Below are 49169 nucleotides of genomic sequence, written 5' to 3' on the forward strand. Positions count from 1 at the left end.
AGTCGTCGATCTTCACGTACAGTGCGGTGAGAAGGGTGTTGATGTCTGTCGTCACAAACGGATCATCAACACCCTTCGCTGCATCCGCAGCCCCGCCCTGAGTTAGGACTTACTCGTCTAGGGGTACGAACCATACCCATTCAGCTCTGCAACCGACCGTAGCTTCTTGCTCACGGGATGCGGCGGGCGGTGCGGGTGTTGCCTGGTCGTCGCGTCCCTCTCAGCTTCGAGGGCAACGGGCAGCCCTCGTGATCGACGAGGGAGGGTACGTGCGGCGCGTCTCGTATGACGAATACCTCTCGGCCGTCGCGCTGACTCTCGCCCGCAGGCATCGGCCGGTGTGGTCGTGGCGGCTCTGGCGGCGCATCTGCCGCTGTGGAGCAGACCTGCCATGCCGTGCCCGGCACCGGATTCCGATCAATCGTGGCCACTGGCCGCAGGAGGGTGAGCAGTGAGTAGCGGGCAGGAGCAGGCGATCCTCGCGGTGCACGTCCGAGGGATCGACGGCATGTGCGTCGGCTGCCGGGTGTGGTGGTCGCGGCTGGCGCCGTATCCGTGCTGGCAGGTGGATTGGGCGACCAGCCGGCAGGCTCGGACGATCACTACGCGGTTCCTGGAGGGTGTGCGGTGACCACCCATGGCCCGGTCATGCCGATCTGGAGCTGCGGAGGCTGCGACCTGCCCTGGCCCTGCCCGACGCGGAAGCGGGAGCTGCGGGCCGAGTACGCCGACGCCCCGGTGTCGCTGGCCCTCTACCTCGGTTCCTACCTCGTCCAAGCCACCGAGGACATGCCCTGGACACCGGCCGGCGTGCTGCATCGCCGCTTCCTCGGCTGGACCAGGGCGGCCGACCAGCCCATGCCAGCAGTGTGAGGTCGACCGTCGTGGCCCCGCCGGACGTGGACCGCGTCACGGTCGCGGTCAGCGGCGCCCCCCATCGCGGTCACCCTTGATGAGTCGAACGCCGGCACCGCTTCGGTACCGCATAACCAGCCGGCCACCCTCACCGCTTACTCCAAGAACGGCAACATTCTGGGAAGCACTCCGGTGCCCCCGGTCGAGGCCGACATGTCAGGCTTGCCAGGGGACAGCCCGGCCACCCGGGTGCACCCTTGACCGGCCGACAGCGTGGCCGAGCCGTCTTGACGGTTCGGCCACGCCGCCTGCCCGTCGGCAATCTCGCCGGGTTCGGAGCCGAGACCGGAGAGCAGGTTAGGGACAACCGCTGCGCTCAACCGCGTCAAACAACACCGGTCCCCGACAGGGCTGTGTTCATCGGTTACCGCCCTGCGATCTAAGGCACTCGCCAAGCTGCTGGTCTTACCGGAAGTCCTCGCCCAGGCTGACCTCCAGCGATGACCAGCCCGCGTACCGGCACTGATGTGTCAGCCTTGTGCGGCGGCGATGCCGTGCGGGGCGATGAACACCTTGTCGGCAGTACCGGTCCGTTGCGATTCAAGGGCCTCGGGCAGTTGGTCCAGGCGGTAGAAGGCCGGGCGCAGCCGGTCCAGGCCGAGGGTCGGCAGCATCTGCACGGCCCGGTGGTGGGTGTACGGGTTGATCACCGCACCGACCAGGGTCAGCTCTCGCGCGAAGATCTCGTTGGGGCGTACCCGGGCCTCGTCGTCGGGTCGGGCGACCCCGAAGACGAGGATGCGACCGCCGCGTGACGAGACGGTGATCGCGGTTTCCAGGATCCGGCCGGAGCCGACCGCGTCGATCACGTGTGGGAAGCCGAGTCCGCCGGTCAGCGAGGTGGCTTCGTCCAGCGACGCCGGGTCGAGGGCGGCGTCCGCGCCCATCCGCAGGGCGGCGTCGCGGCGGTCGGCGCGCGGGTCGAGTACCACGATGGGCGCGAGCCCGCGGGCCTTGGCGAGGGCGACCATGATCGCTCCGGCGGGTCCGGCGCCGAAGATGAGGATGGGCAGCCCGGAGCGCGGGTTCAGTTGGTCCATGCCGTGCAGGCAGCAGGCGAGCGGCTCGGTGAGCGCGCCGATCCACGGCGGCGTCGCCTGGGGGAGCCGGTACGCGATCCGCGCCGGCGCCACCATTCGCTCGGTCATGCCTCCGTCGAGTTTGACGCCGTATCCGCGCTTGCTGTCGCAGAGGTGTTCCTGCCCGAGCCGGCAGTACGTGCACCGGGTGCAGTAGTCGTGCGGTTCGACGGTGACCAGGTCGCCGACGGAGAGCTCGTCGACGGCCGTACCGACTTCGGTGATCCGCCCGCACACCTCGTGGCCGAGCACGACCTGCGGGGCGGCGGCGAAGCTGCCGGCGACGATGTGGCTGTCGGTGCCGCAGACGCCCACCGCGAGGGGCGCGATCGCCACCTCCGCCGGGCCGAGCGGTGCGGGCGCGGACTTGAGCAGCCGTACGTCGCCGGTGCCGAAGAAGCGGGCCTCAGTCAGCAGCACGGAGTAACTCCCTGAGTCGGCGGATGTGCGCGCGGGCGGCTTCCTCGGCGGCTTCTGCGTCGCCGGAGCCGATGGCCTCGAAGATGGCCTGGTGGTCGTGAACGGCCTGGACCATGCCACCGGTCAGGCTGGTCGAGCGCATCGCCACCAGGACCCGGCTCTGGACGCCGTCGAGCATCCGGGCCAGCACGGGGCTCTGTGCCGCTTGCCTGATCTCGCGGTGGAACGCCGCGTCCAGTTCGATGTGGCGGGCGAAGTCACCCTCTTCGGCGACCACGCGGTGTTCGGTGAGCAGCGCGAGCAGGCTTCGCCGTAGCGCGCCGTCGTACTTCTCCGTGGCCAGCCGCGCCACGGCTCCTTCCAGGACCTCGCGCGCCTCGTAGAGGCTGACGAGTTCGGCGCGGGAGATGCGTGCGACCTCCGCGCCGCGGTTCATCGTCTCGGCGGCTAGGTTTTCCTGGACGAGGCGGATGACCGCGTCTCGGACGGGGCTGCGGCTGACGCGGAACTCCTCGGCGAGGGCCGGGACGCTCAGCCGCGTGCCGGGCCGTAGCTCACCGGAGATGATCCGGTCGCGCAGGGTCTTGTAGAGCACTTCACCGACGCGCTGCGGGTCGGTCTGGAGAGAGCTGGTCACTGGAGGAACGTCCCTGCGAAGTGGCGGTAGTTGGCAGCGACCGCCGCGGTCGCCTCGGGCCGTGTCAGTTCGCCGGCCAGGAGTCCGCGCAGCGAGTCCCACCAGATGCTACGGCCGATGGCGAAGCCGGTGAACCCGTTGGCGGCGGCGTCGGTCAGCCATCCGTCGAGTGTGGCGGTCGGTGCGTTCGCGCCCAGCAGGATGCATTCGCCGCTGGCCTGGGCGGCGAGGTCGGCGGCGGTTCGGTAGTGCTCCGGGGCGCCGAGGTGTTCCAGCTTCCAGACGTCGACGGGCACCTCTTCGAGGATTTCGGTCATCGCCCGGTGGATGAGTGCGGGCCGTACCTCGGTGTCGAACACCTCGCTGGGGATGTCCCGCTGCTGCGGTGTGGGAGGCACGAGCAGTTCGAAGAGGAACCGGCCGCCGGAGTCCCGGACGGCCTGGGAGACCTTGGCCAGCCGGGACCGCTGCTCGCGGTTGTCCGTCGCCGACCCTTCGACGTTGTAGCGGACCAGCACCTTGGGCAGTTCGGGGCGGAAGTGGGCGAGGAAGCCCGGCAGGTCGGCGGGTTCGGTCTCGTACACGTCGCAGCCGCCGCGTTCGACCGGCATGCTCAGCGTGACGTGCTGGGCTCGGCCCCGCTCGGGAACGCCCGCCCCGAGCTGCTCGTCGACGAGGATGCCGGCGTGCGCGGCCAGGCGCGGCTCGGCGTCGAGGGCGGCGAGCAGTCCTTCCAGGACCATGTGCTTGCCGTCGGTGATCGCGGCGCGTTCGGCGGGCAGGGCGGTGGCGGTGTGGCCGTAGAGGGCCTGGGTGAGCCAGGGTCGCTGGTCGACGGCGAGGATCAACAGGCTCATCGGGGTGCCTCCGACACGAGGTGGGCGTCCGCGGACACGATGCACGGCTTGACGTAGTCGCCGGCTACGAAGCGGGCGAACGCCTCGGGCAGCTCCGGCAGGGTGAGGGGTTTGACGATGAGGTCGCGCAGCGAGGCGCCCATGACCCGCAGCAGGTCCCAGTTCGCCTCGACCTCGTTGACGGGGAAGTAGAAGGACCGGACGGTGTAGCAGTCGGTCCGCCGCCAGCGCGGCGTCGCGGGCATCGTGTACGGCTCGTTCGACTCGCCGAGCGCGACGATCGTGCCGCCGGGCCGGACCACCCGCTGTGCTGTCTCCCGGGCCGCGTTCGCGCCGCTGACCTCGACGACCATGTCGTACTGGTTCTCGGCGGACAGGTCGCCGGCGGGCGTGGCGCCCAGTGCCGCCGCGGCCGCGAGGCGGGTGGGGTTGGGGTCGTAGGCGTCCACGGCGATTCCCATGGCCTGGGCGACGGCGACGACACCGAGGCCGAGCGGCCCGGCGCCGACGACCAGCGCCCGGTCCACCGAGTCCTGCGTTCGCTGCGCCAGCCGCAGGGCGTGGGCGGCGGTGCCGACCGTGTCGAGTCCGAGGACCGCCACCGACAGCGGGATGTCGTCCGGCACGGGCAGGACGCACCGGGCGGGGACGTCCACGTGCTCGGCGAAGCCGCCGTCGCGCTGCCAGCCGATCAGCTGCGACAGGTTCAGGCACTGGTTGGTGCGCCCGGCGGCGCAGCGTAGGCAGGTGCCGCAGAAGACGGGGATGTAGACGATGCCGCGGGTGCCTTCGGGCAGCGCCCCGCCGACGACCGTGCCGCCGATCTCGTGGCCCGGGACGACGGGCGCGCCGCTGTGCAGCAGCCGCTTGTCCGATCCGCAGAGCGCGCAGACGTCGACCCGCAGCCGCACGTCGCCCTCGGCGATGTCGCCGAGGGCGACCTTGTCGAATGTGATTTCGCCGTTGCCCTGGAAGCGGGCCCGCATGGATGTCACTTGACGGCTCCTCCGGTGATGCCGCGGACCAGCCAGCGCTGCGCGAAGACCGTCAGCAGCAGGGCGGGTGCGGAGATTAGGGTGCTCGCGGCCATCAGGCCGCCGAAGTCGTTGGATCCCTGGCCGATGAAGTTGAACGCGATGACGGTCAGCGGCAGGGTCCGCTCGTTGGCCAGGGCGAGTGCGAACAGGAAGTAGTTCCAGCTGAAGATGAAGCTGAGTGTCAGCGCGACGGACAGCCCGGGCAGGGCCAGCGGCAGCGCGATCTGGCGGAACCGCTGCCAGGCGTTCGCGCCGTCGATCAGCGTGGACTCCTCGATGCTGATCGGGATCTCCTCGAAGAACGGCACCAGCAGCCAGATGCACAGCGGCAGCGTGATGATCAGGTGCGCGGCGATCAGCAGCGCGTAGTTGAGCGCGAGGCTGTCCGGGCCGCCGATGCGGGTGGACAGCACGAACAGCGGCAGCACGAACAGCACGCCGGGGGCCATGCGGGCCAGCAGCGTGACGAAGCCCAGCGCGGCGATCTTGCGGCGCACGATCACGTACGCGGCCGGCGCGCCGAGGACGAGCCCGAGGATGGTGGACCCGCCGGCCACGATGAAGCTGTTGGCGATGTAGCGGCCGAACTCGAAGCGCTCGAACAGGTTGGTGAAGTTCTCCAGCGTCAGCGGCGACCCGACGTTGAACAGCGAGCCGGTGATGTCGACGTTGTTGCGCAGCGACGACCAGAGCATGAACAGCACCGGGCCGAAGAAGATGACGGCGAAGACGAGGTATGCGGCGTACACGCCGCCGACGCGCTTGTTCATCGCGCGGCCCGCTGCCGGAACCAGGTGAACCCGCCCGCGATCACGATCACCAGGACGAGCAGGGCGATCTGTAGGGCGGCGGCGTAGCTCGGCTCGTGGTCGACGAAGCCGGCGTTGTAGCCGTACACGTTGAGGGTGTTCGTGGAGTTCACCGGACCCCCCTGGGTCATGATGTAGATCGTGTCGAAGAAGCGCACCAGGTCGACGGTGCGCAGCAGCATCGCCACGGTGAGCACGGGGCGCAGGAGCGGCAGGCCGATGTTCCAGGCCGTGCGCCAGCCGCTCGCGCCGTCGATCGCGGCGGCTTCGAACGGCTCCTCGGGCAGCGCCCGGATCCCGGCGGAGATGATCAGCGCCATGAACGGCGTCCACTGCCAGATGTCGACCAGGGCGATGGACCAGGGGGCGATGTCCGGGTCGCCGAGCCACACCACCGGGTCGATGCCCACCTTGGCGAGGATCTGGTTGGCCGCGCCGAGCGACGGGTCCATGATCAGCAGCCAGACCAGGCCGACCGCGACGGACGCGGTGATCGCCGGGACCAGCATCATGCCCTGGAAGATCCGCCGGCCCGGCACGTCGAGGCTCATCACGTAGCCCAGGGCCAGCCCGAGGACGGTCTCCACCAGCAGGCAGACCACGAAGAGGAACAGCGTGATCTTCAGCGAGTTCCAGAACTGCGGGTTGCCGAACATCTCGGCGTAGTTGGCGAACCCGAGGAAGCCGGAGTTCGTCCCGTCGGCGTGCCGGTCGCTGACGGACAGCCAGACCGTGTACGCGATCGGCACCAGCACGAGCACGGCCGTGACCAGCACGGCCGGCAGCGCGAACGGCAGCACGCCCCGGGCGGTCGGGTCGACCCGGCGGCGGCGCGGGGGCGGCGCCCCCGCCCCCGGCCCCGCACTGGCGGAGCCGGAGGCGGCGGGCGACTTCGTGATCAGGGCGCTCATGGCAGTTAGCTCGCGTTCTTCGCCAGCAGCGGGGTCAGGCCGTCCTGGATCTGCTTGGCCGCGGCGTTGGCGTCGGCCTGGCCGAGGATCACCTTGCCGACCGCGTCGCCGACGACCTTGCGCATCTCAGGGGCGGCGACACCGACCGGGCCGACCTCGGTGGAGCCGTTCTCCTGCACGTTGGCCAGCGCCTTGCTCCACTGCTTCAGCGTGTCGGTGTTCAGCGTGTCGGTGTACGCCTTGTCCTGGGCGACGGAGGTCCGCGGCGGCGCGATGCCACCCTCGGTCAGCTTGAGCTGGGTCGCCTTGCCGGTCGCCCACTCGATGAACTTCCAGGCCGCGTCCTTGTGCTTGGAGTACGAGGACATCGCGATGCCCCAGTTCAGGACGGTCGACTTCGAGCCCGCCGAGCCGGCCGGGAAGTCCAGCACCCCGATCTTGCCGACCACCTTGGAGGTCTTCGGGTCGTTGATGCTGCTGACCTCGTTGCTGGACTCCAGCTCCATCGCCGCGTTGCCGGCCGCGAACAGCGCCGAGGACTGGGTGTAGGTGTTGTTGACCACGCCGGGCGGGCCGTACTCCTTGGCGAGGGTCGCGTACCGGTTGATCGCGTCAGCGGCGCCCGGGCTGTCGAAGTTGGGGGTGCCGTCGGGCTTGGTCCACTCCACGCCCTGCGAGTGCAGGAACGGGCCGAAGGTGAACGGCAGCGCGGCGGACTGGCCGCGCAGCGCGATCGGGGTGACCTTGCCAGCGGACTTCTGCTTGATCGCCGCTGCGACCGTGGGCAGCTCGTCGAGGGTCTTCGGCGGCGTGATGCCGTACTGCTTGAACAGGTCCGTGCGGTAGTAGAGGACGACACCCTCGACGTTCACCGGCGCGGCGATCATCTTGTCCTGGATCGTCATGCCGGTCTTGACCGCGGCCGGGAAATCGGCGGCGTCGTAGCTGGCGGACTTGCTCATGTAGTCGTCGAGCGGAGCGTAGTAGCCGGCCTTGGCGAACTGCAGGCCCTCCCGCGACGGCAGCGTCATGAACACATCCATGGAGGAGCTGTGTGACTGCAGGTTCAGCGAGATCTTGTCGCGCGCCTGCTGCTCGGCGAAGGTCTGCACCTTCACCTTCACACCGGAGGTCTTCTCGAACTCCGGGATCAGCGGCTCGATGGCCTTCTGCCATGGGTGGTTGGACATGACGATCGAGATCTCGTTGGCGCTGCCGCCGGAGTCGCCGCCGCCGCAGCCGGCGGCCAGCCCGCCGACGAGGGCCAGGGCGAACCCGGCGCTCAAGAACTTGTTCCGCATCTCGTTATGCCTTTCAGTTCTGACCGAGGAGTGGGGTAAGCCAGTCGTAGAAGTCGCCGAGGTCGGCGGGGTTGGTACTGCGCCACCGCGGCGGCACGGGCCGGGTCCGGCCGGCCACCTCCGCGAGCGGCACCGGGTCGTACACGGTCTCGCCGGCGCTGCGCTGCAGGCCGACCATCAGTCCGGTGGCGCGGTCGGCCAGCAGCTTCGCCGCCTGCCGCCCGGCCTCTGCCGCCTCCGCCCGGTCGACGTCGCTGGCGAGCGCGCCGCTGCTGCGCTGCACCATGCCGAGGACCTCACCGCGGGCGGCGACGCCCAGTTCGGTGCTCACCAGCCCCGCGAGGGTCCGGGAGACGCCGCCGAGGATGATCCGGGTGTGGTTGACCGCCTCGAACGGGTCGTCGGTCAGCTCACTGGCGGCGCCTTCGCTGACGACCACGAACGCCCGACCGTGGGTGCGCAGGGCGTCCTGCACGGCGGTGAGGAACGCCGCCCGGTCGAAGGTGAGCTCCGGGATCAGGACCAGGTGCGGCGCGTACGCCGGATCGTCGCGGTGCCAGGTCGCGGCGAGGGCCAGCCAGCCCACCGAGCGGCCGAGGGTTTCCACGATGCGGACCGGTTCGATGCCGCGCATCGCCTCGTGGTCGCGGGCCAGGTCCGGCACGACCGTGGTCAGGTAGCGGGCGGCGGACCCGTAGCCGGGGCAGTGGTCGATGCCGACCAGGTCGTTGTCCACGGTCTTCGGGATGCCGACGACGTTCAGTTCGCGTCCGGTCGCGGCGGCCCGCCCGGCGAGGGCGTGCAGCAGTGCCATCGTCCCGTTGCCGCCGATCAGCGCCACGCCGTCGACGTCGTTGGCGGCCAGCGCGTCCAGCGCGGTGTCCAGGTCCGCTTCGGTGACCGCCCGCCGCCCGGCGCCGAGCCAGGATCCGCCGTGGCGGGTGGCGGCGGCCGGCACGTCCGCGGCGGTGACCGGGGTGAGCCGGCCCTCGACGAGGCCGTCCGGGCCGCCCCGCAGCGCGAGCACGTCGTGGTCCGCCGCCGCCTCAAGGAAGCCGTGGAGGCTGGCGTTGACGACGCTGGTGGGCGCGCCGGTCTGTCCGATGACCAGTCGCATGGTCACACCTGCGCCTTGGAGGCGACGGACAGGAAGGTCTGGAAGGCTTCCAGGCCGGGCCGGCCGCCCTCGTACCCCAGGCCCGAGTCCTGCACGCCGCCGAACGGGATCCACGGCGTGTTCGGGGTGCCGGTGTTGATGCCGACGATCCCGGCGCAGAGCCGGTCGGCGACGGCGTGGGCGCGGTCGAGGTCCGCGCTGCAGACGTAGCCGGCCAGGCCGTACCCGGTGGCGTGGTGCAGGGCCAGCGCGTCGTCGAGGTCGTCGTAGACGTGGATCGGCGCGATGGGGCCGAAGATCTCGTCGGTCATCACCCGGCTGTCGACGGGCGCGTCCAGCAGCACGGTCGCCGGCGCGAAGTGGCCGCTGTCGGGGACGGCGCCGCTGGTGATCTTCTTCGCGCCCTTGCTCACCGCCTCCTCGACGAGTGCGGCCATCCGGGCCGGGTCGGCGGCCGGGGCCAGGGGGCCGAGGTCGGTGGCTGGATCGGTGGGCGGGCCGACGACCATCTTCTCGGTCGCCGCGATGAACGCCTCGGTGAATTCGGCGGCGACCTCGCGGGCCACGAGGATCTGGTTCGCCGCGATGCAGGACTGGCCGTTGTTGCGGTACTTGGCCACCAGCAGCGTCTGCGCAGCCGCCTGCGGATCGGCATCGGGCAGCACGATAAACGGTGCGCAGCCGCCGAGTTCCATCACCGTGCGCACGAAGCGTGGCGCTGTGGCCGCGGCGACCAGCCGCCCGACCCGGGTCGACCCGGTGAAGGACACGACGCCGACGCTGCGGTCAGCAAGCCACGGGTCGACGACGTCGGCGGGGGTGCCGAGCACCGTCGACAGGACCCCTTCGGGGACGTGCCGTTCGACGACCGCGGCGAGCACCATCGATGACAGCGGCGTCAGTTCGGAGGGCTTGAACAGCACCGGGCAGCCGGCTGCCAGCGCCGGCGCGATCTTGCGAGCCGGGATGGAGACCGGGAAGTTCCAGGGGGTCAGGACCGCGGCGACACCGGCGGGCCGGGTGGTCACCCGGTGGCTGATGCCGGGTACGACGGACAGCCGCTCGGCCTCCTGCCGGTCCAGCAGGTCCGCGATGATGCGGAAGTAGGCGACGGTCAGCCCCAGTTCGGCCACCGATTCGGCGAGCCGCTTGCCGCTCTCCCTGGTGATCAGGGCGGGCCACTCGGGCTGCGCGGCGAGCGCCTCGACGTCTGCGGCGATGGCCCGCAGGGCCGCCGACCGCGCGGCGGGCGACGTGCCGGCCCAGACGGGCAGGGCCTGCCGGGCGAGACCGAGCGCCGCCGCCGCGTCCGCGCCGTTGCCCGTGCTGACCTCGGTGAACGGCGTGCCGGTGGCCGGGTCGAGCACCGCGAGCCGCGGTCCGCCCGCCACCCGGCCGTGCACGCGTACGGCGGTGGCGGCCGAGCGGATGTCGTTGACGATGGGGTCGGTCACGGTAGCTGCTCCTCGTACGCGTCGAGCTGGTGCTGGTCGAGTTCGATGCCGAATCCGGGCCCGTCCGGCACGCGGACCGTGCCGTGGGCGGTGAGCAGGCCGTCGGCGGCCTGCCGCAGCGGGTTGGAGCGGATGTCCCACTCGATGAGCCGGGTCGCTGGTGAGATGGCGCCGGCCTGGACGGTGGCGGCGGTGGCGACGGCACCGTTGTAGAGGTGCGGGTTGACGGTGCGTCCGGCTGCCGTCGCGGCCGCCAGCACCTGCAGGTATTCGGTGACGCCGCCGACCTTGCTGAGGTCCGGTTGCAGGATCTCCACCGCGTCCAGGTACGGCGTGAACGCCGCGGCGCCGTAGAGGTTCTCCCCGGTCGCCAGCGGCATCCGGGTGCGCCGGCTCAGCTCGGCCAGTTCGGCGGGGCGGTCGCCGGCGAGTGGCTCCTCAACCCACGCGACGCCGAGGTCGGCCAGCGCCGGGATCATCTCCAGCGCATCGGCCAGCCGCCACGCCTGGTTGGCGTCGGCGAAGATCTGCACCTGGTCGCCGAGGATCCGCCGGGCGGTCCCGACGTTGCTCAGGTCGGTGTCCGCGCCGAACCCGACCTTGACCTTGACGGCGGTGAGCCCGAGCGCGGCGCAGCGGTGGGCGACCTCGGCGACGCCGGTGGGTCCGAGGCTGGAGCCGTAGACCGGCAGTTCCGTGCGGGGGTTCGCGCTGAGCAGTCGCGCCAGGCTGGTGCCGGCGTGGCGGGCGGCGAGGTCCCACAGCGCCATGTCGACGCCGCTGATCGCCTGGTGAACCGGGCCGGGGGCGCCCCACTGGCGGCCCAGCGGCGACAGCTGTGCGACCAGCGCACGCTGGGCCGTGGCCGGGTCCGGAAAGCGGCGACCCTTGATGAGCGGCGCGACGCCGTCGTGGATGGTGGCGACCCGCTCGCGCCACGCCCAGGCCGGGTAGTTCGCCCAGCTCTCGCCGACGCCGACCGAACCGTCGGCCAGTTCGACCTCGATCAGGACCATCACGCGGTGGGTCAGCGGCGCGAAGGACATGGCGATCGCCTCGGTGGGGCGCGCCCGGAAGATCCGGCACCGCACGTCCACCACGTCGGCGTCCGGCAGCACGGCCACGCCGGTCTCCGTGGCTGAGGGGGCGGCCTTGAGGTCCATGTGCCTTCTCTCACGTCGACGAGATCTGCATGCAGTGTTGAACGCATGTCACCGAGACGTCAAGAGCACGAAACAAAGAAAAGGCAGCGAGTTTGCAGCCGGCAAAACGCACTTATGCCCCAGCGGGGGCGCGACGGCGCAGACCTATGCCGCGTCCGGGGGCCGCACCGGGAGAATTCGCCACGACTGGGGACGGTCTACACCGGCTCCGGCGCTTCGGACGGCTAGGTGGTCAGGACGCGGGTGCCCGTGCGGCGCGCGGCCGCGGCCACGGCGGCGGGCAGCGGACCGTCCACGAGCAGGGTGTCGATGCGGTCGAACCCGCACACCTGAACGGGCGCCGTGGCCGTCAGCTTGCTCGCATCGGCGAGCAGCACAACCTCGTCGGCGATGTCCATGAGGGCGTGCTTGGCGCTCAGCTCGACCTCCGAGCGCACGTACGCACCCCGCTCATCGACGGCGCTGGCACCGAGGAACAGCAGGCGCACCCGCATGCGCCGGACGAGATCCAGCGCGGCGAAGCCCACCATCGCCTGGTTGTCGTGCAGCAGCTCGCCGCCGATCCCGATGACCCTTGACCTGGGCCGGGACAGCATGTGGGCCAGCACGGGAACCGAGTGGGTGATCACGCAGCCGTCGAAGTCCTCAGGCAGCGCGTGGGCCACCTCGGCGGCGGTCGTGCCGCTGTCGATGCCGATCGTGTCCCCGCCCTGGACCAGGCGGACCGCCGCGGCGCCGATCGCCCGCTTGGCGCCGGCGTGGCTCAGGGCGCGGGAGGCGTACCCGGGGGCCGCGACGCCGCCCGGCGGGAGGCTGACGCCGCCGTGGACCAGCTGGACCTCACCGTTGTCGGCCAGTCGCCGCAGGTCGCGGCGGACCGTCATCTGCGAGACGCCGAGTTGGGCGCTGATGTCGGCGACGGAGAGGAAGCCGGCCCGGCGCAGCGCGGCCATGATGTGCGTGCGCCGCTGCGGGGCGCCGTCGTAGCGCATGGCTTCCACTGACACGTCCGTAGTCTAGCCTCTGTTCTTTCCCCACCATCGGATGTTAGTTTTCGAACATCCTTTGATTCTTGGCGCCTCGGCGTCGCCCACCTCGGCGGCGGACCGGACGCTCCCGCGCTGGAGGAAACAGTGACCGTCAACCCCTCGATCCTCGCCCGCCCCTCAGGCGGCTACGCCATGCTCGCCGTCGACCAGCGCGAGGCCCTGCGCGCCATGTTCGCCGCACGCCAGCCCCAGCCGGTGACCGACGCGCAGCTGACCGCCTTCAAGGTCGACGCCGCACGGGCGCTCAGCCCGTACGCCTCGGCGATCCTCATCGACAAGCAGTTCGGCTGGGACGCCGTCATCGCCGACAACGCCGTCGACCCCTCCTGCGCGCTGATCGCAGCGGCCGACGCGTTCACCCCCAGCGCCACCGAGTTCGTCGCAGACGTGACCATCGACCCCGAGGTCGACCCCGAGACCGTGAAGAAGGAAGGCGCGAAGGCCCTCAAGCTGCTCGTGCTCTACCGGCCCGACGAGGCGCCCGACCCGCGAATCGCCATGGTCACCGACTTCGTCACCCGCTGCCGCGACGCCGGCCTCGTCAGCATCATCGAACCGGTCTCCCGCGGCCCCCGCGACGGCAGCGCCTACGACCACGAAGCGGGCATCCACGCCGCCGCCCGCGAACTCGGCGACCTCGGCGCCGACCTCTACAAGTCCGAGGTACCGACCCACGGCAAGGGCACCCCCGACGAGATCACCGCAGGATGCGAGGCGCTGACCTCAGCCATCAACAGCCCGTGGGTCGTACTGTCCTCCGGCGTACCGGCAGAACTGTTCCCCGACGCCGTGCGACTCGCCTGCCGGGCCGGAGCCTCCGGCTTCCTCGCCGGCCGCGCCGTCTGGGCGTCGGTCGTCGGCAGCCCCACCATGGCCGACGACCTGCGCAACATCTCGGTCGACCGGCTGCGACGCCTCGCCGACGTGGTCGACGACGCCGTGTCCGACTGACATGGTGCCCATCGGCGACGTGCTCGCCGTCGGCGCGGTCGCCCTCGGCGCCACCATGCAGAGAGCAACCGGCCTGGGCTTCGCCCTCGTGGCCGCCCCGTTCCTGGTCGTCATCCTCGGCCCTTTCTCGGGCGTCACCCTGGCCAACCTGCTCTCCGCCACGATCAACCTGATCGTGCTGTGCGTGACCGCCCGGACGCTGCGCCGCCGCGTCGCCCTCCAGATGATCACCGGGGTGATCCTGGCCCTGCCCCTGGGCGTCTGGGTGGTCCGCGAACTGCCCGGTCCGGTCCTGCTCGTCGGCATCGGCCTGATCACCGCGGGATCAGTAAGCTGGGTGGCGGCCGGCCAGAGCATGCCCTTCCTCAGACAGCGGGGCGGGGCGGTGGCATCGGGCTTCGCGTCCGGCTTCTTCAACACCACCGCCGGAACGGGCGGACCCCCGCTCGCGGTCTACGCCGCGAGCACCGACTGGGAGCACCGAAGCTTCGTCCCCACCGTGCAGCTCGTCGGCCTGGTCACGAACGTGCTGTCGCTGGCGGCAAAGGGCCCGCCGGTCCTGTCGTCTAGGCTGCTGCTGGCCTGCGGGGCGGCAATGCTCGCCGGAATCGGCGGCGGGCACTGGCTCGCCCGGTGGCTGCCGGAGACCGCCACCCGCCGTTGGGTGCTGGCGCTCGCCCTCACCGGAAGCGTCATCGCGATCGTCAAGGGGCTCTCAGCATGGTGAAACCTGACTCCACCGCCCCGCCCGCCGACAGCCAGGCATCTGAGGGCGCCTCGACCCGGTGGCCTCGCCGCGTCTTCAGCCAGGGCAGCGACCCCGATCCACGATTCAGCCTCGCCAACGAACGCACGTTCCTGGCGTGGATCCGCACCTCCCTGGCGCTGTTCGCCGCAGGCGTGGCGTTGGAGGCGGTGAACCTGCCGATCGTGCCCGGGCTGCGCCGAGCGTCGGCGATCGTGCTGATCCTGCTGGGCGCCGCCGCCCCCGCCCAGGCCTGGTTCGGCTGGGTCCGCACCGAACTGGCCCTGAGACGGGGGAGAGGCCTCCCACCGCCGCTGATGGCCGTACCGGTCGGTGCGGGCCTCCTGCTCGTCGGCGTCCTAGTCCTGCTGGGGCTCATCCTGTGACCGACCCTGGCCACTCGCTGCCCTCACGACCCGTCCCGCGGCCGGCCGCGCCAGCTGATCAGGGGCTGCAGATTGAACGGACAGTGCTGGCGTGGCGCCGCACCGCAACCGCATTTGTCGTCGCGACGGCCGTGGCCGGCCGGTTCCTCCTGCCGCACCGCGGCGGCTGGGCCTTCCTGGCCGCCATCGGCGGCGCGGCGGCAGTGATCATCGTCGCCGCAGCGGCGCTGCGACGCCGTCTCCCGCCCTCTGCCGCCCCGGCCGTGCTGAGCGCGGCCCGCGCGCCCGGCCGCTGGTTGGCGGCCGTCGCCCTCGCCACCGCCGCCGGCGGTCTCAGCGTGGCACTCGCTGTACTGCACACCTCACGAAACTGGTGAGGGGCTCGGCCGAGACGCTGCTCGACGAGGTTATTGTGTTGAGCCTGCCCGACGGCAGGAGCGGCAGCCCGGTACCTTCCCGCGGTGTTCGCTCAGATTCGTAAATGTGTTCGGCATGCGATCCAGACCTGCGAGGACCCAGGATTGGAAACACTACTGATTCTCGTTGGTTTGCTGGCCCTTGGCGTGGTTCTGGCCCGCGGCGGCGGTGCCGGCGCCGGCGAGGCCGATCATCTTCGGCGAGATGATCTCGAGCCCCCCGCCGAGGAAGGCCGGCCCGGGTATCGACGGCGTCAAGAAGGTGGCGATGGAACGCGGCATCGCGCCCCTTGATCCAGCTGCGCCGACGCTGCCGGCATCTGGCGCGCGGCGCCCGAGGACGCCGCGACTGCCGGTTCATGGAGTTGGCCGACCCCCGGGGGGAGAGGAACTCCTGATGTCGGTGCCAGGCCGCAGCGGACGCGCATCAGAAACCATTTTGTCATCTATTCACTGTCGAAATCCGGCTCACTAGCCTGCCTCGCAGGCAGGGCAGACGTCCTGCATGACTGGAGGACGTGACTGATGAGCAGTTCCGACAACGGGTTGCACGTCGACCGGAGGTCCTTGTTGGCCGGTGTCGCTGGCTTCCTCGGAGTGGCGGCACTTCCCGCTACCGCGGCGCAGGCGGCTTCGGCGGCGGTTCCGCCGACGCGGTCGTTCCCGTCGAACTGGCCCGACCCCCAGCCCTACGGGCTCGCGGACAACCAGCTGGACCTGTGGCCGCGTGAGGACAACTCCTTCATCCTCCCGCTCGAGCTGCGGCCGCGGGACGAGGAGCGCGGCCGGGTCTGGATGCGCGACACCTACGTCAACTGCTTCGTCGTCGACGGTCGTCCGATGTACGTCGCCACGGGCACCACCCGGGTACCGGGGCTCGACGCGGCCGGCCCGTGGAACGACGGCATCTTCCTGTGGGTGTCTCCGTCCCTGTACGGGCCGTGGAGGCTGGCCGACACCACCGGCATCCGGCCCGACGCCGAGCGGGGCAAGGTGTGGTCACCGGAGTTCGTCGGCGAGAACCGGCCGGGACGCACAGTCGTCGCTCCCTGGCAGGAGTACTGGTACGACGACCAGTTCGGCAAGCGCGGCCAGGCCTGGGCGCCGGAGGTGCACTACTTCCGCGGCACGTGGTACATCGTCGCCTGCATGGGTGACCACTCCCGGAAGGTCGGGTCCTTCCTGCTGGTGAGCGAGGGCGGGGTCGAGGGCCCGTACCGGCTGATCGAGGGCAACATCGAGAAGCCCTTCGGTGACTCGTTCATCGGGGGACCCAAGTTCATCCAGCCCGGCGCCTACCACCACATCGACGGCAGCATGTACACCGAGGGCGACGACGCGTGGCTCGTGCTGCACAACGACCTCTACGCGAAGTTCCGGGACGATATGGAGGACATCGTCCCGACGACGAACCTCCCGAAGTTCCAGCAGATGCCCTACTCGCCCGAGCCGTATCTCGAAGGTGCGTACGTGTTCAAGCACGAGGGCAGGTACTACCTCCTCCAGGCCGCGTGGGACCGCACGTCGATCAATCCCGACGGCAGCACCCGGTACGCCTACGACCCGCCCGGTCCCGGCCGCACGCAGTATCAGTACGACGCGATAGTCGCGGTGTCGGACAATTTCGAGGGCCCGTATTCCAAGCGGTGGACCGCGGGCGTCGGCGCCGGCCACAACAACTTCTTCATGGATCGCAGCGGCCAACTGTGGGCGACGTTCTTCCGTAATCCCAACTTCGGCTACTGGTCCGACCCGTCGCGCATCGCCGACGCCGCCGTGCCCGGTGTCGTGCGCGTCGAATGGACCGGCCCGCAGGGTGGCCGCCTGTACGTCGAGCGCCGGAACCCGGGCCGGATGGCAACCGCCTGAAACACCCGCGCGGCGGCCGTTTCTCCTACCCGGAGAGTCGGCCGCCGCGCTGGTGCTTCGCTCCCTGTCCCGGCCGCCCGCGTTTGCGCCACTTTGGATTGTGCCGCGTCATTGCCGGAAAAATGTGGCCCTCCTAGCGTCGGCAGCGCAATCCAAATCCCTCTCGGAAGGAATGGAATGTTACGTCGACTGTTGTCGGTAATCGCCGTGACAACTGGACTCGTATCGGGCGCGGCGGCCGTAAGCGCACAGGCCGGTGTCGTATCCGGTGCGACGCCCGAAGGTTCCATGACCCGCGCACACGCCGCCGACGGTGTTCTCGGCGCCAACTTCAACCAGAATCTCGACAGCCTCAACTACCGGGAACTTCAGGCCGCCCGGGCCACCTGGATCCGGGGATTCTTCACCATGCCGGACGCGGACCACGGCGACCCGGCGGGCACGCCCACACTCCGTACCGTGCTGGACGCCTCGCGGCGAGGCTACGGCACCGCACTCAGCCTGAAGTTCCCTCTGGCCGACACGGAGATGCCGGCGGCGGGCACCGAAGCGATGGCCGGCGAGCTGGCCCGCCTGGACAAGGTCCTGCCGGTCGTCATGGGACGGGTGGACATCCTGGTGGTCGGGAACGAGCCGTTCATCGAGAGCCGCCCGCAGGACCGCACCGACGTCCTGAACGACTTTTACGAGGCCGTGGCCGAGCGGGTCATCGCCTACCGCCGGGCGCACTGCGCGCCGGACTGTAAGACGCGGCTCTACATGGGCGCGCTCAACCGCCTCGACCTGCCCGACCGCCGCACGCCGGCCACCGAGCGGTGGATGCGGTTCGTCCGGGAGACACCTGAGATCCAGGGCGTCGACATCCATCCACACGTGCCGAGCCGGGAGGCGACCCAGCCGTTCCTCGACTACGTGCTTCCTCGGCTGCGACCCGACCAGACGTTCCTGGCCACGGAGTTCTCCCTCGTCTGGTACTGGAAGGAGCACATGGGCGACCCGATCCCGGCCGGCTTCGCCGAGCGCTACGGATTCCCCGCCGACGCCAAGGTCTGGCAGGTGATCCAGGCGGCCATCGCGCACCCGTTCCCGCAGCAGCAATGGGACGACTTCCTGTCCAGCAGCCCCTGGTTCGAGAGCCAGCAGCACTACCTGCGCGACCAGATGGCAACGTTCCGGGCCACCGGGCGGCTGGCCATGGCCAGCTACGGCTTCCGGCAGGACACCCTCATGGTGCAGAACTTCGGCCCGGACAAGGTGCCGTGGTTGCTCAACAGCGTGTTCGCGCCGTACACCGTGCAGTCGGCGCCCAACGGGCTGGCCGGGCAGGGCTACCCGTGGTTCGACGAATTCCGCGACCTGCAGCTGATCCCTCCGCACAGCCAGGGCGATTAGCCACCATCCCCCGGGCAGAAGGAGATGCGTAGATGACAATTCTTTCCACCCCTCGGCCGCTCGTCGGCATGGTCCTCGCGGTGCCGCTGTTCGCAGCGGGCATCGCTTTCCCGCATGCGGTTTCCGCAGCGGCCGCCTCGCCCTCGCCGGCGACCGCTGAACAGGTCGGCACGTACGCGAATCCGGTGAGCCAGCACGTCGTCGACACCTTCCCCGATCCGACCGTGATCCGCGGCAAGGACGGCGCGTGGTACGCCTACGGCACCACCAATCCGATCTTCAACAGCAGGGGCGAGGCGGGTGAGCACATCCTGCCGATGCTGCGCTCGACCGACATGGTCTCCTGGCAGTACGCGGGAGACGCGATCGCCGCCGACGCGACCCCCACCTGGTGGCCGGCCGGGACGCGGCCCTGGGCGCCGGACATCAGATATGTCGACGGCACCTACCACCTGACCTACAGTCTCTCCGGCGGCGGGGTCGCCCTGCTGACCAGCGACGGTCCCACCGGGCCGTGGACCGACCTCGGCCTGCTCGTCCCGGCGAACAACAGTGGCTGCCCGACCGGCAGCATCGACCAGGCGATGTTCACCGACTCCGACGGAACGCACTACCTCTACTGGGGCAGCTACGACACCATTTGTGTCTCTGCGATGACCCCGGACGCGACCGCGCTGACCGGCCCGGTGACCCAGGTCGCTCAGGGACGGCGCGCCGAGGGCGGCTTCGTCGTCAAGCGCGACGGCCACTACTACCTGTTCTTCTCCGACGCCGGCTGTTGCGACGGCGCGTTCAGCGGTTACACGGTCAAGGTGGGACGCGCCGACGACCCGCGCGGGCCGTTCGTCAACCAGGACGGGCAGTCCCTCATGGACCGGCGCAGCAAGGGCGGCATCGTCGCCGTCGCCAACGGCAACGGGTTCGTCGGGCCGGGACACAACGCGATCCAGACCGACCTTTCCGGCCAGGACTGGCTCGTCTACCACGCGATCCCGTCCGGCGACCCGGACTTCCCGCCGGTGGACGGCGGCGGCGGGCGGTTGGCCGCGCTGTCGAAGCGACCACTGATGATCGACCGCCTCGACTGGATCGACGGGTGGCCGGTGCTGCGCGCCGGCGCCGGGCCGTCGAGCGGTGAGCAGCCGGCACCGGTCACGCAGGCCGTCGCGGGTAGCACCTTCAACGACGGATCCCTGTCCGACTGGGTTCCCGCGGGACCCGACGTGGGTCGGTGGACCGTCACACAGGTCCCCGACGCGCAGGGTGTGCTGTCCCAGACCGGCTCCCCGGCGCGACCGTCGCTGTTCGTCCAGGCCAGCCCCGTCAGCGGGGACCGGCGGATCGAGGGCGACCTGCGCCTGCCCCAGGCCGGTGACGTCGGTTCGGTCGGGCTGGTGATCTCCGACCGCGGCCCGCAGAATCGCGTCGTCGCGTGGCTCGACCGCGGCCGCCGGGCACTGGTGGTGTCGGTGACGGACCACGGGGACACCACCGAGACCATTGCTGCGCTGCCCGCGTCCTTCGACCTGGGCAGCTGGCACACGGTATCCGCCGAACTCCGAGGTACCAGCCTGCGCGTCGACGTCTCGGCGGACCGGCTGCGCGACCCCCAGGCGGTCGTGCTCACCTCGCTCCCGGACACCCCGGCGCCCGGCCGAATCGGCGCGGCGTCGCGCAACGCACCCGGACAGGCGGACAACATCAGCGCGGCACCCCTCTACCAGCCGGTCACCGAACGGGTGCCCGACCCGGTGCTGGGCGATCTCAAGCCGACCTACTCGGACGAGTTCAACGCAACCGGCCGCCCCGAGGCGTCCGATCCGTCATGGAGCTGGGTACGCGGGACGGCGGCCGCCGCCGGCGAGAGTGGCGGCGCCCTCACCTGGCCCACCCAGAGCGCCGACCTGTACAACGCCAACAACACGGCATCGGTGCTGCTGCGCGACGCGCCGGAGGGAGACTTCGCCGTGGAGACGAAGCTGGACTTCACCGGCACGAGCCCGGCCCAGCAAGCGGGGATCGTGCTGTACGAGAACGACGACCGCTACCTCAAGCTGGTTCACTCGGTGCTAGCGATCAACCGGATTCCCGGTGCGGTGACGCACCAGACCGAGTTCGGCAAGGAGGGGGAACGGGCCACCACCACGCCCCCGAGGCCGGTGTTCAACGGCCCGATGTTCGGCGGTCCGCCGGCCGGCACGACGTGGCTGCGCCTGGTTTACCACTACGACGCCGCCCACCAGGAGCACGACGTGCGGATGGCGTCCAGCACCGATGGGACGCACTGGGTGTGGGGTGGCACCTGGTCGCTGCCGGTTCAGGGAAAGCTGCGGATCGGGCTCGTCTCGATGGGCGGCGCCGGGGCAGTCGCCGGCTTCGACTACGTGCGCACCTACGGGCTTGTTTCCCGCTGACGGGGCAGCAGCCGGAATGGCCGGTACGCCAGTGGCGTGCCGGCCTTTCCACGCCTCAATGACCCGCTGGGTGGGCCGTCTTCCGGCGGCAACGACGCGGTAGCGGGCTGAGTCGTTCCCGTGCTGTCGCCCCTTGGGGCGCGGAGTGGGTTAGTCCGCCGCCGTGGTAGATACGCCACGATGTCGGACCCATTTCTGTGCTGTCGCCCCGCAGGGGTTGACGAGGTCTTGTCATGTCGGCCGCCGCCATGTCGACCTGCCAGCGTGACTTGATTGGAGCTAGGTTCCCGTCCCCGATTGAGGCATGTCCGCCGGTTGGTTCACCTCTCGCCATCACGCCCTTGGAGTTCAGCAGAAGTGATCGTTCGTGGTGTCGACCGCCACAAAGACCTGCTGGTTGTTGTCGCGGTGGACAGCAACGGCCGTCAGCTCGACGTGACGTCCGCCCCGACCCGGCCACGCGTGGTGAAGTCCCTGCTGAGGCGGGGCTCGGCAGTACGGAGAATGCCTGTGGGCCGTCGAGGACGTCCGGCGTGTCGCCGACGGCCTGAGGCGGGGTCTGCTCGTGGCCGGCGAGCAGGCGGTGTGGGTGCCGACGCAGTTGACTGCCCGCTACCGGCGGTCGGCCGGGGCCAGGGCAAAGAGCGATTCTATCGACGCTCTCGCCGTCGCCCGTGCGGCCTTGGGGGAGAACCTGCCGCCGGCCTTGCCGGAGGATGAGTCACGCGTGGTCAAGATGCTGCTCGACCACCGCGAGGACCTCGTTGGTGAGATGGTGCGCATGTGCTCGGCTGCGGTGGCTGCTGCACGACCTGGACCCGGACTTCGCCGAGACGATTCCGGCTCGCAAGCTGCACAAGCGGCGCTGGGTGACGCATGTGCGCGACTACCTCGCCGCTCAGGCGGGCAGTGTGCGTGTGTCCATCGCTGCGGAACTGCCCGACCGGGTCGAGGAGCTAGCCCGGCGAGCTGATCAGCTCGAACGTGAACCCCACGAGTTGATGAAGGTGCAGGCGCCGCAGTTGCTGGCGCTGCCCGCGTGCGGGCCACTGCCCGCGGCCAGGATCATGACGGAGACCGGCGACGTGCGCCGGTTCGGCTCCAGCGCCCGCGTTCGTCATGCACACCGACACCGCACCGATTCCGGCATCGTCCGGGGCGACACATAGGCATCGGCTCAACCGGGGCGGCAACCGGCGTCTCAACGCCGCCGTGCACCGCATCGCGATCACCCGGGCCCGCGTCGACGACAGGGCCCGCCTACCTGGACAACCGCAAGGCGATGGGCATCTGCCGCACGGAGGCGATCCGCGCTCTCAAACGCCACCTCGCCCGACACGTCTACAGACTCCAGGTCACCGCCAAGCGACTGTCCGCTGAGATCGCCGTTCCGAGGCGCACAGCCTACCTGCCACGGCCTGAGCGTCCGGGTGATTGGCGTCAGTACTTATCCGCGCCGCCGCGGTCCCCGCCAGGGCAGGATCGGAGGAAGACCCCGTAGCAGGTTCTTGGGAGGCTTCGGCATCGGCGACTCGCCGTCGTCGCCGTCCCACCGTCGGCCGTACTGGTCGGAAAGGTTCCCCCGGCCCCAGTATGGCGTCGGCTCGGTCGGGACGAACCCGAGCTGATCCAGCGGGGTCGCGTCCGCGTAGGTGGTGTAAGAGACGGCCATCGCGGGATCCGGTCTGATGTTATGCGGCGATCGGGGTGGGGTCGGTCTGGTTGGTGTCGTGTTGGTCTGTGTCGAGGGTGATCAGGCGGGCTTTGGTGAGGAGTTCCAGGCCCATGTAGCGGCGGCCTTCGGTCCACTCGTCGGTCTGCTCGGCCAGGACGGCGCCGACGAGGCGGATGACCGCGGCCCGGTTGGGGAAGATCCCGACGACGTCGGTGCGGCGGCGGATCTCCTTGTTCAGCCGTTCCTGCGGGTTATTCGACCAGATCTGGCGCCAGATCTCGCGCGGGAAGCCGGTGAACGCGAGGAGGTCGTCGCGGGCGGCGTCGAGGTGCTCGGCCGCGGCCGGGAACTTCGCTTCGATCGTCGCCACGACCCGCTGGAACTGGGCGTGCACGGCGTCGGCGTCGGGCTGGTCGAAGATCGTGCGCACCAGGGTGGCGATCCACGGCTGGGCTGACTTCGGCACCTTCGTCAGCAGGTTCCGCAGGTAGTGGGTCCGGCACCGCTGCCACGATGCCCCGGGCAGCGCGGCGCCGATGGCGGCCACGAGGCCGGCGTGGGCGTCGGAGATGACCAGGCGGACACCGGTCAGGCCGCGGGCGGTCAGCGACCGCAGGAACGCCAGCCAGCCGGCGCCGTCCTCGTCCGAGGCGACGTCCAAGCCCAACACCTCGCGTTGTCCGTCGGCGTTGACGCCGACAGCGATCAGCGCGTGAACGTTGACGGTCCGGCCCGCTTCGCGGACCTTCATCGTCAGCGCGTCCATCCACACGAACGTGTAGTGCTCGGAGTCGAGGGGCCGGTTGCGGAATGCCTGCACCTGCGCGTCGAGGTGGGCGGCCATCTCCGAGACCTGCGACTTCGACAGCTGCCGGATCCCGAGCTGCTCGACCAGCTTCTCCACCCGCCGCGTCGACACCCCGAGCAGATAGCTCGTGGCCACCACCGACACCAATGCCTGCTCGGCCCGCCGCCGGTGCGTCAGCAGCCAGTCCGGGAAGTACGAGCCCTGGCGCAGCTTCGGGATCGCCAGGTCGATCGTCCCGGCCCGGGTGTCCCACTCGCGCTGCCGGTAGCCATTGCGGGAGTTCACCCGCTCATCGCTGCGCTGCCCGTAGCCGGCGCCGCAGATCGCGTCGGCCTCGGCGGACATCACCGCCTGCGCGAACGTTTTGATCATCGCCTGCAACATGTCCGGCGACGCGCCCGCGATCTGCTCGCGCAGCAGGTCAACAGGGTTCACACTCTCAGTTGCGGCCATCGCGTCCTCTCTTCCTTCTCTGACTTGGTCGTCTTGAAGGATCGACGCGATGGCCGTCTCTCATCTACGCAACACGCCCATCACGGGCAAGTCGTACACCACTCCAGTGGACGCAACCTCCAGCGGATCGATCCGCTGCTCATCGACCGTGCAGCGCCCAGTCGTCACCCATGTCGAAGACGTACGCAAGCTGTTCACCTGGGGTGAGCCGACTCAGCTTGGTCTTGTCGCTGTCGACTGCACCATCCGGGGCTCGTCCCACACCCGGAACGAGCAGACCGCTGTCTCGTCGGTGAGGGTGAACAGACGCAAATGGGCCAGGTCCCACCGGGCGAAAGCGTCGTCGATCGCCGCGCCGAGCTGCTCGAATGTGTGCGCCCGCACTGCGGCGAAGATCCGCCCCGGGCGCGGCCAGAAGTCTTCGCCACGGCCGGACACCAACTCAACCCGGATCGACAACCATCTCCGTGCCACCCGCACCGCCTCCGCTACCAGGTGCGCAAACGACGCTACCGGCAGCACCGCCCTCAAGGTCACCCCGGGTAGCCAAGGGCTGAACCTTGATTGGAGCAACGGGGCTGTCGTCCGTTGCCGGTCGAGTGTTCTTGAGGCCTCTGTAGCGGGTTGTGGTGCCTTCAGGGGGGTGGGGTGGTGATGGTGTCGTACCCGTCGTCGACACTGACGCCGAGGCGGTGAGTGGGGGTGGGGTTTGCGCAATATGCAGGCGTATCGTTTCGCGCTTGATCTCACTCCGAGGCAGCAGCGGTCGGTGTTGGCGCATGCTGGTGCCGCTCGGGTGGCGCATAACTGGGCGTTGGCTCGGGTGAAGGCGGTGTGGGATCAGCGGGCGGCGGAACGCTCCTACGGCGTTCCCGAGGGGTCGCTCACCCCGGCTCTAGGGTGGTCGTTGCCGGCGTTGCGTAAGGCGTGGAACGCGGTCAAGGACGAGGTCGCGCCGTGGTGGCGGGAATGCTCGAAGGAAGCGTTCAACACCGGCCTGGACGCGCTGGCTCGGGCGTTGAAGAACTGGTCGGACTCCCGCGCCGGCAAGCGTGCCGGACGACGGTTCGGTTTCCCGCGGTTCAAGTCCAAGCACCGCTCGACGCCGGCGGTGCGGTTCACCACCGGCGCGATCCGGGTCGAACCCGACCGGAAACATGTGGTGCTGCCCCGGCTGGGCCGGCTGAAGTTGCACGAGTCCGCCCGCAAACTCGCCCGCCGTGTGGAGGCCAACACGGCGGGGATCATCTCCGCGACCGTACGCCGTGAGGGCGGCCGCTGGTTCGTGTCGTTCACCGTCCAGATCGACCGCAGCGTCCGTTGCCCCGCCCGGCCGGACACCGTCGTCGGTGTTGACGTCGGCATTACACATTTGGCGGTGCTGTCGACCGGGGAGCTTGTCCCCAATCCTGGCCACCTGGACGCCGCCCGGGTGCGGCTTCGGGCGCTGGGGCGGGCGGTGTCGCGCAAACAGGGCCCGGAGCGCACGGCGGGCGTGAACCCGTCGAAGCGGTGGCGCCGCGCGGCGGGTCGGCTCCGCACGGCACATGCCCGGGTGGCGAACCTGCGTCGTGATGGCCTGCACAAGCTCACCACCGGTCTGGCTCGTGAGTACACGACGATCGTGGTTGAGGATCTCCACGTGAGCGGCATGCTGAAGAATCGGCGTTTGGCCCGGCGTATCGCCGATGCCGGGTTCGGTGAGCTGCGCCGCCAACTGTCGTACAAGATCCCTTGGAACGGTGGCCGGCTCGTGGTGGCCGACCGCTGGTATCCCTCCTCGAAGACCTGCTCGGGTTGTGGTGCGGTGAAAACCAAACTCACCCTGTCCGAGCGCATCTACCGTTGCACCGCCTGCGGCCTCACCCTCGATCGGGATGTGAACGCCGCGCGTAACCTCGCCGCTCTCGCCAGCACCGTGGCCGAGCGGCGAACCGCCGGGAGTGGCCCGGTGGCAGGACGTGGAGCCACCCGCAAGACCCACCCCGGTGGGCAGGAGGCTGTGAAACGTCAACCCGGCCCCGCGCTCTGCGCAGGTAAGACCGGGACCGTTATGCCGCAAGGCACAACTGCCACATGAGCGCCATAGAGCACTCAGTGGCAACGGCTACCGGTCAGGTGACCAGCCTGTGGGCGACCGTGCGGAAGCCGGCGTTGCCCATGGACGAGTCGGGTGTGTTCGCGGAGCGGGCGGAGTTGCGGTACCGGTTGCAGTAGGAGTCGTGGCAGAGGTAGGAGCCCCCGCGCAGCACGCGCGCGCTTCCCGACGGCGGCCCCTGCGGGTCACGCTCGGGGGCGTGCGCGTAGTAGCCGGGGTCGTACCAGTCGGCGCACCATTCCCAGACGTTACCGACGGTCTGCCACAGGCCGAAGCCATTCGGTGTGAACGTGCGGACCGGTGCCGTGGTCAGGTATCCGTCCTCGAGGTCGTTGCGGGTCGGGAAGCGGCCCTGCCAGATGTTGCAGCGCCACCTGCCGTCGTCGTCGAGGAGGCGATCTCCCCACGGGTACCGGGCGCCGTCAAGGCCGCCGCGTGAGGCGTACTCCCACTCGGCCTCGGTGGGCAGCCGGCGGCCGGCCCACCGGCAGTATGCCATCGCGTCGTTCCAGCTCACGTGGACGACCGGGTGGTCGTCGAGCCCGTCCAGGTCGGAGCGCGGGCCGTGCGGATGCTGCCAGTCGGCCCCGCGCACGCCGAGCCACCACGGGGTGCCGGCCGCCGGGCCCATCACCTCGTCGGGGGCGGCTCGGACGGCCAGGTGGAACACGGCGGAGAAGCCGAACGTCTCGGCCTCGGTGCGGTAGCCCGTGGCGGTCACGAAGCGCGCGAAGTCGGCGTTGGTGACCGGCGTGGTGTCGATGGCGAACGGCGACAGGACGACCGGGTGGACGGGGCCCTCACCGTCGCCGGGGTTGCCGTCGCCGTTCGCGTCGCCCATCCGGAAGCGGCCCCCCGGCAGGTCCGCCTGGGCAACGGTGTGCCTGCTGGTGGCCAACCGGGCGGCCGCAGTTCCGGTGGGGGACAGGGCGGTGACGTCGGGTTCGGGCTCGGGGGTCGCGACCGGGGGATCACCGGGGCCAAGCGCCGCCCGGAGGGTTCGTATGCCGGGCGCGCAGCAGGCGGGGGCGTGCTCTCGCGGATCGTCCTGCTGTTGGTTCATCGGCATTCCGATCAGCCTCCGACCGCTTGGCCCGGGCGGAGGCGCTCGGGCACCGGGTGGCTCGGGTGCGGTTCGTCTCCGACGGCCGCCTGGGCCAGCCACATCCGCGCCTTGAGGTCCTCGCGTACCTCGGCGTAGGCCGGGTCGTCGTAGACGTTGCGCACCTCGTCCGGATCCTCGAGCAGGTCGTAGAGCTCCCACTCCGGTGGATAGGTGCGGGATGAGCTGCCGGGGACGCCGAGGCCGTCGTTGTAGAAGTAGATGAGCTTGTGGCGGTCGGTACGGTAGCCGTAGTGGGCCGGTGTCCGGTGGTTGCTGTCGTCGTGTTCCCAGTACCGGTAGTACATTCCCTGCGCCGGGGGCTCGCCGCGGGTGGCGGTGAGGTCGGGCCAGAAACTGCGGCCCTGCATCCGCTCGTGGTGCGGCACCCCGGCGGCGTCCAGGATCGACTGCGCGAAGTCGACGTTGGTGACGATCCCGTCGTGCACCCCGCCGGCGGCGACCGCCCGTGGATAGCTCAGCAGCAGGGGCATACGCAGGGACTGTTCATACATGAAGCGCTTGTCGAACCACCCGTGCTCGCCGAGGAAGAAGCCCTGGTCGGAGGAGTAGATCAGGACGGTGTCGTCGAACCGGCCCCGCTGCCGGAGCCAGTCGATCACCCGGCCGACGTTGTCGTCGACGGAGGCGACGCAGGCCAGGTAGTCCTCCATGTACCGCTGGTACTTCCAGCGGGCCTGCTCCTCGTACGACATCCCGTCGGGGACCGGCTGTTTGAGGTCCTCCACCGTCAGGTGGTCCGCGATCCGCATGGCTGCCCGTCGCGCCGACGAGGTGCGTGTGGCGTAGTCGTCGGCGAAGGTGGCGGGCACCGGGATGTGGCCCGCGTACATGCCGGCGTGCGCCTCGTCGGGTTCCCACGAGCGGTGCGGCGCCTTGTGGCAGATCAGGACGCACCACGGGTCGTCCCCGTCCAGCGAGTCGAGCCACCGCAGGGACAGGTCGGTGATGACATCCGTGGCGTAGCCGCTCTCGGTGCGCAGGCCCTCGGCGGACAGGAACCGGGGATCAAAGTACTCGCCCTGTTCGATGAGCACGTCCCAGTAGTCGAAGTTCTGCGGGTCGTGTCCCGCGCCGTCGCCCAGGTGCCACTTGCCGACGATCGCGGTGCGGTAGCCGGCGTCGCGGAGCTGGGAGACGAAGGTCGGCTGGGCCGAGTCGATCGGCGTGACGAGGGTCTTCACACCGTTCACGTGGCTGTACGTGCCGGTGAGGATCGTGGCGCGACTCGGCGAACACAGCGAGTTGGTGACGAAGCAGTTGTCGAAGCGGACCCCGTGTTCGCCGATCTCGTCGATCCGCGGTGTGCGGTTGACGGCCGACCCGTAGGCGCTGACCGCGTGCGCGGCGTGATCGTCGGTGAGGACCATGACGATGTCGGGCCGCCGGGGTCGGCCGTTCAACCCAGCCGAGGTCACGGGTTCGACCCCTGGTAGGTCGCCTCGTCCAGGCCGCTGAGCGTCGGGTCGTAGCTGGTCTCCCCGACGTCGTACATGGACGTCATCCAGTGGTAGAACTTGTCGCCCCGTTCCTGCAGGAGCTGGTACAGCCGGCGCATCATCCGCGTCCGGATCTCCGCCATCTCGGGGTGCTCGTAGACGTTGAGCAACTCGTCCGGGTCGGACTGCAGGTCGTACAGCTCGTTCACCGAGTCGGGGTTGACCACGAGTTTGTAGCGGTCCGTTCGCAGCATCCGCTGCGCATACGGGAAGTGGTGTCCGTGGAACTCGCAGACGATGTCCTCCTCCCAGCGTGCCTCACCGCCGCCGACCAGTGGCAGCAGGCTGCGCGAGTCGACCGCCGGCTTCGGGTCGAGACCGGCGAGTTCGAGGATCGTGGCCGTGCAGTCCAGCAGGCTGACGAATTCGGTGCGGACCACGCCGCCCGGCTCGCCGGGCACCCGGAGCAGGCCTGGGGTGCGGTAGATGTCCTCGTACATCGCCGGCCCCTTGTCGTGCAGCCGGTGGGCGCCGGTGAACTCTCCGTGGTCGCAGGTGAAGAACACCGAGGTGTCTTCGACGAGACCGAGGCGTTGCAGGGCGTCCAGCACGCGTCCGATCTGCCGGTCGATGAGCGCCACGTAACCGTGATACACGGCGATGAGCTTGCGGGTGGTCTCGATCGGCATGGTGTCGAAGGTCCAGTGCGCGCTGTAGTTCTTCTGCACCGGAGGTTTGCCGTGGAAGGTCTCGGCGATCGAGCGGGGCAGTTCGACGTCCGCGGGGTCGACCAGGTCGAAGTACTCGTCCGGGAGGATGTACGGCAGGTGCGGGCCGAAGAAGTGCAGGGCGAGGAAGAACGGCTGGTCGCGGTCCCGGGCGGCCTGCGCGTACCGTTCGAGAAGTTCGATGGTGCGGGTGGCCAGGTAGTGCTCGAAGGTCGCCTCCACCGGCTGGTGCAGGCGCGCGGCCAGCAGGTTGCCGGGGCCGCCGTTGGGCAGCGTGCCGCGGATCCGATCGGAGATCTCGTAGGGCGGGAGGTCCCGCTCGGCGAGATAGGCCAGGTAGTCGGGGTGATCCACGGGGTTGTGCCAGCCGGGCAGTTCCGGCCCGTCGAAGCCGAAGTCGCGCGCGGTCTTGTCCGTGCCCACGTGCCATTTGCCGACGAGGCCACAGTTGTAGCCCGCTTGCCGCAGCGCCGCCGAGAAGGTGAACTGCCCGTCTGGCAGGTCCTCGATGTAGCCCACGTTGCGTTCATGGTTGGCCAGCAGTTTGTGGCGGAAGGGCGCCTGACCGGTGAGCAGGCTGGCTCTGGCCGGCGTGCAGATCGCGGTGGGCGTGTACCACCGGTCGAATCGGGTTCCGGTCCGTGCCAGCTCGTCCAGGACGGGCGTCGCCCGGGGGCTGCCGTACACCCCGAGGGTGTCCGCCCGGTGCTGGTCGGTCATCAGGAAGAGGATGTTCTTCGGTCCGGTCACTGGGCGGCCGCCGTGAACAGGTCGCCGGTGTAGTAGCTCTTCGGGTCCGCCGGGGACTTCAGCTTGCCCGCCTGGACGAAGTAGTCGCTCATCCCGGTGAGCCACTTGTCGATGGTGCCGTCCTTGGTCATCTTGTCCAGCTCATCGACCGAGAGGACCTTGACGTTGGCCGCGTCGGCCTTGACCTGGTCCACCGGGACATTGAGCATCTTCGCGGTCAGCGCGATGCTCTTGTCCATGTTCTCGGAGCGGTAACGCATCGCGTCCCGCAGCACGGCGAGCACCTTCTCGGTCTTCGCCTTCTCGTTGGCGACGACCTGGTTGCCCGCGACGAACGCGGTGGGGAAGGAGACCTCGGCGGCGAAGTCGTCGTTCTTCGCGAGCTCGACCACGTCCGGGACCTGCTTCTTGATGGTCGCGATGGCGGGATACCAGAAGCCGGCGGCGTCGATCTTCTTGGCCGAGAACGCCGACACGATCGTGGAGGGGTCCATCGGCACGATCTTGACGTCCTGCTTCGTCATGCCCGCCTTCCGCAACGCGAGCGTGAGGATCATGTCGCCCGACGTGCCCTCCGGGACGCCGACGGTCTTGCCCTTGAGCTGCTGGATGGAAGTCACGCCGGGCTGGGCGATGACCCGATCGGCGTTGCCCAGCGTGTTGATCGCCACGACCTTGGCCTGACCGGAGGCGGGCAGCCACATGGCACCGGGCCCGATGTAGCCGAAGTCGAGGTCGCCGGCACCGAGGGCCTGGATCTGCAGCGGGCCGTTGGTGAACACCCTGGTGTTGGCCTTGAGCCCGTGCTTCGCCCAGAGCTTCTGGTCATTGGCGATGGCCAGCAGGCTGGTGCCGTTGAAGTCGCCGATGTACCCGAACGTGACCTCCTCGGCCTTTCCGCCGGAGCCGGAGTCGCTTCCACAGCCGGACAGCAACGCGGCGACGAGGGCACCGGCGGCGGCACCGGCGAGGAGCCTGCGGGAGATTCTCATGATCAATACGTCCTTCTGGATCAGGCCGTCGTGAGCGACGGTGCGGGGGGTGAGGAAGGGGTGGTGCCGTCCTGGTGGTAGACGGAGTGCCAGACCCGGTTGCGCAGTGCGGCGAACTCGGGGCTCAGCCGGAATTCCTCCGACCGCGGATATGGGAGGTCGACGTCGATGACGTCGTAGATGCGCCCAGGGCGGGCCGCCATGACGACGACGCGATTGGCGAGGAACACGGCCTCGTCCACGTCGTGCGTGATGAACATGACGGTGCGTTGCTCCTTGCTCCACGTGTCGAGCAGTTGTTCCTGGAGCTTGACCCGGGTGAGGGCGTCAAGGGCGCCGAAGGGCTCGTCCATCAACAGGATCGACGGGTTCACCGCGTAGGCGCGGGCGATGGCGCAACGCTGCCGCATGCCGCCCGAGAGCATCTTCGGCAGCGCGTCGGCGAAGTCCTCCAGCCCGACCATCCGGATGAAGTACTCGGCCCGCTCGCGGCGCTCCGCCTTCGGCACCCGGGCGGTCTTCAGGCCGAACTCCACGTTCTTGCGTACGGTCAGCCAGGGGAAGAGCGCGTACTGCTGGAAGATGACGCCGCGCTCGGGACCTGGTCCGGACACCGGTGCCCCGTCGACGATCGCCCGGCCCTCGGTCGGTTCCTCCAGCCCGGCGAGGATGTTGAGCAGCGTGCTCTTGCCGCAACCCGACGGCCCGACCACCGTGACGAACTCGTTGTCGGCGATGTCGAGCGACACCTGGTCGAGGGCGGTGAACGTCTGCCGGCCCAGCGAGAACGTCTTGGTGACCGCCTGTACTGAGATCTTGGCGGCCTGCGCGCCGGGACGTGGCGAATTCGAGGTGGTCATCGGCGCTCCTGCCATCCGGTCAGCCTGCGTTCGGCCACGAGCAGCACGCGGTCCATCAGCAGGCCGAGGATCCCGATCGAGATCAGACCGACGAAGATCGTCGGGAGGTCGTAGTAGAGCTGGGCGTTCTGCATGCGGTAGCCCAGCCCCTGTTGGGCGGCGATCAGCTCGGCGGCGACCAGGGTGGCCCACGCCGACCCGAGGCCGACCCGCATGCCCACGAGGATGAACGGAGTGGAGGCGGGCACCACCACCCGGGCGAAGATCCCGGCGTCCCGCGTGCCGAGCACCCGCGCCGCGTTGATCAACGTGCGGTCGACGCTCACCACGCCCTGAAACGTGGAGATGACGCAGGCCAGGAAGGCCGCCAAGAAGATGACGAAGATCTTCGGCGCCTCGTCGATGCCCATCAGCACGATCGCGAGCGGGATGATGGCCAGCGGCGGGATGGTGCGGAAGAACTGGATCCACGGCTCGACCAGCCCCCGCACGACGCCGTACCACCCCATCAGGAAACCGATCGGGATGGCCGCCGCCGTACCGAGGACGAACCCGGCCAGCACCCGACCCAGACTGACCAGGATGTCGCTCTCCAGCGTGCCGTCGGCGAGCAGGTCCCCGGCCCGCGAGACGACCTCCGTCGGCTGTGGCACCTTCACGCCGACGGCCGCAAGGGCCCACCAGGCGCCGATGCCGAGCGCGACGGAAACGGCATTCAACGCCAGCGACAGCCCGCGAGGACGCCCCCGGCGCGTCTGCGACGACGCGAGCCGGTTGTCACGTCCCGTCTGCGCAGCCGGTTCAGTGATGACGGCCATGGGACACCCTTTCAATCGTGGTCTGCGGGACGCGGATACCGCCCCCGCTGCCGGCGGCACCCGCCTTCGGGGGCTCGGGATAGGCCGCCAGCAGCGGCGAACTGTGGAACAGCGCGGCCAGGCCGCCCAGCGCGCCGTCGTCGTCGGAGAGCTCCGCCGCGCGGACGACCGGGATGCTGGCCGCGTCCGGCAGGAGCTCGTAGGCGATGGTGGCGCGGACCTGCTGGACGATGACGGGGGCGACCCGCACGATCTCGCCGCCGATGACGATCTCGGCGGGGTTCAACGCCATCGCCGCCGTCCCGACGACCCGGCCGATGGCGGCGGCCGCGGCGCGCAACACCTGCTCGACGATCGGGTGCGACCGTTCGACCGCCGCGCGGAGCTCGTCGAGGTCGTCGACCGGGACGCCGCGCGTCCGGCAGTTCGCCAGGATCGCCGGTACCGACGCGACGGTCTCCAGGCAGCCGTTCTTGCCGCACCGGCACGACCCGCCGTGCACGTTGACCCGGACGTGGCCGAACTCGCCGGCGAGTCCGGTCGATCCCGTGACGAGGCGGCCGCCGACGACCAGGCCACCGCCCACCCCGTCGGAAACGCGCACGTAGATCAGGTCGTCGACCGTGCTGCTACCGCTGATCGCCTCGGCGAGAGCGGCGAAGCGGGTGTTGTTGTCCACCAGCACCGAGGCGTCGAACCGGCTGGCGAACGCGGCGCCGACGTCCTCGACGGTGTCGAGCAGGCCCGTTGCCGGGAGCTGCCGTGGTGCGGGGCGCGCGGCCGGCGGAACCGGATGCGGCCCGGGTACGCCGATACCGACGCCCTGAAGTGCGCCGTAGTGCACGTCCGTCTCGTCAGTGAGCCGGTCGATCAGCCGGAAGGCGGCATCCAGCCGTTCCGGCCACGCAGCGTCGTCTGCATAACGTTCGGAGCCGGACGCGATGATCTCGTGCGACGCGTCGGCAACCGCGACACAGACCCGCCGGTGGCCGAAGTCGACCCCCATGAACTGCCCGGAGGAAGGGTCCAGGGCGAGCCGTTCGGCCGGGCGCCCGCTGCCCTCGCGCTTCGCCGCGTCGGTGTCCACCACCACGATCGCGCCGCGCTGCAGGAGGCTCGCGGTGATCTCGGAGAGCGTGGAGCGCGAGAGGCCGACGGCGCGGGCGATCTGGCTCCGGCTCAGCGCTCCCTGCTCCCGCAGGGTGCGTAACACGCGCTCCTCGTGCGTGAACCGCACGAGGGCGTGCACTCCGTTTGATGTCGGCACGGTGACGACCGTTACAGCGGCGAATTATTCCGTCAACCTGTCGACAAAATTCGGCCCGAATTCGTCCGGAGTCCCACCGTTCGCTGCTCGCCGGCGATGCTGCCGTGCCAGCCCTGCCGGTCACCGGTCGGGGTGCCGCCTCGCTGCCGCCCGCGACAGGATGGCTACGATCTGCCGGCATCCGCGCTCGCGCCCGTGTCGCAGCGCGTCGACGCCGTCCTTGTCGGGCTGGTGCCTCCACCAGCCTCCGCGACGACCTGCGCCCCGCTGGCGACGGTCAGCGGCGACCTGGGCCGCCCCGGCAGCCGCCTCGACGTGCTGGGCGGCGACGACGTCGTGACCGATCTGCGGTCGGTGTTCGTCCGGTCGCACACCGCCCTCGACCCTGCTGCCGCCCGGCTGTTCGCCCTACTTGGGGCGTGGTCCGAGCCGGAGGTCACGCTGGCGGCGGCGGCCAGCCTGGCCGGCGTACCGGCGGCGGACGTCCGTCGGATGCTGGCCCGGCTCGCCGAGTCGCATCCGGCGGTGGAACGGATGGCCGGGCGCTACGTCGTGCACGATCTGCTGCTGGAGTATGCCGGTGAGCTCGACCTCGACGACACGGACGCCGGAGGGCGATCCGTCGCGGATTCGACCAACTGCTGCGCACCGCGCGTCCGGCGCTGCGCTGGCGACGCACCGTGACCCGAACCCGCTCGCGCCGGCGCCGCCGGGCGTCGTCGAATCGATCGTCTCGTTGGACGACGCGTTCGACTGGTTCGGCCGGGAGTTGCCCCACCTGACCGTTGCGGTTGAGCGGGCTGGCCGGACCGCCGGGTTCGCCGGGTAGGTGCCGCAGTAGGCCGGGACGATGAGCACCTTCCTCTATCGGCGTGGCTACTGGCCGGAGCAGGCCGCTGTCCAGGAGGCGGCGCTACGGGCGTCCCGGGAGTTGGGCGACTTGGCCGGCGAGGCGCGGGCGCACCTGGTCATCGGGCACGCGCTGACCCCGGTCGGCCGAGTCGAGGAGGCGGAGGAGACGGCCGGGCAGGTCCCCACCTTCGACGACGCGCTCGCCGTGCTGCCGTACGGTGGCTCCAGTGTGGTCTGCCGCACCCTCAGGACGGTCTCGGGTACGTCCTGGTCAGCGCCGGACGGCCGCCGCCTGGGCGGCGGATGAGGAGGTAGCATGGGGCCTGACCACGATCCCCGCGACACCCACGTCGTCTGCGTTGGCATCGACCGGTACGCCGCCGGGAGCGAATGGAGCCTGGCCGGTCCGGTTGACGACGCGATCCGGTTTGCCCGCTGGTTCGTCGCCCGGGGAGTGCCTCCGGAACAGGTCACCGTGCTGTTGGCGCCTGATCCCGGTCCGGACGTCCTACCGCCCGGAGTCGTTCTGCGACCCGCCGACCGGGCGACCGTGCGGCACGTGCTGCTGCGGGACCTGCCGGCACGGCGCCAGTCCACCCTCTACGTGATCTGGGGCGGCCACGGCTACGTCGACACCGGACGGCGCCGACGGCTCTACTACTCGGATGCCACCGCCACCGACGCCGGTGCCCTGGATCTCGACGCCATGCTCACCACCTTCGCCTCCGACCTGGTACCGGCCTTCGACCGGCAGCTGTGGCTCGTCGACGCGTGCCAGCTGCACGAGCGGCCGCAGGCCGTGCGCTCGGCCGGCAGCGAAACCTTCCCGGTAGGCGAGCCGGTCGCCGGCCGGACGCAGGACGCGCTGTTCGCCGCCGGCCTCGGCCAGGCCGCCGCCAACCTGCGGGTACGGCGTACCGGAGTGTTCAGCCGGGAGGTACTGCGGCTGCTGGAATCGGGCGACACTGATTGGCTCGGTGACCCGGAGTGGCTAGTGACCACGTTGAAGGATCGCTTCGCTGTGCTGCGAAGGAGCGGGCTCACCGGGCAGACGCCCACGTACCTCTGGTATCGCAACGCACTTGGCGACGAGGGCATGGTTCTCGGCAGGCCCGAGGCGGGGACCCGCGCACCGGCGGCACCGGCGCTCCCGCCGCCCGCCGCGATGGCGCCCCTCGTGGACGCACTGCTGGAGGTCCCGGAGTTCCTTCGGCCGAACGATCGTGAGGAGATCCTGTCCCTGCTGCGGGGACAGGTGTACGGGGCCATCCGGCGCAACAGCGCGGCCCGGCTGGACGCCATCAGCGTCGTCCGGACCTGTCTGCGCTACCCGGGCGCCCTGTCGGAACTTATCGAGGCGGTGCGGTTCTTCGCTACCGACGAGGCGGCGATGGCCCGCGTCGAGGACGGTGCCGCGCGGCTGGCGACGTACACCTGACGCGGATCGCGGCAGATCCGTCGAAGGTCTACATCGGACTCTCCGAACCCGAAATCCGGCTTGTGGCACCCGTCGCTCGATGTGACGCTTTCGCTGCGCTCGACACATAAGTAATGATGGGGTCATCGACTGTCGTCGTCGGGAGGGTTGTCGTACATGGAGGAGGGCCGAGCCGGTATCGAGTCCGAGCTGCTCGATCTGTCAACGGTGAACGTCGCGACCCTGCGATCCGTTGACCTTGCCGGTATGACTGCGGCGATCTCGCGGGTGCGCGAGAGAGTTGCCGATTCGGGGGGCAGTATCAGTGGCTACAACGGCTCCTTCCCGAGCCGGATGCGGCCTGCCGGGCCGGATTCGGAGGAACATGTCGTCTGATCCCGTCCCGTTAGGTCCGACGTACCTCGAACAAAAGCACTTCGACGCCCTGGCCGCCGGCGGCGGAGATGTGGACGCCATCGCGGCGCTCTGGCGGTCGGAGCGCAGTTGGCGGCTCATCGCGTTGCGGGCGGTCCTGGACACCTGCGTCACCCGGGCCGACGTGGCCGGCCCGCTCGCGCCGGTCACCGACGCCTGGCAGCTCCTGGTCCAGGCGCACGATGCCGCCCCGGACGCCGTCGAGGACGTCCTCGCCCTGCCGCAGATCGGCATCTGGGCGGCGCACACGCTGCGTCGCCTGCATGACGACTCCGACAGCCTCGTACCGTTGTGGCTGGACGTCGGATACCTGCACGCCATGGCGGCGGCGAGCGCTGTCCGGGCGGGCCTCTCCTTCGAGCTGGACATCCCCGCCCGGCAGGGTGCCGCAGTGCTGCCTACCGTGGGCTCGGCGTCGGTCCCGCCGGACGTCCCGACCGTCCGCGTGCGGGCCGGCGACGGGCAGGCCGACCTGGTGGCCGACGGGCGTGTCGTTCGGTGCGCGGCCGGCGACCCAGACTGGCATGAGCCGATCGTCGTCGAGGTCCGGACGGACGGCGTCGGCCTGCGGGTCGAGTTGCTGGACCGCGACGTGTACCGGGACCTGCGCGGGCCCTCGTCGCCACAGCCGCTGTCGGCGTCCGAGATCTCCCGCTGGCGGGCGACCCTCGGGCAAGCCTGGGAGGTGCTGGTCCGCGAGCAGCCCAGCCGTGCCCTGGCGATCGCCGGAACCCTGCGCACCCTGGTGCCCGTGCCACGTCGGGAGCGTTTCCGCCAACTGTCCGCGTCCGGTGCCGAGGCCTTCGGCGGTGTCCTGCTCTCCGAGCCGGACGACCCGGTGCAGTTGGCCGTGACATTGGTGCACGAGCTGCAGCATCACAAGCTCGGCGCCTTGTCTCACCTGCTCACCCTCTCCGAGGGTGGCGGCGGCGTCCGCTACTACGCCCCTTGGCGGGACGACCCCAGGCCACTCGCCGGGGTTCTCCAGGGCGCGTACGCGTTCGCCGGCATCACCCAGTTCTGGGGGGCGTACCGACACCACGCGCCGCCGACGGAGCGGGCGTCCGCGGAGTTCGAGTTCGCGCTGTGGCGGCGGCAGACCCTGGACGTCGTGCGGATGCTGACGGCGTCCGGCCAGTTGACCGGGCACGGCCAGCGGTTCGTCGAGACACTGCGCACGGAACTGGACGCGTGCCAGGACGAGCCGGTGTCGGCCGCCGCGCTCAACGCGGCCCACGCCGTCGCCTCCGATCATCGCGCGATGTGGCGGGCCCACAACCTCCGCCTGGACCCCGCCGACCGGGACGCGCTCGCGGCGGCCTGGGAGCACCGTTGGCCGGCAGCGGAAGCCGTGCTCGCCGTCGGCGACGGAAAGGTGCTGGCGGAGCCAGCGGCGGGCCTGCTCGATGCTCGGGCCGTGCTGCGCAGACACCTGCTGGCCGACCCGGACGCGTTCGCTCGGCTGTGTGCCGCGCCGGGCGAGGTGGGGGACAGGGTAGCCGGCGCCACCCGAGCCGACCTCGCCCTGGTGGCCGGCGATCTGGAGCGGGCGCGCGCGGGTTACCTCGGCGAGCTGACACAGGACCCGTCGGGTGTGCACGGCTGGGTAGGCCTCGGGCTGACCCAGGTCGACCGCCCGGCTGACCCGGCGAGGCGCGCACTGCTCGGCCGCCCGGAACTCATCGTGGCCGTCGTTCAGGGGCTCCGGACGCGGGGCCGGGCGACGCCAGATCCGCTGGAGCTGGCCAGCTGGGTCGGTTGCGGGCTCCCGGACCGCTCGGTTGACAGGGTCGACCCGGCGGGCTGGCTGACCGCCTGACCCGCCGGGTCAAACCTTCGCCTCTAGAGCGGAAGGGGATCGATGTCGCAGTTGGCGCGGACTCCGGCGCCAACCGCGGCGACCGCCGGGTGTCGTACGCCGAGGGTCTGGCGCAGCTGCTCGAGGCTCTTGTCGAACAACATTCCCGCCTCCGCCTCGCGGCCGAGGTTCCGAAGGTCCATGGCGAGGTTGAGGGAGCAGACGAGCGTGGTGGGGTGGCTGCTGCCGAGCACCTGATGACAGCGCGCGAGGGTGTCCACGTCGAGGCTGTGGGCGTCGGCGTGGTCGCCGAGTTCGTAGTAGTCGCTCGCGAGGTTGATCCGGGCGGCCAACACCAGGGGGTGCTCGTCGCCGAGCCGGTTGGTCAGCCGTTGCAGCGCCGCCTGGTCGAGCTCCCGGGCCTGTTCGCATTCGCCGAGCAGGCGGAGTGCCACCGCGAGGTCCACCTGTGCGCCCGCGGTGTGCGGGTGGTTCTCGCCGTACAGTCGGCGCAGGCCCTCCGTCGCGACCTCCGCCGACTCCCGGGCGGCGCGGAGGTCGCCGGTCAGCCGCTGGTCGATGGAGAAGGTGAGTGTGGCGAGCACCGTGTCCGGGTGGCTGTCGCCGTAGCGGGTGCGGAAGCGGCGGAGCACATCGCTCGACAGATCCAGGGCGTCGTGGTGGTGGCCGGCCTTGCGCCGGAAGCTGGCCAACATGTGGCTCTGCCGCAGCAGGTCCGGGTGGTCGTCGTATTTGAGCATGCGGCGGGCGGTGGCGACGACGTTCTCCTGGTTCGCGTGCGCCGCGACGTAGTCGCCGAGTTCCCGCCGGTCGAGGTTGATGCCGCCGAAGGTGCTCAGGCTATCCGGGTGGTCGGTGCCATAGATCTGCACCAAGCGCTGGTAGGTCTGTTGGTCGAGCTGGAGGGCCCGTCCGAAGAGGCCGGACAGTCGCATGCTCACCGCGAGGTTGTGCGCCGCGCGCAACGTGAACGGCTCCTCCTCGCCGAAGTTCTGCTTCGCCTGCTCGTAGACGACGAGCGAGCGCTCCAGCGCGCCGGCGAAGTCACCGGCGACGCGGTGGTCCGCGGCGACCGCGCCGATGACGTCCAGGGTTTCCTCCCGGTCGTCACCGAGGGTCTGCCGGTAGAGCTCGAGCGTGCGGGCGTTGAGGGCGGCCGCGGCGGCGTAGTCACCGACCACGAAGTGCATGAAGCCGAGCCAGCTCGCCACCCGGAGGCTGTCCGGATCGGTGTCGCCGCTGCCGTCGGTCCAGGCGGTCCACGCGCGCTGCGAGAGGTCACGCGCCCCGAGATGGTCACCCCACCGCCAGAGGTACTTCGCCTCGTTCAGCACCATGTCCCGTACGAGTTCGTTCGAGCACTGCTCCGCCTCGGAGGCGAGGACGTGCGGGTACAGCTCGGCGTACCGCGGCCAGTGATCGGCGTCGTCGGGTTGGTCGGGGTCGTTGCCGGCGAGCAACAGGTGGGCGCCGTGCCGCAACGCGTCGCGGTCCTCGGGGTCCATCTGGTTGATCAGTACGCGTTGGACGAGGCGGTGCATCTGGAAGGAGTTCGTCCGGTGGTCGATTCTGGCCAGCGAGAGGCGGCCGATCGTGCGGATCGCGCGGTTGAGGCGGACCGGGTTGCGGACGAGGGGATCCAGGTCGGGGTGGATGCGAAGCGCGCGCGGCTTGGAAAGGAGCACCTTGCCGATCGGTTCGGGTGCAAAGAACGAGCACACCTGCAGCAGCCGTAGGGCGGAGCGGTCCTGGTCGCGGAGCCAGTTGAGCGACACGTTCCACGCGGCGGCGACGAGTTCCGGGTAGTCCTGCTGCTGCGTCGTCTCGTCGTCGAGCACCGGGCGGCTGGCGTCGAGCAGTTCGAGGTACTCGTCGGTCGGCATCCGCGTCTCCGCGCGCCAGGCCGCCGCCTGCTCGATGGCCAGCGGAAGGTCGCCCAGCGCGGCGGCGAGCCGGTCGGCGTCGTTTACGGCCAGGTCCGGTCCTCGGCGGCGGAGCAGGTCGATGCTCTCCCGCCGCTCGAACACGTCAACGGGAAGGCTGTTCGCGACGTCCCGCCACGCACCGTTGCGGGAGGTGACCACGATGCTTCCCGGGCCGCCCTTCGGGAAGAACCGTTCGACGTCGTCCGGGTCCTCGGCATTGTCGAAGATCAGCAACCAGTTCGAGTACGGACGGCCGATTCGCAGAGCCTCCAGCACGGCCGGCACTGCCGTGTTGGCGGTGGACGGCACCGGCAGGTCCAGGCGCAGCGCCAGTTCCACCAGCGCAGACTGGATCTGGGCCGGGCGCTCGGCCGGGATCCACCAGATGAGGTCGAAGTCCTGCTGGTGCAGGTAGACGTACTCGATGACGAGCTGTGATTTGCCGACGCCGCCGGCGCCGTGCACCGCCTCGGGCAGCACGGCGGTGGTGCCGGCGCGCAGCCGCTGGTGCAAGGAGTCGAGGAGATCGCGCCGGCCGGTGAAGTTCGCGTTCCGCAGCGGGAGGTTGCCGACGATCGCCGGTAACTGTACGTCGAGCCGTTGTACATGTAGGTCGTGGGTCGGTGTCCTGCTCGGGGCGATCCCCGGCTCCGCGTCCAACGTGACGTGCGGTGTGGTGCCGAACGAGGCCCCCGTGCCCGGCGAGTTCACTCTGTCAGACATTCCGGACTCCATGGTCCTGTGAGCGATAACGGAAGGTGGCTGCAGTACTCGACGTACCTGCCGTGGGATGGGCGAGCCGAGGGCCTGGCCCAGCCGCGCGGCTGCGACGAGGTTCGGCCCGCCCAGTGAGAGGTGGACAGCCAACTCGACCCGCAGGTACGGCTCGGCGGCCGGAGTGACGCGCTCGTACGACGCGTTCCGCGGATCCTTGATGCGAAGGGTCAGGTTGCGCACGGCCTCGACGTCGTGCGCGAGTTCGTACTCCACGACGTGCTGGACCTCGATGGTGCGGTCGCGGTACCCGAGCGTGAGCAGGCGTTCGCGGACGCCGTGCACGAACTCGTACCTGATGCGGATGTCACTCGTCGCCGCGCCTCGGATCGGGACGGGTCGCACCAGATCGCTCGTCAGCACCTCGGTCAGCTGCGCCGGCCCGGACCGGACCACGGTCTTGAGCAGGGCGCGGATTACCCGGGTGTTGAGCGGGGCGGCCGCCAGCCGGGTCGCCAATGTGAACGACGCCGGCGACACGGTGGCCCGGAATCGGGCGACGAGATCGTGGGCGGTCAGCGAGCGGCTCGGGCGGGGGGCGCCGTCGAACGGCAGAAGCAGCGCGGGCAGCCGAAGCTCGCCGCTCGCGGCTCCGCCCAGCAGGCGGCTCCACCGCTGTAGCCAGTCGGTGCCGCGTTCGATGACCGGCACCGCCGTCAGCTGGCTGTCGTCCTGTTCGTCGACGGGGCGAAGGTCCAGGCCGCTGACGCGCCACGACGAACGGGAGGTCACCGAACTGGTGCCGGCCAGGCGCCAGGCCACCTCGGTGGTCTCCAGCCCCCGCTCACGCCAACGCTGCTGGGGCAGCAGATTGATCACCGCAACCGTCTGGCTGGCGGCCCACGAGGTGAGGACGGGCTGGACGAGTCCGTCCCGCCAGGCGCCGGACCCGCCGTGGGTCAGCAGGAAGACGACGCGTCGCCCGGCGGGGTCGACCAGATCCTCGGCCGGGGTCGGAACATCGTCCGGCCCGTCGGCCAGGCGGAGCGCGCCGTCGTCGACGATCATCCGCCTGACCTCGACGGAGGAAAAGGCGCGTTGGGCGCGTAGCACCGCGAGGAAGGTGGAAGTCTCGTCGGCCCAGAAGTCCATCACCGGGTCGTCGTCGATGACCACGACGAGGTCCCGCCGGTGGCCCGCCGGCTCGAGCCGTGACCTGTCGGCCGGTCGGCTGGCGGGCGCGGGGGGCGCTGGCAACGGTCTGCTCATCAGGGCCCCGCCGTCGCCGGGGCGGGCCACGGCGGCCGTGGGCGGCGGTGCCCGCCGGCGGTCCGGCGCTGACCGGCGGCGCTCCCCGTCGGGTGGCCGTTGCGGCTCATGCAAGGACCTTTCGCCTGTCGCCGTCGGCGGCGACCGCCCCTCCTGGCTGTCGCTCAGGATCATCGAACAGGAGCACAAAGCCGTGCCCGATGTGCTGGTCGAGCCCCTTGGGGTCCTCGCTCCATGCCAGCTGCCGCAACTGCGCGGCACGGTTCGGAAGGTCCTTCACACCTGAACCCGACGTCTGATCGCCGACCATCGACGCAACAGTCTGGCACAGCTCGCTTTTGGACGGTGGGCTGCGGTGCCACACAATCGCCGGGACGCCGGATCGCAACCCGACGAGGAGTTGCCGTTCGCCGACGCTGTCGGCGGTCGGGGACTCGCTGAGCACCAGCACGACGGCGGCGTTCTCGCGTTTGAGGGTCGCTTCGAGTTGGACGTCGACATGGTGATGGGCCGCGCAGTGGACCAGCGTCCGGTTGCTTTCGCGGCCGGCGAGGCCATGCCACCGGCTCCGCCACACCCGGTGCCACTGGCTGGCACGAATGCGCTCCAGGCTCCTGATCACCAGTGGATACTCCGTGGTCAGGGGGCTGGGTACCCGTGACTGAAGTTCCTTGCGCCAGGTGTCCACCGGTTCATTGATCAGCTGCCAGGGCAGGACGAACTCGATGGTCACCGCACCGGTCTGATCCGCCCATCGGCGTTCAGTCTCTTTGATGACCTGGTCGACGGCCGCCTCGAGCTCGGCGTACGGGACGTGTCGGTCCTCGCCGCGAATCGGCTGCCACACCAGGGACGCCCACTGATACCAGTGGGACATGATGTAGGTGTCGTCGTCGCCGCCGTACTTTTCGAACTGGATCACAAGATAGGCGGTGCCGGTGGGGGCCGGAGGGCTCGGCTGCGACACCTCGATCTGATCTACGACTCCCCAGTCCTTGGCCAGCTGCGCGACGAGCTGGCGCATGCGCTCCAGCGACGCCTGCGGCACGGCCGTCGTCAGGGCGTCGAGCAGCGGGAGCCAGGGTGGCGTCTCACCGTGCGAGTTCGCCGACGCGAGGTGAGCGAACAGCTCCCAGGCGGTGCCGCACCAGGACGGGGCCGGGGTGGCGCGGCTCTCGGCGACGAACCGCCGCAGCTCACCGGTCACCTGAACGGACGACAGCACACTGCGCAGCCAGGGAATGTCGTAGTCGGCGAACAGTTCGACCGCCTGCCACTCGTCGGCCAGTCTCAGGAGCGCCATGGTCTGCTCGCTGCCCGGCTCAAGGAGCTCAAGGCATTCGACGAGGCAGCGCAATCCACCCGGCCGATCCACGCACACCGTCACCAGCTCGACGATCTGCGGCCGGAGCAGGCCCAGCTCCCGGTAGCCGAGTGCACCGCCCAGCGCGTGGCCCAGTTCCTGCAGCAGCAGTTGTCGGCTGTTCGGGTCACGGATGACCGACGACGCCTCCATCACCGTCGCGATCTGTCCAACGAGTCGGCGGCGTTCCTCGGCTACGGATGGCGAATAGCGCCGCGGCGGTCTCACGCACGGGCCTCAGGTGATCGGTCGCCGGCGGGATGTCTGCGGGAGACCGCGGCCGGCGCCATCAGGACGGCTCCGAGCGGAACGGGTCGAGCGTCTCCAGCGCCTCGACGACGTCGGCCGCCTCGCCGGTCACCTCCGCACGCCGCCGCTCGACACCGTCGTCGTAGATTGCGAGCACCCTCACCTGTCCGCTACGACTGCGCAGCATCGTCTGCAGGGCGTACCAGCCGGCAGAGGAGGCGATTCCGACGCCGACCTGCAGCAGGGCGTCCGTCACCACGCCGCGGGACGAGACGAAATCGCATTCCGTGGCGGGATGCCAGGTGTCCACCGTCAGCCCCGCGGCCTGCAGTTCCTGCATCAGCGCCGGGGTGGACTCGTGGTAGACCGGAACGCCGTCGTCGTCGGCGAGCGGCAGAAAGGTCACGTCGGCGGCAGGTCGTGGGCCGGGGTCGCGGTGGCTGTCGGTGGCGACAATCGAGACCTTTGGTGACATGCGCCAATCGTATTAGCCCGGGCGGCGACCATGGCACCGGCGAAGTGTCGCCAACTTGACACATCTCAATGCAGTTCAGCCTTGACCCGCCCCATTGAGGGTGCGGGCGTCGCCGGTGTACAGCGCCTTATTCATGTGGACCCCGGGCCGCCCGGGAGCGCCGCCCCCTGGGTCCGCCTCACCTCTCGGTTCCCACCTTCCGGACCAGTTCGAGATAGTGATCCCAGTCCCAGTTGGCTCCGGGGTCGGTGTGAGTGGCGCCGGGCACCTCGCTGTGACCGAGGATGTGGGCCCGGTCCAGTGGAATCGCATGGCGTGCGCACACGGCCGCGGCGAGCGCCGCGGACGAGGCGTACATCTCCTCCGTGAACCATGCGGTGGAATTGACCCAGCCCTCGTGTGTGATGCCGACGCTGTGGTTGTCGTAGTCGGGATTGCCGGTGTGCCAGGCGATGTCCTTCTCCCGGACGCACTGGCCGATGTGGCCGTCTGCCGAGCCGACCAGATAGTGGGCCGAGGTTTGCCGTCCAGGATTCTGGAAGACGGCCACGGCGTCGTCGAAGTGCTCCTGCGTGACGTGGATGACCACGTAGTCGATCGGATGGTTGCGAGGGCGCCGCGCGGGGCGGTAGTTGGCGGGAGAGGCTGGTAGCCACTGCGCGCCGGGGTAGTCGACGACTCCGACGGAAGGGCTGGTTCCGGCCGCGGAAGCGGTTTTGACGGTGGCTGCGGTGGTGGCTGCCGTGGCCAGGGTGACGGCGGCGGCACCGCGCAGGAACGTACGGCGTGATAGGGAAGGCTGTCGGTTGCCGTCGCTGCGGCGGATCGGTTCGGTCATGCTCCGTGCGCCTCCGAGGTCCGGTACCAGTTGTGCTGGGCGAGCCTGGCGTCGTACTTCCCCTTCGGCAGGTCGTCAGTGAGCCGGACCGACCATCGGTGCAGTCGCTGCATGAGTTCGGCCTTGACGTTGCGCAGGCTCGGATCGTCGAAGCGGTTGTGCAGTTCCATCGGATCCTTCTCCAGGTCGTACAGCTCACCGGGGTCGGAGACGTGCTCGTAGAGCTTGTAGTGGTCGTGCCGGATCATCCGTGACGAGCCGCTCTGGGTCACGCTGTTCAGCTCGTCGTACCTGGTGCCTTCGTAGGGGAAGTGCAGCGGTGGCCGGGCGTCATCGGGATAGGGCAGGCCGCCGTAGCCGCGCTCGGTGACGATGTCGGCGAACTCCGCGGCCGGGTAGTCGGCGCCGGTGAGCATCTGCCACAGGCTGCGGCCCTGGACGCCCAGGGGGATGGGGCGGCCGATCGCCTCGCACACGGTGGGCAGGATGTCGGCGATCGAGACGAAGTCCTTCTTGTTGTCCTGGGCTTCGACGCCGCAGCCGTGGACGATCATGGGAATGCGCGCCAGGACCTCGGGGATGCCGGCGCCCTTGCGCTGCAGGCCGTAGTCGGCGGCGTAGTCGCCGTGGTCGGCGAGGAAGATCAGCAGGGTGTTGTCATACAGTCCCCGCTCCTTCAGGTGTTCGACGAGCCGGCGCAGCTGGTCGTCGATGAGGCGGAGCATGCCGCAGTAATTGGCGCGGTAGCGGCGCCAGAGCTTGTCGTAGCCGGGACGCTTCTCCTCCACCAGGTCGCGTAGCCACTTGTAGGCGCCGCCTTTGGCCTCCGCGGCCTCCGGGCCGCAGAGCCGGTCGGGGATCTTGTCCTCGGCGAACATCGAGAAGTACGGCTCCGGCACCTGGTAGGGGTTGTGCGGCTCGGGCGTGGAGACGACGCAGAAGAACGGCTTGTCTGGGTCCCGGGCGTCTATCTGCTGGATGGCGTCGGAGACGATCCGGTACGGATACTGCAGCTCCACCGGGAACGGGGTGGGTGCACTCGTCGGGCCCATGTCGATGGACTTCAGCCAGTCGGTGAAGGCGCGCTGCTCGGCGGTGGTGTCCGGCGCCATCGTGTGCCCGTACTCGGAGAAGGCGTCGTAGTCCTCCGCCTGGTCGCGGTACATGTGCGTCTTGCCGGCGTAGAACAGCTGGTAGCCGGCGCCACGCAGCACATCGAGCAGGTCGTCGCCGCGCGCGACATCCTCAGGGCTGGTGTTGGAGTTCTGCCGGATGCGGTGGGTGCTGGGCCATCTGCCGGTCAGCAGGCTGGTGCGCGCCGGGACGCAGGCCGGCGCGGTGGTGTACGCGCGGCGGAAGCGGGTGGCTTGGGCGGCGATGGAGTCGAGAAAGGGCATCGTGTCCAGGTCGAAGCCCACGCCTCTGGTGAAGTCGGCGCGGAGCTGATCGGTCATCACGAACACGATGTTCGGAGCGGTCGGGCAGGTCACAGTGTCCCCTTCCAGTAGGAGAAGGTGATCGGAGCAATCGGTTGGGCACGCGGATCAGTCGGCCCGTGCGTTGCGTGGACTGACGCCCCGCACGGCAAGATCACGCCTCTTGGGCTTTCACTCGCTGAGGGCATGGGCTCGGCTCTGGCGCCGGGCGTAGAGGCGGTTGCCCTGGGGGCCGGTCCACTCCAGGCGGACGACGCCGGGCACTGCGGCGTCGTCGACGCGTGCCGGGTCGGCCCAGTAGCCGAAGTTCGGGTTGCGGAAGAAGGTCGCCCACAGTCCGCCGTCGGCGTCCTCGAAGATGTTGTTGTGGCCGGCGCCCACGCCGAGGGTCCAGCGGGGGGAGTACGGGCCCTCGAATCTGTCGGCGACGGCGGCGATCGCGTCGTACTGGTACTGGGTCCGGCCGGGGCCGGGCGGGTCGTAGGCGTGGCGGGTGCTGCCGTCGGCGGCTGTCGAGGTGCGGTCCCAGGCGGCGTGCACGAGGTAGTACTTGCCGCCGTACTTGAAGACGTGCGCGCCTTCCAGGTAGGGCTCAGGGGTGTAGGGCTGTTGCTGGAACGCCGGGAGGTCGGCCGTGGGGACGATGTCCTCCATGTCGTCCCGGAACTTGGCGTACAGGTTGTTGTGCAGCACCAGCCAGGCGTCGTCGCCCTCGGTGTACATGCCGCCGTCGATGTGGAAACGCGCCCCGGGATCGATGTACGGCGCGTCGGGGAGCGCATCGCCGAAGGGCTTGTCGAGGTTGCCGGCGGCGAGCCGGTACGGTCCCTCGACGCCGCCCTCGCTCACCAGCAGGAACGAGCCGACCTTCCGCGCGCGATCGCCCATGCACGCGACGATGTACCAGGTGCCGCGGAAGTAGTGCACCTCCGGCGCCCAGACGTTGCCACGCTTGCCGAACTGGTCGTCGTACCAGTACTCCTGCCACGGGGCGACGACCGTGCGCCCGGGCCGGTTCTCGCCGGCGAACTCCGGCGACCACACCTTGCCGCGCTCCGCGCCGCGGCGGACGCCGGTGGTGTCGGCCAGCCGCCATGGGCCGCGCAGGGACGGCGCCGTCCACACGAAGATCCCGTCGTTCCACGGGGTGGCCGTGGTGAGCCCGGGCACGCGGGTGGTGCCGGTGGCGATGTAGAGCCGACGGCCCGCAACGTTGAAGCAGTTGACGTAGGTGTCGCGCATCCAGACCCGGCCGAGTTCCTCGTCGCGCGGGCGCAACTCGAGCGGCAGGACGAAGGAGTTGTCCTCCCGCGGCCACAGATCCTTGCGGGTGTCTGCGACGCCATACGGCTCGGGGTCGGGCCAGTTCGACGGGTAGCGCCCCGTCGGCGTGCCATCCGGGGAGTCAGGCGCTGCCTGCGCGGTAGCCGCGGGAAGGCCCGCCGCCGCTCCCAGGGCGGCGACACCGGCCAGCAGGGTCCGTCGGTGCAACCCGCTCTTGGTGCTGGTCATCAGTCGCGATCTCCTTCGCTGTCGGGGATGCCGATACCTGCCCGACGGCAGTGGTGCCTGCTGTCTCTGGTGCGTGCCCCGTCGATGAACCGGGCACATGCCGCTGCGGGCGGCCAGGTCGGTGGGGCCGCGGAGGTCCTGGACGCCTGCTGAGGTCGTGGAGCCCGCTCCGGCCGAATGGGACGTCTGCGAGGCGGTTCGGGTGCGAACGCTTCGTGCTCGCACGCGGGGATGTGTAGGGGGCCGTCCATGGCTGCCATGGCGCAACACAGCATGTGTAGGACATTTTTTGCCGTCAACAGGCCGTACAAATACACGGGTTTCCGAGGCTTCGCCCTTTCGCCGCGCCGAGGTCTTTGCGCAGGTCCTGCGAGCTGTCGACCGACCGGCTGGGGTGTCACGATTGCGTAACGGGACCCTTTGGGAGCTGTTTTATCGGGCGGTTGGCCAGCCGCCCAGTCGTCTCCTCCGTCGGTACCGGATGGGTCAGCCCGACCGAGCGGCTCGGCTGCTGGCATGCCCGCGGCGCGGGTGCAGCCCGACCTGACGGTCAACATCGTGGTACGGGGAGATGACGTCAGCGAGCAGCTGCTCGGCGACCGGCACCCTGGCCTGGCTGGCCGTGCCTCCGGGCGCGGCGGTGCCGGGCCGCGGTTCGGTGGTCACGCTCCGCGCGGTCCGCAACAAGGCGGTCGCTGTGTACGGGCGGCCCACCGCGTCACGGACCTACGCTGTCGGCAGCTCGCCCGAGCGGGTCGCAGTACGTCTCGCCGTACACGACGGTGGAGTCCGGGGTGTTGTGGTACTGCATCAACTTCAACCACCGCCAAGTCTGGGTGCCGGGACCGGATCGGCGGCGGGCGCGAAGACGTACGGCATGCGCAGCCGCCGGGCCAGCAGGGCGAGGGTGTCGTGGCCGCCGTTGAGCAGCC

The 49169-nt window shown here is 69.9% G+C and carries 45 protein-coding genes and 1 pseudogene; 18 read left to right on the forward strand and 28 right to left on the reverse strand.

All coding sequences use genetic code 11. From position 1 onward, the window contains the following. Positions 1-451 precede the first annotated feature (451 nt). Positions 452-631, forward strand: a complete 180-nt coding sequence (locus ACWEVO_RS00150) for a hypothetical protein (protein ID WP_452305346.1) — start codon at positions 452-454, stop codon at positions 629-631. Beyond that, positions 628-873: a hypothetical protein gene (locus ACWEVO_RS00155; protein WP_452305347.1), complete on the forward strand. Its 246-nt coding sequence runs from the start codon at positions 628-630 to the stop codon at positions 871-873. The genes ACWEVO_RS00150 and ACWEVO_RS00155 overlap by 4 nt, the downstream gene beginning before the upstream one ends. Before the next feature lie 512 nt (positions 874-1385). On the opposite strand, the gene ACWEVO_RS00160 is transcribed toward ACWEVO_RS00155, so the two are convergent. The 11 genes from ACWEVO_RS00160 to ACWEVO_RS00210 form a co-directional block, all read right to left on the reverse strand. Beyond that, complete coding sequence (locus tag ACWEVO_RS00160) at positions 1386-2414, reverse strand: alcohol dehydrogenase catalytic domain-containing protein (RefSeq protein ID WP_452305348.1); 1029 nt, start codon at positions 2412-2414, stop codon at positions 1386-1388. Then, positions 2401-3051 carry a GntR family transcriptional regulator gene (locus tag ACWEVO_RS00165; RefSeq protein ID WP_452305349.1) on the reverse strand — a complete coding sequence of 217 codons (651 nt, stop codon included), beginning with the start codon at positions 3049-3051 and terminating at the stop codon, positions 2401-2403. Before ACWEVO_RS00165 ends, ACWEVO_RS00160 begins: the two co-directional genes overlap by 14 nt. Beyond that, on the reverse strand, positions 3048-3908 hold the full coding sequence (locus tag ACWEVO_RS00170) for a 2-deoxy-5-keto-D-gluconate 6-phosphate aldolase domain-containing protein (protein ID WP_452305350.1): 861 nt from the start codon (positions 3906-3908) through the stop codon (positions 3048-3050). The genes ACWEVO_RS00165 and ACWEVO_RS00170 overlap by 4 nt, the downstream gene beginning before the upstream one ends. Continuing rightward, positions 3905-4894, reverse strand: coding sequence for an alcohol dehydrogenase catalytic domain-containing protein (locus tag ACWEVO_RS00175; RefSeq protein ID WP_452305389.1), 990 nt, complete (start codon positions 4892-4894; stop codon positions 3905-3907). Before ACWEVO_RS00175 ends, ACWEVO_RS00170 begins: the two co-directional genes overlap by 4 nt. Before the next feature lie 5 nt (positions 4895-4899). Beyond that, a complete protein-coding gene (locus tag ACWEVO_RS00180) occupies positions 4900-5715 on the reverse strand; it encodes a carbohydrate ABC transporter permease (RefSeq protein ID WP_452305351.1) in 816 nt (271 codons plus the stop codon). Further along, positions 5712-6665, reverse strand: coding sequence for a carbohydrate ABC transporter permease (locus tag ACWEVO_RS00185; RefSeq protein WP_452305352.1), 954 nt, complete (start codon positions 6663-6665; stop codon positions 5712-5714). Before ACWEVO_RS00185 ends, ACWEVO_RS00180 begins: the two co-directional genes overlap by 4 nt. Before the next feature lie 5 nt (positions 6666-6670). Next, the gene (locus tag ACWEVO_RS00190; protein ID WP_452305353.1) at positions 6671-7966 is read right to left on the reverse strand and encodes an ABC transporter substrate-binding protein; all 1296 of its coding nucleotides are present in this window, start codon (positions 7964-7966) and stop codon (positions 6671-6673) included. Between the two features lie 13 nt (positions 7967-7979). After that, entirely contained in the window at positions 7980-9083 is a 1104-nt protein-coding gene (locus ACWEVO_RS00195) for a 6-phosphofructokinase (protein ID WP_452305354.1), read from the reverse strand. Between the two features lie 2 nt (positions 9084-9085). Next, positions 9086-10537, reverse strand: a complete 1452-nt coding sequence (locus ACWEVO_RS00200; protein ID WP_452305355.1) for an aldehyde dehydrogenase family protein — start codon at positions 10535-10537, stop codon at positions 9086-9088. Then, positions 10534-11700 (reverse strand): mandelate racemase/muconate lactonizing enzyme family protein, encoded by a 1167-nt coding sequence (locus ACWEVO_RS00205; RefSeq protein WP_452305356.1) that lies wholly within the window; start codon positions 11698-11700, stop codon positions 10534-10536. The genes ACWEVO_RS00200 and ACWEVO_RS00205 overlap by 4 nt, the downstream gene beginning before the upstream one ends. A gap of 224 nt (positions 11701-11924) precedes the next feature. Next, the gene (locus ACWEVO_RS00210; protein WP_452305357.1) at positions 11925-12707 is read right to left on the reverse strand and encodes a DeoR/GlpR family DNA-binding transcription regulator; all 783 of its coding nucleotides are present in this window, start codon (positions 12705-12707) and stop codon (positions 11925-11927) included. 126 nt (positions 12708-12833) lie between these two features. Between ACWEVO_RS00210 and ACWEVO_RS00215 the strand changes: the two genes are divergently transcribed. Genes ACWEVO_RS00215 through ACWEVO_RS00230 form a run of 4 tightly spaced genes read left to right on the forward strand, consistent with a single transcriptional unit; the run spans position 12834 to position 15208 of the window. Continuing rightward, the gene (locus ACWEVO_RS00215) at positions 12834-13700 is read left to right on the forward strand and encodes a hypothetical protein (RefSeq protein WP_452305358.1); all 867 of its coding nucleotides are present in this window, start codon (positions 12834-12836) and stop codon (positions 13698-13700) included. Position 13701: 1 nt separating this feature from the next. After that, positions 13702-14427 carry a TSUP family transporter gene (locus tag ACWEVO_RS00220; protein ID WP_452305359.1) on the forward strand — a complete coding sequence of 242 codons (726 nt, stop codon included), beginning with the start codon at positions 13702-13704 and terminating at the stop codon, positions 14425-14427. Beyond that, positions 14421-14831: a YidH family protein gene (locus tag ACWEVO_RS00225; protein ID WP_452305360.1), complete on the forward strand. Its 411-nt coding sequence runs from the start codon at positions 14421-14423 to the stop codon at positions 14829-14831. The genes ACWEVO_RS00220 and ACWEVO_RS00225 overlap by 7 nt, the downstream gene beginning before the upstream one ends. Next, positions 14828-15208 (forward strand): DUF202 domain-containing protein, encoded by a 381-nt coding sequence (locus ACWEVO_RS00230; RefSeq protein WP_452305361.1) that lies wholly within the window; start codon positions 14828-14830, stop codon positions 15206-15208. The genes ACWEVO_RS00225 and ACWEVO_RS00230 overlap by 4 nt, the downstream gene beginning before the upstream one ends. Positions 15209-15361: 153 nt before the next feature. Here the strand turns inward: ACWEVO_RS00230 and ACWEVO_RS00235 are convergent, their stop codons facing one another. Then, positions 15362-15529 carry a hypothetical protein gene (locus ACWEVO_RS00235; protein WP_452305362.1) on the reverse strand — a complete coding sequence of 56 codons (168 nt, stop codon included), beginning with the start codon at positions 15527-15529 and terminating at the stop codon, positions 15362-15364. A 243-nt stretch (positions 15530-15772) separates the two neighbouring features. Here ACWEVO_RS00235 and ACWEVO_RS00240 point away from each other — a divergent pair, with 243 nt between their 5' ends. From ACWEVO_RS00240 to ACWEVO_RS00265, 6 genes and pseudogenes are all read left to right on the forward strand, one after another. After that, positions 15773-17116, forward strand: a complete 1344-nt coding sequence (locus tag ACWEVO_RS00240) for a family 43 glycosylhydrolase (protein WP_452305363.1) — start codon at positions 15773-15775, stop codon at positions 17114-17116. 288 nt (positions 17117-17404) lie between these two features. Then, on the forward strand, positions 17405-18508 hold the full coding sequence (locus ACWEVO_RS00245) for a hypothetical protein (protein ID WP_452305364.1): 1104 nt from the start codon (positions 17405-17407) through the stop codon (positions 18506-18508). Positions 18509-18540: 32 nt separating this feature from the next. Then, the gene (locus tag ACWEVO_RS00250) at positions 18541-20922 is read left to right on the forward strand and encodes a family 43 glycosylhydrolase (protein ID WP_452305365.1); all 2382 of its coding nucleotides are present in this window, start codon (positions 18541-18543) and stop codon (positions 20920-20922) included. Between the two features lie 547 nt (positions 20923-21469). Then, positions 21470-21646 (forward strand): annotated as a pseudogene (locus ACWEVO_RS00255) (IS110 family transposase); the annotation flags it as partial. A 40-nt stretch (positions 21647-21686) separates the two neighbouring features. Beyond that, the gene (locus tag ACWEVO_RS00260) at positions 21687-22091 is read left to right on the forward strand and encodes a hypothetical protein (RefSeq protein ID WP_452305366.1); all 405 of its coding nucleotides are present in this window, start codon (positions 21687-21689) and stop codon (positions 22089-22091) included. After that, on the forward strand, positions 22042-22302 hold the full coding sequence (locus tag ACWEVO_RS00265; protein WP_452305367.1) for a transposase: 261 nt from the start codon (positions 22042-22044) through the stop codon (positions 22300-22302). The genes ACWEVO_RS00260 and ACWEVO_RS00265 overlap by 50 nt, the downstream gene beginning before the upstream one ends. 311 nt (positions 22303-22613) lie before the next feature. Here the strand turns inward: ACWEVO_RS00265 and ACWEVO_RS00270 are convergent, their stop codons facing one another. Beyond that, positions 22614-23858: an IS256 family transposase gene (locus ACWEVO_RS00270; protein WP_452305368.1), complete on the reverse strand. Its 1245-nt coding sequence runs from the start codon at positions 23856-23858 to the stop codon at positions 22614-22616. A 213-nt stretch (positions 23859-24071) separates the two neighbouring features. Further along, positions 24072-24395: a hypothetical protein gene (locus ACWEVO_RS00275; protein ID WP_452305369.1), complete on the reverse strand. Its 324-nt coding sequence runs from the start codon at positions 24393-24395 to the stop codon at positions 24072-24074. A gap of 181 nt (positions 24396-24576) precedes the next feature. Here ACWEVO_RS00275 and tnpB point away from each other — a divergent pair, with 181 nt between their 5' ends. Then, positions 24577-25938 carry an IS607 family element RNA-guided endonuclease TnpB gene (tnpB, locus tag ACWEVO_RS00280; RefSeq protein ID WP_452305390.1) on the forward strand — a complete coding sequence of 454 codons (1362 nt, stop codon included), beginning with the start codon at positions 24577-24579 and terminating at the stop codon, positions 25936-25938. Positions 25939-25972: 34 nt separating this feature from the next. On the opposite strand, the gene ACWEVO_RS00285 is transcribed toward tnpB, so the two are convergent. Genes ACWEVO_RS00285 through ACWEVO_RS00315 form a run of 7 tightly spaced genes read right to left on the reverse strand, consistent with a single transcriptional unit; the run spans position 25973 to position 33903 of the window. Continuing rightward, positions 25973-27019: a formylglycine-generating enzyme family protein gene (locus ACWEVO_RS00285; protein ID WP_452305370.1), complete on the reverse strand. Its 1047-nt coding sequence runs from the start codon at positions 27017-27019 to the stop codon at positions 25973-25975. A gap of 11 nt (positions 27020-27030) precedes the next feature. Then, complete coding sequence (locus ACWEVO_RS00290) at positions 27031-28497, reverse strand: sulfatase family protein (protein ID WP_452305371.1); 1467 nt, start codon at positions 28495-28497, stop codon at positions 27031-27033. After that, the gene (locus ACWEVO_RS00295; RefSeq protein WP_452305372.1) at positions 28494-30101 is read right to left on the reverse strand and encodes a sulfatase-like hydrolase/transferase; all 1608 of its coding nucleotides are present in this window, start codon (positions 30099-30101) and stop codon (positions 28494-28496) included. Before ACWEVO_RS00295 ends, ACWEVO_RS00290 begins: the two co-directional genes overlap by 4 nt. Beyond that, positions 29993-30988, reverse strand: a complete 996-nt coding sequence (locus tag ACWEVO_RS00300) for an aliphatic sulfonate ABC transporter substrate-binding protein (RefSeq protein ID WP_452305373.1) — start codon at positions 30986-30988, stop codon at positions 29993-29995. The genes ACWEVO_RS00295 and ACWEVO_RS00300 overlap by 109 nt, the downstream gene beginning before the upstream one ends. Before the next feature lie 20 nt (positions 30989-31008). After that, positions 31009-31848: an ABC transporter ATP-binding protein gene (locus ACWEVO_RS00305; RefSeq protein ID WP_452305374.1), complete on the reverse strand. Its 840-nt coding sequence runs from the start codon at positions 31846-31848 to the stop codon at positions 31009-31011. After that, positions 31845-32666, reverse strand: a complete 822-nt coding sequence (locus ACWEVO_RS00310; protein ID WP_452305375.1) for an ABC transporter permease — start codon at positions 32664-32666, stop codon at positions 31845-31847. Before ACWEVO_RS00310 ends, ACWEVO_RS00305 begins: the two co-directional genes overlap by 4 nt. Further along, positions 32650-33903, reverse strand: a complete 1254-nt coding sequence (locus tag ACWEVO_RS00315) for an ROK family transcriptional regulator (protein ID WP_452305376.1) — start codon at positions 33901-33903, stop codon at positions 32650-32652. The genes ACWEVO_RS00310 and ACWEVO_RS00315 overlap by 17 nt, the downstream gene beginning before the upstream one ends. A 225-nt stretch (positions 33904-34128) precedes the next feature. Here ACWEVO_RS00315 and ACWEVO_RS00320 point away from each other — a divergent pair, with 225 nt between their 5' ends. The 5 genes from ACWEVO_RS00320 to ACWEVO_RS00340 all read left to right on the forward strand — a co-directional run bounded on the left by ACWEVO_RS00320 (position 34129) and on the right by ACWEVO_RS00340 (position 38456). Further along, positions 34129-34617 (forward strand): hypothetical protein, encoded by a 489-nt coding sequence (locus ACWEVO_RS00320; RefSeq protein WP_452305377.1) that lies wholly within the window; start codon positions 34129-34131, stop codon positions 34615-34617. Between the two features lie 166 nt (positions 34618-34783). Further along, complete coding sequence (locus ACWEVO_RS00325; protein WP_452305378.1) at positions 34784-35092, forward strand: hypothetical protein; 309 nt, start codon at positions 34784-34786, stop codon at positions 35090-35092. Positions 35093-35101: 9 nt separating this feature from the next. Next, the gene (locus tag ACWEVO_RS00330; protein WP_452305379.1) at positions 35102-36223 is read left to right on the forward strand and encodes an effector-associated domain 2-containing protein; all 1122 of its coding nucleotides are present in this window, start codon (positions 35102-35104) and stop codon (positions 36221-36223) included. A gap of 156 nt (positions 36224-36379) precedes the next feature. Continuing rightward, positions 36380-36598 carry a hypothetical protein gene (locus ACWEVO_RS00335; protein ID WP_452305380.1) on the forward strand — a complete coding sequence of 73 codons (219 nt, stop codon included), beginning with the start codon at positions 36380-36382 and terminating at the stop codon, positions 36596-36598. After that, a complete protein-coding gene (locus ACWEVO_RS00340; RefSeq protein WP_452305381.1) occupies positions 36588-38456 on the forward strand; it encodes an HEXXH motif domain-containing protein in 1869 nt (622 codons plus the stop codon). The genes ACWEVO_RS00335 and ACWEVO_RS00340 overlap by 11 nt, the downstream gene beginning before the upstream one ends. Positions 38457-38479: 23 nt before the next feature. On the opposite strand, the gene fxsT is transcribed toward ACWEVO_RS00340, so the two are convergent. From fxsT to ACWEVO_RS00375, 7 genes are all read right to left on the reverse strand, one after another. Further along, complete coding sequence (gene fxsT / locus ACWEVO_RS00345) at positions 38480-42538, reverse strand: FxSxx-COOH system tetratricopeptide repeat protein (RefSeq protein ID WP_452305382.1); 4059 nt, start codon at positions 42536-42538, stop codon at positions 38480-38482. After that, positions 42471-43880 carry a VMAP-C domain-containing protein gene (locus ACWEVO_RS00350; RefSeq protein WP_452305383.1) on the reverse strand — a complete coding sequence of 470 codons (1410 nt, stop codon included), beginning with the start codon at positions 43878-43880 and terminating at the stop codon, positions 42471-42473. Before ACWEVO_RS00350 ends, fxsT begins: the two co-directional genes overlap by 68 nt. A 136-nt stretch (positions 43881-44016) precedes the next feature. After that, entirely contained in the window at positions 44017-44382 is a 366-nt protein-coding gene (locus ACWEVO_RS00355; protein WP_452305384.1) for a hypothetical protein, read from the reverse strand. Between the two features lie 247 nt (positions 44383-44629). Next, the gene (locus ACWEVO_RS00360) at positions 44630-45289 is read right to left on the reverse strand and encodes an N-acetylmuramoyl-L-alanine amidase (protein ID WP_452305385.1); all 660 of its coding nucleotides are present in this window, start codon (positions 45287-45289) and stop codon (positions 44630-44632) included. Continuing rightward, a complete protein-coding gene (locus ACWEVO_RS00365) occupies positions 45286-46779 on the reverse strand; it encodes a sulfatase-like hydrolase/transferase (RefSeq protein ID WP_452305386.1) in 1494 nt (497 codons plus the stop codon). Before ACWEVO_RS00365 ends, ACWEVO_RS00360 begins: the two co-directional genes overlap by 4 nt. A 117-nt stretch (positions 46780-46896) precedes the next feature. Further along, entirely contained in the window at positions 46897-48237 is a 1341-nt protein-coding gene (locus tag ACWEVO_RS00370) for a family 43 glycosylhydrolase (RefSeq protein WP_452305387.1), read from the reverse strand. Between the two features lie 486 nt (positions 48238-48723). Next, on the reverse strand, positions 48724-48903 hold the full coding sequence (locus ACWEVO_RS00375) for a hypothetical protein (protein WP_452305388.1): 180 nt from the start codon (positions 48901-48903) through the stop codon (positions 48724-48726). Positions 48904-49169 lie beyond the last annotated feature (266 nt).

This window comes from Micromonospora sp. NPDC003776 (genome assembly GCF_053605645.1).

What these genes read in the sequence shown, in the direction of transcription:
- ACWEVO_RS00180 (WP_452305351.1), bottom strand. Translation starts at nt 5,715, where the DNA reads ATGAACAAGCGCGTCGGCGGCGTGTACGCCGCATACCTCGTCTTCGCC.
- ACWEVO_RS00285 (WP_452305370.1), bottom strand. Translation starts at nt 27,019, where the DNA reads ATGAACCAACAGCAGGACGATCCGCGAGAGCACGCCCCCGCCTGCTGC.
- ACWEVO_RS00325 (WP_452305378.1), top strand. Translation starts at nt 34,784, where the DNA reads ATGAGCACCTTCCTCTATCGGCGTGGCTACTGGCCGGAGCAGGCCGCT.
- ACWEVO_RS00175 (WP_452305389.1), bottom strand. Translation starts at nt 4,894, where the DNA reads ATGCGGGCCCGCTTCCAGGGCAACGGCGAAATCACATTCGACAAGGTC.
- ACWEVO_RS00360 (WP_452305385.1), bottom strand. Translation starts at nt 45,289, where the DNA reads ATGACCGAACCGATCCGCCGCAGCGACGGCAACCGACAGCCTTCCCTA.
- ACWEVO_RS00205 (WP_452305356.1), bottom strand. Translation starts at nt 11,700, where the DNA reads ATGGACCTCAAGGCCGCCCCCTCAGCCACGGAGACCGGCGTGGCCGTG.
- ACWEVO_RS00195 (WP_452305354.1), bottom strand. Translation starts at nt 9,083, where the DNA reads ATGCGACTGGTCATCGGACAGACCGGCGCGCCCACCAGCGTCGTCAAC.
- ACWEVO_RS00190 (WP_452305353.1), bottom strand. Translation starts at nt 7,966, where the DNA reads ATGCGGAACAAGTTCTTGAGCGCCGGGTTCGCCCTGGCCCTCGTCGGC.
- ACWEVO_RS00340 (WP_452305381.1), top strand. Translation starts at nt 36,588, where the DNA reads ATGTCGTCTGATCCCGTCCCGTTAGGTCCGACGTACCTCGAACAAAAG.
- ACWEVO_RS00235 (WP_452305362.1), bottom strand. Translation starts at nt 15,529, where the DNA reads ATGCCGCGTTCCATCGCCACCTTCTTGACGCCGTCGATACCCGGGCCG.
- ACWEVO_RS00310 (WP_452305375.1), bottom strand. Translation starts at nt 32,666, where the DNA reads ATGGCCGTCATCACTGAACCGGCTGCGCAGACGGGACGTGACAACCGG.
- ACWEVO_RS00250 (WP_452305365.1), top strand. Translation starts at nt 18,541, where the DNA reads ATGACAATTCTTTCCACCCCTCGGCCGCTCGTCGGCATGGTCCTCGCG.
- ACWEVO_RS00185 (WP_452305352.1), bottom strand. Translation starts at nt 6,665, where the DNA reads ATGAGCGCCCTGATCACGAAGTCGCCCGCCGCCTCCGGCTCCGCCAGT.
- ACWEVO_RS00265 (WP_452305367.1), top strand. Translation starts at nt 22,042, where the DNA reads ATGCACACCGACACCGCACCGATTCCGGCATCGTCCGGGGCGACACAT.
- ACWEVO_RS00225 (WP_452305360.1), top strand. Translation starts at nt 14,421, where the DNA reads ATGGTGAAACCTGACTCCACCGCCCCGCCCGCCGACAGCCAGGCATCT.
- ACWEVO_RS00300 (WP_452305373.1), bottom strand. Translation starts at nt 30,988, where the DNA reads ATGAGAATCTCCCGCAGGCTCCTCGCCGGTGCCGCCGCCGGTGCCCTC.
- ACWEVO_RS00240 (WP_452305363.1), top strand. Translation starts at nt 15,773, where the DNA reads ATGAGCAGTTCCGACAACGGGTTGCACGTCGACCGGAGGTCCTTGTTG.
- tnpB (WP_452305390.1), top strand. Translation starts at nt 24,577, where the DNA reads ATGCAGGCGTATCGTTTCGCGCTTGATCTCACTCCGAGGCAGCAGCGG.
- ACWEVO_RS00330 (WP_452305379.1), top strand. Translation starts at nt 35,102, where the DNA reads ATGGGGCCTGACCACGATCCCCGCGACACCCACGTCGTCTGCGTTGGC.
- ACWEVO_RS00170 (WP_452305350.1), bottom strand. Translation starts at nt 3,908, where the DNA reads ATGAGCCTGTTGATCCTCGCCGTCGACCAGCGACCCTGGCTCACCCAG.
- ACWEVO_RS00245 (WP_452305364.1), top strand. Translation starts at nt 17,405, where the DNA reads ATGACCCGCGCACACGCCGCCGACGGTGTTCTCGGCGCCAACTTCAAC.
- ACWEVO_RS00350 (WP_452305383.1), bottom strand. Translation starts at nt 43,880, where the DNA reads ATGGAGGCGTCGTCGGTCATCCGTGACCCGAACAGCCGACAACTGCTG.
- ACWEVO_RS00220 (WP_452305359.1), top strand. Translation starts at nt 13,702, where the DNA reads ATGGTGCCCATCGGCGACGTGCTCGCCGTCGGCGCGGTCGCCCTCGGC.
- ACWEVO_RS00335 (WP_452305380.1), top strand. Translation starts at nt 36,380, where the DNA reads ATGGAGGAGGGCCGAGCCGGTATCGAGTCCGAGCTGCTCGATCTGTCA.
- fxsT (WP_452305382.1), bottom strand. Translation starts at nt 42,538, where the DNA reads ATGATCCTGAGCGACAGCCAGGAGGGGCGGTCGCCGCCGACGGCGACA.
- ACWEVO_RS00270 (WP_452305368.1), bottom strand. Translation starts at nt 23,858, where the DNA reads ATGGCCGCAACTGAGAGTGTGAACCCTGTTGACCTGCTGCGCGAGCAG.
- ACWEVO_RS00370 (WP_452305387.1), bottom strand. Translation starts at nt 48,237, where the DNA reads ATGACCAGCACCAAGAGCGGGTTGCACCGACGGACCCTGCTGGCCGGT.
- ACWEVO_RS00305 (WP_452305374.1), bottom strand. Translation starts at nt 31,848, where the DNA reads ATGACCACCTCGAATTCGCCACGTCCCGGCGCGCAGGCCGCCAAGATC.